The organism is Bacillus sp. AR2-1 (assembly GCF_008368755.1).
GTDB lineage: Bacteria > Bacillota > Bacilli > Bacillales > Bacillaceae_G > Bacillus_A > Bacillus_A wiedmannii.
The window spans coordinates 57,672-115,342 of sequence record NZ_QORY01000016.1; the positions used below are offsets into that span (position 1 = coordinate 57,672).

At 32.1% G+C, this 57,671-nt stretch carries 45 protein-coding genes, 6 pseudogenes and 2 riboswitches (2 of these 53 cut by a window edge); of the genes and pseudogenes, 16 read left to right on the forward strand and 35 right to left on the reverse strand.

The features are described from left to right. The 9 genes from fabZ to rfbD form a co-directional block, all read left to right on the forward strand. On the forward strand, positions 1-121 hold the final stretch of the coding sequence (fabZ, locus tag DT250_RS18370; protein ID WP_001247960.1) for a 3-hydroxyacyl-ACP dehydratase FabZ. It extends 365 nt beyond the left edge of the window; 121 of the gene's 486 nt are visible here — the last part of the coding sequence; its start codon lies beyond the left edge, outside the window; the stop codon is at positions 119-121. After that, positions 118-3,234: a GNAT family N-acetyltransferase gene (locus tag DT250_RS18375; protein WP_149213496.1), complete on the forward strand. Its 3,117-nt coding sequence runs from the start codon at positions 118-120 to the stop codon at positions 3,232-3,234. The genes fabZ and DT250_RS18375 overlap by 4 nt, the downstream gene beginning before the upstream one ends. Next, positions 3,231-4,535, forward strand: coding sequence for a DUF6365 family protein (locus DT250_RS18380; protein ID WP_097891166.1), 1,305 nt, complete (start codon positions 3,231-3,233; stop codon positions 4,533-4,535). Before DT250_RS18375 ends, DT250_RS18380 begins: the two co-directional genes overlap by 4 nt. Further along, entirely contained in the window at positions 4,528-5,571 is a 1,044-nt protein-coding gene (locus DT250_RS18385) for an aminomethyltransferase family protein (protein WP_149213497.1), read from the forward strand. Before DT250_RS18380 ends, DT250_RS18385 begins: the two co-directional genes overlap by 8 nt. A gap of 12 nt (positions 5,572-5,583) precedes the next feature. Then, on the forward strand, positions 5,584-8,040 hold the full coding sequence (locus DT250_RS18390; RefSeq protein WP_149213498.1) for a beta-ketoacyl-[acyl-carrier-protein] synthase family protein: 2,457 nt from the start codon (positions 5,584-5,586) through the stop codon (positions 8,038-8,040). A gap of 124 nt (positions 8,041-8,164) precedes the next feature. Further along, positions 8,165-9,031, forward strand: coding sequence for a glucose-1-phosphate thymidylyltransferase RfbA (rfbA, locus tag DT250_RS18395; RefSeq protein ID WP_098210630.1), 867 nt, complete (start codon positions 8,165-8,167; stop codon positions 9,029-9,031). 25 nt (positions 9,032-9,056) lie between these two features. Continuing rightward, entirely contained in the window at positions 9,057-9,623 is a 567-nt protein-coding gene (gene rfbC / locus DT250_RS18400; RefSeq protein ID WP_149213499.1) for a dTDP-4-dehydrorhamnose 3,5-epimerase, read from the forward strand. Continuing rightward, positions 9,620-10,576 (forward strand): dTDP-glucose 4,6-dehydratase, encoded by a 957-nt coding sequence (gene rfbB, locus DT250_RS18405; RefSeq protein ID WP_098082756.1) that lies wholly within the window; start codon positions 9,620-9,622, stop codon positions 10,574-10,576. Before rfbC ends, rfbB begins: the two co-directional genes overlap by 4 nt. Positions 10,577-10,621: 45 nt before the next feature. Further along, complete coding sequence (rfbD, locus tag DT250_RS18410) at positions 10,622-11,470, forward strand: dTDP-4-dehydrorhamnose reductase (protein ID WP_149213500.1); 849 nt, start codon at positions 10,622-10,624, stop codon at positions 11,468-11,470. 345 nt (positions 11,471-11,815) lie between these two features. Here rfbD and DT250_RS18415 read toward each other — a convergent pair whose 3' ends face one another. Further along, positions 11,816-12,463, reverse strand: coding sequence for an ABC-2 transporter permease (locus DT250_RS18415; RefSeq protein WP_149213501.1), 648 nt, complete (start codon positions 12,461-12,463; stop codon positions 11,816-11,818). Beyond that, a pseudogene (locus DT250_RS18420) lies at positions 12,453-13,318 on the reverse strand (ABC transporter ATP-binding protein). The gene DT250_RS18415 and the pseudogene DT250_RS18420 overlap by 11 nt, the downstream one beginning before the upstream one ends. Positions 13,319-13,988: 670 nt before the next feature. Between DT250_RS18420 and DT250_RS18425 the strand changes: the two are divergent. Next, positions 13,989-14,438: a MarR family winged helix-turn-helix transcriptional regulator gene (locus DT250_RS18425; protein WP_149213502.1), complete on the forward strand. Its 450-nt coding sequence runs from the start codon at positions 13,989-13,991 to the stop codon at positions 14,436-14,438. A 264-nt stretch (positions 14,439-14,702) separates the two neighbouring features. Here DT250_RS18425 and DT250_RS18430 read toward each other — a convergent pair. Next, positions 14,703-14,963 (reverse strand): annotated as a pseudogene (locus DT250_RS18430) (FtsW/RodA/SpoVE family cell cycle protein); the annotation flags it as partial. On the opposite strand from DT250_RS18430, the pseudogene DT250_RS18435 reads away from it, so the two are divergent. After that, positions 14,953-15,252, forward strand: a pseudogene (locus DT250_RS18435) (phosphodiester glycosidase family protein); the annotation flags it as partial. The pseudogenes DT250_RS18430 and DT250_RS18435 overlap by 11 nt on opposite strands. Positions 15,253-15,357: 105 nt before the next feature. On the opposite strand, the gene xerS reads toward DT250_RS18435, so the two are convergent. The 15 genes and pseudogenes from xerS to DT250_RS32325 all read right to left on the reverse strand — a co-directional run. Continuing rightward, positions 15,358-16,443: a tyrosine recombinase XerS gene (gene xerS / locus DT250_RS18440; RefSeq protein ID WP_149213503.1), complete on the reverse strand. Its 1,086-nt coding sequence runs from the start codon at positions 16,441-16,443 to the stop codon at positions 15,358-15,360. Positions 16,444-17,359: 916 nt separating this feature from the next. After that, a complete protein-coding gene (gene folE, locus DT250_RS18450; RefSeq protein ID WP_097816156.1) occupies positions 17,360-17,947 on the reverse strand; it encodes a GTP cyclohydrolase I FolE in 588 nt (195 codons plus the stop codon). A 43-nt stretch (positions 17,948-17,990) separates the two neighbouring features. Then, the gene (queE, locus tag DT250_RS18455; protein WP_071714037.1) at positions 17,991-18,707 is read right to left on the reverse strand and encodes a 7-carboxy-7-deazaguanine synthase QueE; all 717 of its coding nucleotides are present in this window, start codon (positions 18,705-18,707) and stop codon (positions 17,991-17,993) included. Beyond that, positions 18,700-19,191 (reverse strand): 6-carboxytetrahydropterin synthase QueD, encoded by a 492-nt coding sequence (gene queD, locus DT250_RS18460; protein WP_016513434.1) that lies wholly within the window; start codon positions 19,189-19,191, stop codon positions 18,700-18,702. The genes queE and queD overlap by 8 nt, the downstream gene beginning before the upstream one ends. Continuing rightward, positions 19,191-19,856: a 7-cyano-7-deazaguanine synthase QueC gene (queC, locus tag DT250_RS18465; protein WP_149213504.1), complete on the reverse strand. Its 666-nt coding sequence runs from the start codon at positions 19,854-19,856 to the stop codon at positions 19,191-19,193. The genes queD and queC overlap by 1 nt, the downstream gene beginning before the upstream one ends. 12 nt (positions 19,857-19,868) lie before the next feature. Further along, positions 19,869-20,657: an ABC transporter permease gene (locus DT250_RS18470; RefSeq protein WP_000621954.1), complete on the reverse strand. Its 789-nt coding sequence runs from the start codon at positions 20,655-20,657 to the stop codon at positions 19,869-19,871. Between the two features lie 2 nt (positions 20,658-20,659). Beyond that, complete coding sequence (locus tag DT250_RS18475; protein WP_016513432.1) at positions 20,660-21,451, reverse strand: ABC transporter permease; 792 nt, start codon at positions 21,449-21,451, stop codon at positions 20,660-20,662. Beyond that, positions 21,448-22,446, reverse strand: coding sequence for an ABC transporter ATP-binding protein (locus tag DT250_RS18480; protein WP_149213505.1), 999 nt, complete (start codon positions 22,444-22,446; stop codon positions 21,448-21,450). The genes DT250_RS18475 and DT250_RS18480 overlap by 4 nt, the downstream gene beginning before the upstream one ends. A 17-nt stretch (positions 22,447-22,463) precedes the next feature. Beyond that, positions 22,464-23,120 carry a PIG-L deacetylase family protein gene (locus DT250_RS18485; RefSeq protein ID WP_149213506.1) on the reverse strand — a complete coding sequence of 219 codons (657 nt, stop codon included), beginning with the start codon at positions 23,118-23,120 and terminating at the stop codon, positions 22,464-22,466. Positions 23,121-23,220: 100 nt separating this feature from the next. Then, positions 23,221-24,021 carry a class I SAM-dependent methyltransferase gene (locus tag DT250_RS18490; RefSeq protein ID WP_149213507.1) on the reverse strand — a complete coding sequence of 267 codons (801 nt, stop codon included), beginning with the start codon at positions 24,019-24,021 and terminating at the stop codon, positions 23,221-23,223. Between the two features lie 11 nt (positions 24,022-24,032). After that, a complete protein-coding gene (locus tag DT250_RS18495) occupies positions 24,033-24,812 on the reverse strand; it encodes a glycosyltransferase family 2 protein (RefSeq protein WP_149213508.1) in 780 nt (259 codons plus the stop codon). Then, on the reverse strand, positions 24,778-25,536 hold the full coding sequence (locus tag DT250_RS18500) for a DUF5591 domain-containing protein (RefSeq protein WP_097854090.1): 759 nt from the start codon (positions 25,534-25,536) through the stop codon (positions 24,778-24,780). Before DT250_RS18500 ends, DT250_RS18495 begins: the two co-directional genes overlap by 35 nt. Before the next feature lie 13 nt (positions 25,537-25,549). Next, on the reverse strand, positions 25,550-27,217 hold the full coding sequence (locus DT250_RS18505) for a carbamoyltransferase family protein (protein ID WP_149213509.1): 1,668 nt from the start codon (positions 27,215-27,217) through the stop codon (positions 25,550-25,552). Between the two features lie 20 nt (positions 27,218-27,237). Next, entirely contained in the window at positions 27,238-28,272 is a 1,035-nt protein-coding gene (locus tag DT250_RS18510; RefSeq protein WP_149213510.1) for a bis-aminopropyl spermidine synthase family protein, read from the reverse strand. A 942-nt stretch (positions 28,273-29,214) separates the two neighbouring features. After that, positions 29,215-29,372 (reverse strand): annotated as a pseudogene (locus DT250_RS32325) (MFS transporter); the annotation flags it as partial. A gap of 148 nt (positions 29,373-29,520) precedes the next feature. On the opposite strand from DT250_RS32325, the gene DT250_RS18525 reads away from it, so the two are divergent. Further along, complete coding sequence (locus DT250_RS18525) at positions 29,521-30,330, forward strand: hypothetical protein (RefSeq protein WP_149213511.1); 810 nt, start codon at positions 29,521-29,523, stop codon at positions 30,328-30,330. Between the two features lie 263 nt (positions 30,331-30,593). Here the strand turns inward: DT250_RS18525 and DT250_RS18530 are convergent, their stop codons facing one another. Both DT250_RS18530 and DT250_RS18535 read right to left on the reverse strand, forming a co-directional pair. Continuing rightward, complete coding sequence (locus DT250_RS18530; RefSeq protein WP_016513423.1) at positions 30,594-30,872, reverse strand: hypothetical protein; 279 nt, start codon at positions 30,870-30,872, stop codon at positions 30,594-30,596. Positions 30,873-31,210: 338 nt separating this feature from the next. Further along, positions 31,211-31,595: pseudogene (locus DT250_RS18535) on the reverse strand (hypothetical protein); the annotation flags it as partial. Positions 31,596-31,731: 136 nt separating this feature from the next. On the opposite strand from DT250_RS18535, the gene DT250_RS18540 reads away from it, so the two are divergent. Continuing rightward, the gene (locus tag DT250_RS18540; RefSeq protein WP_016513422.1) at positions 31,732-32,037 is read left to right on the forward strand and encodes a hypothetical protein; all 306 of its coding nucleotides are present in this window, start codon (positions 31,732-31,734) and stop codon (positions 32,035-32,037) included. A gap of 1,624 nt (positions 32,038-33,661) precedes the next feature. Here the strand turns inward: DT250_RS18540 and DT250_RS18555 are convergent. From DT250_RS18555 to mgtE, 8 genes are all read right to left on the reverse strand, one after another. Next, positions 33,662-35,509, reverse strand: a complete 1,848-nt coding sequence (locus tag DT250_RS18555) for an FtsX-like permease family protein (protein WP_149213512.1) — start codon at positions 35,507-35,509, stop codon at positions 33,662-33,664. Positions 35,510-35,526: 17 nt separating this feature from the next. Continuing rightward, entirely contained in the window at positions 35,527-36,288 is a 762-nt protein-coding gene (locus tag DT250_RS18560; RefSeq protein ID WP_149213513.1) for an ABC transporter ATP-binding protein, read from the reverse strand. A gap of 27 nt (positions 36,289-36,315) precedes the next feature. Further along, entirely contained in the window at positions 36,316-36,678 is a 363-nt protein-coding gene (locus tag DT250_RS18565) for a YxeA family protein (RefSeq protein WP_149213514.1), read from the reverse strand. Between the two features lie 550 nt (positions 36,679-37,228). Continuing rightward, positions 37,229-37,522: an ArsR/SmtB family transcription factor gene (locus DT250_RS18570; protein WP_149213515.1), complete on the reverse strand. Its 294-nt coding sequence runs from the start codon at positions 37,520-37,522 to the stop codon at positions 37,229-37,231. Between the two features lie 963 nt (positions 37,523-38,485). Beyond that, positions 38,486-39,463, reverse strand: coding sequence for a homocysteine S-methyltransferase (gene mmuM, locus DT250_RS18575; protein WP_149213516.1), 978 nt, complete (start codon positions 39,461-39,463; stop codon positions 38,486-38,488). Beyond that, positions 39,438-40,847 (reverse strand): S-methylmethionine permease, encoded by a 1,410-nt coding sequence (gene mmuP, locus DT250_RS18580; protein ID WP_065229978.1) that lies wholly within the window; start codon positions 40,845-40,847, stop codon positions 39,438-39,440. Before mmuP ends, mmuM begins: the two co-directional genes overlap by 26 nt. 83 nt (positions 40,848-40,930) lie before the next feature. Then, a riboswitch (SAM riboswitch) is annotated at positions 40,931-41,038 on the reverse strand. Between the two features lie 366 nt (positions 41,039-41,404). Next, the gene (gene mgtA / locus DT250_RS18585) at positions 41,405-44,095 is read right to left on the reverse strand and encodes a magnesium-translocating P-type ATPase (protein ID WP_149213517.1); all 2,691 of its coding nucleotides are present in this window, start codon (positions 44,093-44,095) and stop codon (positions 41,405-41,407) included. A gap of 401 nt (positions 44,096-44,496) precedes the next feature. Next, positions 44,497-45,825: a magnesium transporter gene (gene mgtE, locus DT250_RS18590; protein ID WP_000710590.1), complete on the reverse strand. Its 1,329-nt coding sequence runs from the start codon at positions 45,823-45,825 to the stop codon at positions 44,497-44,499. A 211-nt stretch (positions 45,826-46,036) separates the two neighbouring features. Further along, positions 46,037-46,213, reverse strand: a riboswitch (M-box (ykoK) riboswitch). 536 nt (positions 46,214-46,749) lie between these two features. Here mgtE and DT250_RS32700 point away from each other — a divergent pair. Further along, the gene (locus DT250_RS32700) at positions 46,750-47,124 is read left to right on the forward strand and encodes a hypothetical protein (RefSeq protein WP_149213518.1); all 375 of its coding nucleotides are present in this window, start codon (positions 46,750-46,752) and stop codon (positions 47,122-47,124) included. Positions 47,125-47,237: 113 nt separating this feature from the next. Here the strand turns inward: DT250_RS32700 and manA are convergent, their stop codons facing one another. The 3 genes from manA to DT250_RS18610 form a co-directional block, all read right to left on the reverse strand. Beyond that, positions 47,238-48,182 (reverse strand): mannose-6-phosphate isomerase, class I, encoded by a 945-nt coding sequence (gene manA, locus DT250_RS18600; protein ID WP_097891134.1) that lies wholly within the window; start codon positions 48,180-48,182, stop codon positions 47,238-47,240. Between the two features lie 17 nt (positions 48,183-48,199). Beyond that, entirely contained in the window at positions 48,200-50,155 is a 1,956-nt protein-coding gene (locus tag DT250_RS18605) for a PTS fructose transporter subunit IIABC (protein WP_149213519.1), read from the reverse strand. A 150-nt stretch (positions 50,156-50,305) separates the two neighbouring features. Then, complete coding sequence (locus DT250_RS18610; RefSeq protein WP_149213520.1) at positions 50,306-52,252, reverse strand: BglG family transcription antiterminator; 1,947 nt, start codon at positions 52,250-52,252, stop codon at positions 50,306-50,308. Positions 52,253-52,507: 255 nt separating this feature from the next. On the opposite strand from DT250_RS18610, the pseudogene DT250_RS32330 reads away from it, so the two are divergent. Then, positions 52,508-52,591 (forward strand): annotated as a pseudogene (locus DT250_RS32330) (nitrilase-related carbon-nitrogen hydrolase); the annotation flags it as partial. Between the two features lie 2 nt (positions 52,592-52,593). Next, positions 52,594-52,941: a nitrilase-related carbon-nitrogen hydrolase gene (locus DT250_RS18615; protein ID WP_255450275.1), complete on the forward strand. Its 348-nt coding sequence runs from the start codon at positions 52,594-52,596 to the stop codon at positions 52,939-52,941. Positions 52,942-53,728: 787 nt separating this feature from the next. On the opposite strand, the gene DT250_RS18620 is transcribed toward DT250_RS18615, so the two are convergent. From DT250_RS18620 to argF, 4 genes are all read right to left on the reverse strand, one after another. Then, positions 53,729-54,418 (reverse strand): Crp/Fnr family transcriptional regulator, encoded by a 690-nt coding sequence (locus DT250_RS18620; protein WP_149213521.1) that lies wholly within the window; start codon positions 54,416-54,418, stop codon positions 53,729-53,731. Positions 54,419-54,607: 189 nt separating this feature from the next. Beyond that, complete coding sequence (gene arcC / locus DT250_RS18625) at positions 54,608-55,570, reverse strand: carbamate kinase (protein WP_097891128.1); 963 nt, start codon at positions 55,568-55,570, stop codon at positions 54,608-54,610. 62 nt (positions 55,571-55,632) lie between these two features. Next, a complete protein-coding gene (gene arcD / locus DT250_RS18630; protein ID WP_149213522.1) occupies positions 55,633-57,048 on the reverse strand; it encodes an arginine-ornithine antiporter in 1,416 nt (471 codons plus the stop codon). A 94-nt stretch (positions 57,049-57,142) separates the two neighbouring features. Next, positions 57,143-57,671, reverse strand: the 3' portion of a protein-coding gene (gene argF, locus DT250_RS18635) for an ornithine carbamoyltransferase (RefSeq protein WP_097891124.1). It continues 470 nt past the right edge of the window; only the last 529 of its 999 coding nucleotides appear in the window; its start codon lies off the right edge, out of view; its stop codon occupies positions 57,143-57,145.

The window sequence follows — 57,671 nt, forward strand, 5'->3', positions numbered from 1 at the left end:
ACATGTCCAAATTGGAAGATCACTTGGGGTAATCTCACAAGTAGAAATCACGGCTTATGTAGATAAAAAGAAAGTTGCTACTGGTAGTATTCAAGTTTCTAAAAGAGTTGAGGAAATATGATCCATGGTATAGATGTTCAAGTTCGTGAGTGTACAGAGGCAGATAGTGAAAAGTTAGCTCACTTTTATAATAAATATCAATATGGACCTATTAAATATGGGTATCCCTTAAATAAGCAAGACATCAAGCAATTATTTCGAGAGCGGAAGATACAGTTATATTTAATTGCTGAATATGAAAATGAAATTATAGCCACCTTATTATTTTCTAGTTTGTCAGGTCAAAGAGCAGCAGTTTCAGATGGAACCTGGGCAGGATTCTTTTTAATCCATCCAGAATTTCGTTCGGGAAATATACCAGATAAATTATTTGCTTATGCAATTAAAAATCTTATCCAACAAGATATTAAGTATATTGATACAGAAGTGAATCCGGAAGATAAAGTAGCCATGGCACTCTATAAAAGAGTGGGGTTATATCAAACAAGTAGGTCGTATATAGACTATGATGGCTACTTGAATTTAAGGAGCTATTTACCTTATGTTATTAGTTATCTATTAGATGCATTTAAACCGATTATTTCAAAAAGTGACCAAGATATATGGTTATCTAGAGGTTGGAAAACAGTTAGGGGATTGAAATCCTTACGTTCTATTCAGAGTAACGCCATAACAAAAAATGGAATTGAAGTTGTAAAATATGCTATTAATCTTGGAGCAAAAGATGTGAATTGTTGGGTCGATATAAAAAGTGAAAAGATTACTGAGGTAGAAACAGAACAAGTACGATTCACTAGTTATATTTTAGAAGGAAACAATTTAATCGTTGGAGAGAAGATTCACATCTGTTATGTATATGAACACCATTTTCCGAATCCTCTTGAAGCCAGTATTTCATCGAAGATAGGGAAAGATTACTTAATTGATTTAAAGAAAACTTTTTATCCAAATAAAAAGTACGAGTGGGAAGAAGTTATAACAGTAAATAAGGAAATAGAGGGAGAGCTTGTTACTAAGTTAAAAGCAAAAGAACTAGAATTATCTGTTCATTTTGGAGTAACCATAGCAAATCCGTTAGAAGTAAATGTTGCTAATTATCCTAAGTTAATTAATGGAAAAGAATCTGCATGTATCGTTAATGTAAAAAATAATTCTTTAGATAGATTAATTTACAAACTACTTATTCAACAAGAAAACTCGAAAATACTAGATTTCAAACCGCTAGAAAAACACCAAATCTGTATCATAGAGCCGGGTGAAATAAAGGATCATATTATTGTATTGAATCCTAAAAAAATTGGTATCACTAATATGACATTTTCGACTGTTAGTCATCAAAATAAAAATATTGGGGAATTAAAGGCAATAATTCCGATTCATGCGCATGGGAAAAATCATGTTTATGAAACAAAAGAATACTTAGTTCTAGAAAATATGTATATAACCGTACAAATAAGTAAAAGTACTGGTTGTTTATATATATATGACCTTAGAAAGCAGCAATTATTGGCAAAAGAAGCATGGCCAGATCTAGATTATCCATTTTTAAATGCAGTAAAAGAACCGAAAGTAAATGAGCTGTCATGGGAAATAACATCTGATTCATGTTTTGAAATTATTCATGAGGCCACAAGATTAAAGAGAAGCATTTGTTTTTTGTCAGATAAGATAGTTCAAATAAATGATTTCGCACAGGAAGGAAAATATATAAAAATATATCCTTGGTGCATGTTATATGATGCGAAAATGACGGTACCACTAAAGAGTGGGCTAGTTTCTAAACCTATGGTATATGGTGAGTATCCATATGCACTACATGACTATGAATTTGTAAATCAATTTGATCTACCTAGTCATCCAAACATGTATGAGCGAAATTATACATTGTTTGAATCGCAAAATATTAATATTGGATTTATATGGAAAGGAAATGTAGAGCGTATCCTATTTGGATTAAGATGGATGCCAGCGGTAATATTTAAACGGAATGATAAAGAAAAATGTATAAAAAAAACGCACTATTATACTTTATGTTCCCATGATAGCAAAGATGAAGTGGAAGAAATCTATAACGATATTACTAGTCCTACATCCAAATTCATATCTAATAAGATTCCGTACTCAATTGAGACTGACCAATTTCATATTATAAATGAAAACGGGGAATTTAATATTCATGGAAGTCTAAAAAACTTATTTTCTTCCATATTAAAGGGGAAATTAACATTGTTTTTCCCTCAGACATCTTACGAACAACAATTGTTTATACAAGACATAGAATCTATAAGCAATTTTAATTTTGAATTTAGTGGAAAGGTTAATTGGTCAAAAGCACATTATGCCGTACTTACGTATCAAGATGAATTAAATAGAAATGCGATAACTAAAAAAATATATCTTTTCCTTAAAGGAAGAAATAAATTAACATATAGCGAAAAAAAACAAGAATATCTAGTTCAAAATAATGTACTAAATTTAAAGATTAAAGTAAACCAAAGTAGTAAAATAACAGAATTTATGTATAAAGATAAAGAGATTTTAAAAGAAAACTCAGTATTAAGTTCTTATAATTTTTTACCCGGTGTAATGATACCAACAGCTAACTCTTATACTCCAGATTGTAGGAAAGATTTGAGCATTAATTCAATATATCTCAATAAAAGTAATCATTCAGTAGTAGCAACGGAAAATACATATAAGGAATTTATTAATCAGATTTTCTGTCAATCTGATGAGTGGAAAGTTAAATATACAACTGTATATGATCTACCTGTTTTACAAATGCAATTGAAAAGCCTACAGAAAGATAAAATAAAAACTAGTGTCTTTCACTTATTCTGGGAGAAAAAAGGAAAAACAAAAATTAAAAAGATGTATTATTGGCAGAATGGAGAGCAAAACACGTTAATACCAAATGGCAAACAAAGAAAGATTTATTTAGATAATAAGGTAATTCTTGAATTATCTAATGGGTTATTTGTATCTATTTTAGCATTATCACATAGTACAAAATGTTTTATATACGAATGGCCCAAAAAAGGGATACAAATCGGAATATATGGTAATCAGAATGAATTTAATGATGGAGATATTCGCTTTAATATTGCAGTTGGAGAAACTTTACTTGATAGTGAATACTTTTCGCAAATTTTAGTAGAGGGGAATAAGACATGAAAGTATTGTTTATTGCACCTAGTCATTTTAGCATTGGTGAGTTGCATAATGCCTTATGTCTAGCTAAACAAATTCAAAAAGATGGGGAAGTTTATTTTTTAACAAGCGAAAAATTCTCATGGTATGCCAGTAAATCTGTAGCCAATGTTACATCACTAACAAAGGGGCTAAAACAAAAAGAGGTTATTAAACAGATAATTAATTCTTTTCAGCCTGATGCAATTGTTTTAGCTGATTACCATAATTTATTTTTAGAGTCTCCAATTATTGATCTTGATTATCTATTAAACCTACACATACCTTGCTTCTCTATTGATTCTTTAGCTTGGGGTAGTGAGGACAGATTATTAGAAAATAAACTATTTAAAAATGCAAACTACAATAGCTTAAAGAAAAGGTCAGTGATTGAACTGCCTAAAATCCCGTCTCAATTTAAGCTAATTAGAACGTGTCCAGTGAATAGTCATAAACAAGATAATAAGAAGATTGTTTCTGTCAAGTTGTATAAAGAAGCTTTACAAATAGATGAAGAAATAAGAATGAAAATAAGAACACAACTAGGTTGTAGGGAACAAGATAAATTAATTATGATTGCGAAATCATCATGGGCCAACCTATTAGTAAAAATGAGGCTCATGGAGAAGAAACAGTACAATGATGCAAGGTTTAGTTATGAATATATATTACAAGAACTATTAAGCCTATACCTTCAGGACTTTCCAAGCGATACATGTATTAAATTAATTGGGGTTTCAGATGAGACCAAATTTGTTTCTATGAAAAATGGAGGAAAAATAGAATTTGTTTCACTACCATTTCTTCATTTGGAAGAATATGAGCAACTAATATTATCATGTGATTTATTTATCACCGATAATATTACATCCTGCTCAATGGGAAAAGCGGTATTTGGAAAAATACCTGTAATTAGTCTGGTAAACCATATGGAATATGAAGAATTAAAGACTCAAAGAGATAGCCATAATCCTACCTTAAGAAGCATTATAGAAAAATGGAATTATATAATACCTAATGGACTTTATCCATTTCTTGTATTTCCAAATGGATGGCATAAAGAATTAGCACCATTGATGGAGCAAAATGATTATTTTAAATGTGTGCATACTTGTGAAATGTTTGATTTAAAAGAAACTAGTCAAACCATATTTAATATGCTGTATAGCAAAACGGAGATTGATAAATTAAAGAAAATGCAACAACTGTATATAAATAATGTATGTAATCTACCGACAATTAAAGATGTGATAAAGAGAGAATTGGGGGCGCTTAATCATGAGTAATCAAATTAATGTACAAGAAGAAACTAATGAAGCATATGATGCAGTACGTAACGGAATTGGTGTAATAGATTTATCAGCAACAGGAAGAATTGTGGTGAAAGGTGAGGACCATGTAGAGTTCCTAGATCGTCTAGTTACGAAGGATATTATATTTATGGAAGAAGAAACAACACTCTTTACTTTGTTATTACAAGAAGATGGGACTGTAATTGATATTATTAATCTGTTTAAAAATGAGGATTCTCTTACAGTTATTACTACACCGCATAAAAAAGAAATGGTACTAGCCTGGTTGCAAAACCAAAAACCAAGCGGTGTTGAGATTATAGATATAAGTCAAACACATTCTCAACTTGGATTTGAAGGTCCGTATGCATGGAAATTAGCTCAAAAGTTTTTAGACTTCGAAATATCATCACTGCCATTTCAATCATTTGTGATAAATCAATTATTTGGTAAAGAATTTCTATTAGCAAGAACAGGTGTTACAGCAGAGTATGGTTATCAATTATTGTTTGAAAAATGCCTAGAGCCAATAGTATTAGAAACTGTAAATTCTTTTAAAGAAGAAGATATTAAATTGAAGAAAGTAGATTGGGAAACATTAGAGACGCTAATGTTAGAAATTCGACATCCATATTTTGAATTCAAACATTTAGAAGAACTAAATATTTTTGAAGCTGGTTTAGAATGGTTTATTGATTTTTATAAAGACGAATTTTATGGAAGAGAATCCTTAGAACAGCAATCGGAAGCTGGAGTAAATAAAAGAATTGTAGGATTCACGACAGGAATAGAGAGCAAAATTACAGTTAATGATGAAATTTTTATAGAGGAACAATTAATTGGTAAAGTTATTGAACTTAAAGAAAGTCCTGTCTTAAACAGGAGACTCGGAATTGCTTTATTAGAGGAACCATTTGCTGTTTCAGGAATTGGATTTTATGTGAAAAATAAAGAAAATGCTTTGTATGGGGCACATACTCAGTCCTCACCATATATTCTACCTAAATCATGGTCAATCAAAATACTGTAAAGGTGATGGCATATGAACATGAATAATCAACGAATCGTCGTAACTGGCATGGGAATTATTTGTTCAAACGGAAATAGTGTAAAAGAATTTTGGGATAATATTAAATCTGGGAAATCTGGTATTAAAGTAATCCAAAATATCGATATGGCTGAAATGGTAACAGATTATGGTGGAGAGATTGAAAACCTTCAGGTAGATGATTACTTCTTTAAGGATGAAATAAAGGATATGGATCGCTGTGGAAAATTAGGTGTCATGGCGGCAAGAGAAGCGGTAGAAAACGCAAAATTAAAAATAGAAAACTTTAATCCATACCGAATTGGAATATCATTAGGCACATCTTTAGGAGGCATGTTGAGCGGGGAAGAATTTCATAATCAGTGGATTAAAGATGGAATTGAAAAAGCAGATGAAACGTTACTTTTTAAGTATCCAATCCATACGCCCTGTGACAATATTACGCGAGACTTAAAAATAAAAGGGCCAAAAATGATTATTTCGAATGCATGTGCCGCTGGTACAAATTCAATTGGATTTGCGCTGGATACAATTCGAAATAACAAAGCAGATATCATGATAACCGGTGGTGTAGATCCCTTATCTAAATTGTCAATGAGTGGTTTTAATAGTTTACAAGCACTAGCACCAACGCCACCATCGCCCTATAGCAAGAGTAATGGCGTGGTAATCGGAGAAGGTGCAGCTATTCTTGTTTTGGAATCCTTAGATCATGCGGTTGAAAGAGGTGCAAATATCCTAGCTGAAGTAGTGGATTACGATTTATCTTCAGATGCATATCATCAGACGGCACCAGATCCGGGCGGGGAAGGTGCTTTGAGATCCATGCGAGGTGCTTTAAAGAAAGCCAATATAGATGCTAAGGAAGTAAGCTATATCAATGGACATGGAACAGGTACACCCGCAAATGATGTATCAGAGCCAAAAGCAATTCGTACATTAATTACTGAAAATAAGACACCAGTTTCTTCAACTAAATCAATGATAGGACATATGTTAGGAGCCGCAGGGGCGGCGGAAGCAGTAACAAGTATTCTTGCTATTCAACATGGATATTTACCTCCAACTATAAACTTTGAAGTTGAAAGTCAAAAGTTTAATCTAGATTTTGTACCTAACATAGGTAGGGTAAGTGATTTGAGTTATGTACTATCAAATTCATTTGCTTTCGGTGGAAACAATGCAAGTATTTTATTCTGTAAGTACAATGAGAATCACGAGTTATCAGAGGAAAAGGAAACGCTAATTAAAGAAAAAAAAGTCGTAATTACTGGTGTAGGGGGACTTGCTGGGAATTCTTCAAACCCTCAGGAAATTAAAGATTGTATGTTTAAGGGAAAGAGTGGTATCTCAAAGATTAAACAGTGGAATGACAATCCTAAGTGCATACAAGCCGGGAAAATACCAGAACAAAACTATCGAAGGCTAATACATCCTAATTTATTAAGGAAGATGGATTCAATTAGCAAACATGCAGTATTGTCAGTGAAAATGGCTATAGAAAACGGGAACTTAAAGATAGATAAAAATAATAGGGACAAGATAGGAATTATTTTTGCTACTGGTACAGGACCAGTAGGAACGGTAGAATCATTTAACCGGATTATTATCCAGGAGGGTGTTAAGGCCGCCAATGCTAAATTATTTCCAAACACAGTTATGAACGCAGCAGCTGGACATATTTCATTAAACTTTAAAATAAAAGGGCCTACTTCAACTATTTCATGTGGTGGGGTTTCTGGTATTAGTGCACTATACTATGCCCATGCCATGATTCAATCTAGTGATTATGACACATTTATTGTGGTAACGGCAGATGAAGTAAATAATCCAATAATAGAGGGACACTCAAAAATAAAAAGATACTTAACAACTGAGAATATAAGGCCTTTTGATTGTAATAGTAGTGGTACCATACTTGGTGAAGGGAGCGTTGCTTTTATTGTAGAAAGTGAGGAGGCAGCGTTAAAAAGAAATGGTAATATTTTAGCTGAAATTAAAGGTTTTGGATTAACATCTGATGACAGTAAAATAGGGGACTTAAATCATCTAGGAAAGGCATGGGAGGAATCCATGCGTTTAGCAATGAAAGAGGCAATGATTTCTCCAGAAGAGATAGAATATATTTGTGCAGCCGCCAATGGTCATACATATTTTGACCGTATTGAAGAGAGAGTTATAGAACGTATATTTGGTATCGGGGCTCCTGTTAGTGCTACAAAATCTATCTTTGGGGAAACCCATGCAACTGCAGGCCTTCTTTCTCTCATTAGTGTAATATGTGCATTTGATGGTGAAATACCAGCTACGCAAAATGTAAAGGGTCATAGAGGCAGAATAGATCTCGTCACAGAAAATCCTCGTAAGGCTCTAGTGAGCAATGCTTTAATTAGTACATATTCTTATGGTGGTAATTATAATTCTGTTGTAATAGGAAAATATTTAAATTAATTATTTATGTAGGAGGCCACTTTTATTAAGTATGTATCGGTCTCCTGCAAAATAAGCTATATAGTTTTTAAAGCTTAAGCTCTTATTTGAGCATATCAGAAAAACTATGAAGGAGCACAATGCCATGAAAGGTATCATTCTTGCAGGTGGGAGCGGTACTAGATTGTACCCCCTTACCCAAATTGTATCGAAGCAATTATTACCTATCTATGATAAACCCATGATTTATTATCCTTTATCAGTACTAATGTTGGCGGGTATCAGAGAGATACTAATTATTTCAACGCCACAAGATATTAATAAATTTGAGCAAATGTTAGGTGATGGTTCAAAATATGGAATTACTCTTTCATATACTGTTCAGCCTTATCCAGAAGGTATAGCACAAGCATTTATTATAGCTGAGGAATTTATTGGAAATGATAATGTAGCTTTAATTCTTGGCGATAATATCTTTTATGGTCATGGACTAACAGAATTACTAGAAAAGGCTGTTAAGAAGACTAGGGGAGCTACAGTTTTTGGTTATTATGTCAATGATCCAGAGCGCTTTGGGGTAGTAGAGTTTGATTCTAAAAAGCATGTAATTGATATCATGGAAAAGCCAAAGGAACCAAAATCAAACTATGCAGTAACTGGCCTGTATTTTTATGATAAACGTGTAATAGAAATAGCAAAAAACATTAAACCATCTAATCGTGGGGAATTAGAGATAACAGATATAAACAAAGAATATCTTGAAATGGGAGAATTAGAAGTTGAATTATTGGGAAGAGGCTATGCATGGCTGGATACAGGTACACACGAATCATTATTAGAAGCAGCACAATTTATAGAAACAATTGAGAAAAGACAGAGTTTAAAAGTAGCTTGTTTAGAAGAAATTGCATTTAAAAAGAAATATATAACTAAGCAACAACTATTAAAAATAGCAAATTCGGTAAAGGAAAATCAATACAGCCGATATTTACTAAGTGTTGCCCATCAATAGCATTTAAATGAATGGAGAGAGAAGAATGCGTAAAATTCATACAGCATTAGATGGTGTTTTTATTATAGAGCTTGATAAATGCAGTGACAAACGTGGTTACTTCATAGAAACATGTAATAAGAAAAAATTTGAATTTTTAGATTTACAGGGAGACTTTGTACAAGATAATCAATCATTATCTGTTCACACAGGCACGATACGTGGGCTGCATTATCAGTTGAATCCTAAAGCCCAAATGAAGGTAGTGAGCTGCATTTCTGGTTCTATTTACGATGTAGTAGTAGATATCCGAAAGGGATCTCCAACGTATGGGCAATGGTTCGGAACAATTTTAAGTGAGTATAATAACCGTCTACTTACCGTTCCTAAAGGGTTTGCACATGGTTTTTGTACTACAGAACCTAATACTATTGTCCAGTATAAAGTAGATGAGTATTATTCACCTAACCATGAAGGCGGAATTCAATGGAATGATGAAACGATAGGGATTTTTTGGCCAACTAATCAACCAATTTTATCAGAAAAAGATAGAAAACTACCTAGTTTAAAAGATACTAATATCAACTTTGTTTATGGAGATGATTGTAATTGAAATTATTAATAACGGGTGGGGCAGGATTTATTGGTAATAATTTTATTCGGTATATGTTAAAGAAATATCCTCAATACCAAATTGTAAATGTAGATTTATTAACATATGCAGGGAATTTATCTAATTTAAAGGAAATATCACTAAATCAAAATTATAAATTCATCAAAGGAGATATTTCAAATGAAATATTCATAGATAAGCTATTTAAAAAAGAGAAATTTGATTATGTATTAAATTTCGCAGCAGAATCTCATGTTGATAGAAGTATTAAAACTCCCCATATCTTTGTCCAAACTAACATATTAGGTACACAAGCCTTATTACACTCAGCATATAAAACAAAAGTGAAAAAGTTTGTACAAATTTCTACAGATGAAGTATATGGGACATTATCTCAAACAGGTGCGTTTACAGAGCATACACTAATAGCTCCTAATAGTCCTTATAGTGCAAGTAAAGCTAGTGCAGACTTAATGGTACGAGCGTATCATGAGACATTCGGTTTACCTATGAATATAACTCGTTGTTCCAATAATTATGGTCCCTATCAGTTCACGGAAAAATTAATACCATTAACAATAACGCATGCGTTAAATAATAAAAATATTCCTCTATACGGTGATGGATTACATATAAGAGATTGGCTTCATGTAGAGGATCACTGTGTAGCTATTGATTTAGTTCTGCATGGTGGAGCAGATGGGCACATCTATAATATCGGAGGAAATAATGAATATACTAATCTAGATATTGTACAAAAAATACTCAAATTCCTAAATAAAGATCAATCGCAAATTACATTTATCTCAGATCGCTTAGGACATGATCGACGTTATGCCATGGATGCTACTAAGTTGAAAGAAGAATTAGGTTGGACACCACACTATCTATTTGATGATGGGCTCACTCAAACAATTAAGTGGTATATAGATAACCGTACGTGGTGGGAATGAATTTTATTAACTAAAAATTACATAAGTTAAACGAGGAATTTTAAAATGAAGATACTGATAACGGGAGTAGATGGACAACTAGGACAAACTTTAATGCAAGTACTCAGCAGAACACATCATGAGCTATATGGTGTGAATCGAACCACGTTAGATATTACAAATAAAATAAGGGTTTACTCTTATATTGACAGAGTAAAGCCAGATGTAATTGTACACTGTGCAGCATTTACAAATGTAGATGGGGCAGAGAAAGATAAAGGTTTGGCATATGAAGTAAATGTATTAGGTACAAAATATATTGCTCAAGCCGCAGGAAGAATAAAATGTAAATTTGTATATATTAGTACGGATTATGTGTTTGATGGCGAAAAACATACACCATACAATCTTGTGGATCGTCCTAATCCATTAAATATATATGGAGAAACAAAATTGGCTGGAGAACATTTAGTAACAAAATACACGAATAACCATTTTATTATTAGAACTTCGTGGATATTTGGAAAGGGAGACGGTCACTTTATCGCTAAGATAAGAAAAATAGCAAATCTATACGGTGAAGTCCGCGTGGTATCTGACCAGTTTGGTTCACCTACCTATGTACTAGATTTAGCAAATTTTATTACAGAGTTAATAGAGACGGATCAATACGGATTATATCATGTGACAAACGAAGGAATATGTTCATGGCATGAGTTTGCAGTTGAATTTTTTAAAGACTTCAATAAAGACATCAATATAATTCCCTTAACGACGGAAGACCTCCCGCAAATAGCCAATAGACCTAAATATTCAGTGCTAAGCAAAGATTGCATTATCCTGAATGGATTAAAACCATTAAGACATTGGAAAGAAGCATTAAAAAAGTATAAGGAACAATTTAATAGTAGATAATCATTTTAATTTATATAAATTTAGCCAGTAAATATAGCTTTATTTTTTGGTAAGTTGCAGTTGAATTTTTTAGAAATTTGTCGTTTATAAAGTATGAACTGTAAAATAAAAAACCACTACAAATAAAAAACCACTACTTAAAGTAGTGGTTTTTTATTTTACAACTATACATTAAATCGTAACAAAAGCCATTATACATTCGCTGAAAGATTAACGGTACATTTACTATTTTAGCATATTAACATTCAAATAAATGTTCCAATCTAGTGAACTTTAAAATTTTGCTTACTTCGATATAAAAGCTTTTTATAGTATAAAATAAGTTCATCACGGAGGGAATTTAAATTATAAATCTTTCTTTGCATATATTTTCAGAGATAGTAGCATTGATATAAGACCAATAACAATTGAGATAATACAAGGCATCCATGTTAGGACAGTTGGTGAGAATGGAAAGATAATTTTAAAATTGATGTGACTTGATTGTAGACCCCGTATAAGAGTAGGAGCAACAAAAGGTATTAAAAAGGCAGTTAAAAGTAATATGATTTTTGTTTTATCATAACCAAATTTAAATTGAACAGGAAGGAGTATCCCAAATAAAATACTTAGAGTTAGAAACGTTATTCCAAGAGCACTAGTGCTTAGGTTTTCTATACCTGATGGTGCGATGACCGATATAATTACACGGATAATGGATGCACAAATAAAAATTACAAAAAGAAAAAGATACTTCGCTTTTACAAATGCGCTTCGTGTATATGGAGTTGCACAAAGTAAAGCAGCTCCCTTGTACTGATCCTCAAATTTGGATACTGTTCCGAACAGAATATATTCCATCAAAATCACTGTTAAAAGAAAGCTAACAAGGCCGCCATCATTTAATTGCAATTGTGTAGAAAGATATATAGGAGCAATTGCAGCAAAAACGAGTAAAATTAGAAAATATTTTTTGACTAACATAAAGTCTTTCATTACTAAGTTAATTAGCATAGCTATCCCCCCCAATATATGAAAGCATAATATCCTCAATAGTTGGTCTTTCCATTAATACATCAGGCATGAGTCGACGTACGTCATCTTTTTTATTAGTAATTCCTTCGAATTCGTAGTGAGTTTGATGCAAATTTTAAAAAAGGTTTTTTGTTTGCTCATTAATGAAGCGATTACTGCCCTTTACCCATGCATGCGAGTCTATTAACATATCTTTTTCATCATTAACTAAAATTTTTCCGTCATCAATTAAAATAATCATATCAGCAATTTTATCTAGATCAGAGGTAATATGAGTGGGAAAAATACGCTTTTCCCTGGTTCTTTCATAAAATTAAGGAGAATATCCATTAATTCACTTCGTACTAATGGATCCAAGCCACTTGTTGGTTCATCCATTAGTAATAGATCTGCGTGATGAGATAGAGCCAAAGCAACTGCAAATTTCATTCGCATCCCTTTGGATAAGGTAGAAATTTTCTGTTTTAGATTTAAATTAAACTGTTTAATGTAATCTTGAAAAACGGGTTCATCCCAATCAGTATAGGAAGGAGCAATGATATTTTTCACTTCTTTCAATGTTAATTCATCATAAAAATATCCCTCATCTAGCACAATACCAATTTTGTTTTTGGACTTTCTTTCATGCTTATCCATATCGTTTCCTAAAAAATTAATTTTTCCAGAATCTTTTAAAATTAGACCAAGGATTGCTTTAATTGTAGTGGTTTTCCCAGAACCATTGGTACCGATAAATCCTGTTATACAGTCGTTATTAATTCTAAAAGTAACATCTTTTAACGAGAAATTTTCGTAACATTTATTTAAATTATTTACTTCTAACATAACATTCATTTTTTATTCTCCTCCTTCATTTACAAAAAGCATAAAAGATTACAAACAGGTCAAACTCTATATTAATTAAAAACGTTAAGATATTAGAAAGAAGCACTAAAAGAGAATAAGGAGTAAATAATCATTTAAATTAGTTCAATTTCAATTTATTGTAACTCTATCGTTTTTAAATTATTAACTTCAAAACAAAAAAGCCCCTTACTTTAGTGGCTTTTTTGTGGGTAATGAAGATCAAACACTAAATTGAAACACGATCCGTTACGCATTCACTGAAAGGTTGACCGCTTACATTAATTATTTTAGCATAGTTGGATTCAATTGAATGTTCCAATCTGGTGAACTTTCAAATTTGAATTAATTTAAAATATAGCATGGGTTTGTATTTTAAAGGAGCAAAAGTAGGGAAAGGTATGTCCCTAAAAAAGTAATAAATTTACTTATACCAACTTAGATACAAGTAAGTTTAGTTTATGGAGTTATTATTAAATTATTTAATCAAAAATTTAATAATAGTAGCTTATTGAAAATGTGACAAGATCCTCTTTTAGAATTAAGAAGCCTTATATAGAATTTGGTTAATTGACTTTTCTCTGAAAGAAGTCCATGATAAAATAGTTCACGTATGAACAATACGAAGATGAACTATATGTAAAGAGAGGAAGTTACTACAATGGTACAAAAAAATCAAAGCCTCAAAATAGGGGCAGAAGTTGTACAGTCATTTGTAGCAATAAACAAAGAAATTATAAAACTTACAAATCAAAATGCCTCTAGTTTAGGATTAACAGTACAACAAATGGGGATCTTAAACACAATTTATAGGATTCCTAATATTACCCTTAAAAGTATTTCAGAACGACTTTCAGTACCTAAGAGTACCGTGAGTGTAAATGTGGATGAATTAGTCAATCTAGGATTAATCGAGCGAAATCCCTCATCTGAAGATCGTAGAGAGATAAAATTGAAAGTAACAATGAAGGGGCAAGAAACATCACAAAAATCTATTGAAAATTCTACTTCCTATAAAGCAATGTCATTAGCATTAGAACAGCTTGAGGAGACAGAAATTCAAACATTATTGCATATGCATAAAAACATATTAAATTCTTTACGTTCTTGAAAATTCTAATCCCTCTCTAAATAGAAATAGAAAAAATACCGATTTAAAAAGTTGAGAAAATTTAAATATAAAAGCCTAATTTCTCATTGTAATAAGTGAGAAATTAGGCTTTTATTATTTTTTTAAAGCGCCCTTTAATAGGATAATTAAAATGCTAATTTGATTTGCTAAAGAACTATAACGACATATGCCTTTGCATGCTTTAAAACACCTAGCTAAATAAAAAGGGAAGATAAACTTAAAACTGTTTGCTTACTTTATAAGTTAAATATTTCTAGGGGGGAATCTTATTTTATTGAAAATTGAAATGTTAAGTAATATTCCTATTGCTATTAAATTAACCATTAAAGAACTTCAACCAAAACTTATAAATGGAAATGGAGTACCCGTAAGAGGAAATAGTCCTGTAATACCACCTAAATTTACAATGGATTGTATACCAATCATACACCCTATACCAATTGCTATAAAACTGCCAAATGGATTTACACATAACTATGCAATTTTTAAAGAGCGAAGTATTATGGCCCAAAAAGAAGATGGCACAATAATGTTTCTAGTGATAGATGGTAGACAAACACATAGCATAGGAACCACGTTAAAAGAGTGTCAAGATATTCTATATGAAAAAAGAGCAATAAATGCAATGGCAATGGATGGAGGATCCTCTGCTACTCTATATTTAGGAGGCAGGGTTATAAATTCACCTTCTACATTATCACATGAAGATCGTTATTTACCGAATGCTTGGGTGGTAACAGCAAATCCGAAACATTCGATAAATTTGATACAAATATTATATCTCATTAAATAGTACTAAGAAGCAAATGTAAATATGAAATAAACCAATTAATGTAAAATTTATATTATGTATTTTTTATGTAATAAAACTGTATTTCAAGCGAAATATATATAATATTTAAACCCTTATTTCTTTATTTTTTCCTATTCTTCCTAAACTATCTTTAATAGTTGTTTCCCCAAGTTGAGTATATAACAAGGCTGTATCTTGACTGGTATGCCCAAGCTGCTGCATCACTTGTAACGAGTCTTTTTCTTCCATATATAACTTATTTGCCAATGTATGTCGTAATTTATGGGGAGACATTCTTTTACCGTAGGCCTTAGTATATTTTTCTACTATATCTTGGATAGCCCTAACGGAAAGAGGCTGTGCAGTATGTTTATACTTCGATAAGAATACATTTTGTAATTCTTTCCCTGGAGCGTATTTGTTATCTCTGATTTCCATATACTTTTCAAGGTCATTCAATGCAATTGGAGTAATCCATACTGAATCTTCTTTATTTCCTTTGCGGATTACATCAATTAGTCTTTCTTTTAGGTTTATATCCTCCATACGAAGATCGGCTAATTCACTTACACGAATACCACTACCAAGAAAGAGGGAGAGGATAGCTACATCACGATCTTTATCCCTAAGGAAATAGAACAACTGATGTTTTGTTAAAGATTTTTCATGTTCGTACTTAACGTAATTCAAAAATTCTTGATCGTCATCATTATGAAATATTTTGGATCTCATACGTTTTGCACGAGCATTTAATGTTTCTTTATCTTTGTGTATTTCTATTTTAGCCATTACATTTCTATAAAAATAACATTCTCCATCTTCATTCTCTGATAGGGAGGTAAGGTACTTAAATAAAGATTTTAAGGCCGAAATTTTTCTGTTAACAGAGGAATTCTGCATGTTTTGTTGTAGTTTTAGAAACCTCATAAAGTTCTCAACATCTTTTTTCTTTAAATTCTCCAAATCAGAGAAGGATATGTCTTTAATGGGCTTAAATTCAATAATTTGTTCAGATAATAGCCAATTAAAGAAGACTCTAAAATCATATACATAATTCAGTAGGGTGGAGGGAGAGGCATCATGCAATTCTTTGTACTCCACAAATTCTTCTATGTAAAAGGGCATTTCATTTAAATTCTCGTATAATTTCTTACGATGTACGGATTTTTGACGTTGTTTGCTGTAATCCATAAAAATCACCTCACATATACTATAACAGAAAAGATACACGAACACAAGTTCGCATTAAATTCAATTTTTACACAGACTTATTTACATAATTAAATTATGGGATACTAAAATATACTCCAAATTAAATAAGGATGGTGTAGTCATTCTAATAAAATTATAGATAAGCACGCGATAAATCTGTATTAAGCTATAAGAATTAGTACAAAAATCACATTAACAGGTGTGCAAAATAAAAAAAATTCATATATAAATATAAATTCATACAAAATAAATACATTTTAATCATGATTATTAGGAGTTAAATAGATCAACATAAGAAAAAATTTTATAAATTGAAATGTAATTTACTATAAAAATTTTCAATGAGTAGTTTAGTATTTGATAATTTCTATATAAAATATGAATTATATGGACACATACCAATATACGGAGACTCATGCTAACAAGCTCGAAATCCCTAAATACTGTATTAGATTTTTATTTATATATCTTATTGTTCGTAAAAACGGTATTTCGTGCAAACTTATAAATATTAGAAAAATAGTAGCTTTACTATCATCTTCCTATTGTTAATTAGCCCTTATTTGTTTTCTAGCTAGTGCTTCAATTACATCTTTAATATCTTTCTCAAGGGATCTTACTGAATATGATGAAATCATACTCTCACCCTTTCATATATCAATTATGTTTAGGATATATACTCAAAAAATACAAAGTGATATTGTGAGCAGAATGAAAAATATAAAAAGGTTAATTTAGAAAAAGCACTGCCAAAGTCTTCAGCAATGCCTTTTGATTAGACGTACTTTGATAATGAACGTCTACTTTTTTCTATACGTTTGCTCATGAATAGAAGAAAAATTATTATTTATCATAGGTTCTGTATGCTTTTTTTTAGCATAATAACGGTATAATTCTATCTCTCTATCAAATTTAAAGTTTCACTTCGAAGTGTACTATTATCTTTAAATATTCCTTTATAGGACGAAGTTATAGTCATTGAACCAGGTTTTTTCACACCTCTCATTGTCATACACATATGCTCAGCTTCAATTACTACAATTACTCCTTTTGGCTTTAAAGTTTCAAAAATTACATTAGCTAATTCATTGGTTATTCTTTCCTGCACCTGTGGTCTTTTACATATGGTTTCTAAAGCTCTAGCTAACTTGCTTAACCCAGTTACTTTTCCATTATTAGGAATATAACCTATATGGGCGCTTCCAAAAAAAGGTACCAAATGATGTTCACACATAGAATAGAACGGAATTTCTTTGACTAATACCAATTCTTCATGATTTTCATTAAATATTTTTAACAAGTGTTTTTCAGGGTTTTGACCTAAACCTTGAAAAACTTCCTTATACATTTTTGCTACTCGCTTTGGGGTTTCTAAAATACCTTCCCTATTAATATCTTCACCAATTGCTTCAAGAATCATTTTTACTGCTACTTCAATTTTGTCAGTATCTATTTCTCCACTTTGGATTGTTTTTAAGCTCATATATTATCTCCACCTTATTAATTTATTCATAATATGCCCTTATTTATACGCCTCGTTTATTTCCCCATACTAACGCGTGAAGTTGAGGTAATACTTTTGCATCATTCATTTCTTTACACTGTACAGTTTTTTCAATCAACCGTTCATATTTCTGTAATAAGTTTTTAATAAGCGCTGCATCATCCATCGTTTTCGTATCATCGTTACCAACTTGTAAAAAAAATGGTACATGCGGATATCGCTTGTGTACCTTTACTGCATATTCAAAATCGTAATCTTCAAATACAACTACTTTTAAACTAAAATCTTTTCTTTCTAATTTACGAATAATAGAATCTAGCATTATAAAATCTGTTTTCATCTTTGAACTTGGTGGTTTAGGCGAAATTGTCACTTCTTCAATTTGAAGTAACCATTCTTGCCACTTACTCCCTTGCGTCTCAATCGCTGTACGAATTCCATTCTCTTTTAATACAGTAATAAGAAACTGAATATTTTTCAGCAAAACAGGATTCCCACCTGAAATTGTAACGTGAGAAAAATTTTCTCCACCAATTTCAACAAGTTCATTCCAAATTTCTTCTGGCGCCATTTGTCTAACTTGTTGTTTTGCTGAGCCATCCCATGTAAAGGCTGAATCGCACCAAGAGCAGCTATAGTCACAACCTGCTGTGCGAATGAACATCGTTTTTTGTCCGATAACCATTCCTTCTCCTTGAATGGTTGGGCCAAATATCTCCAACACAGGAATCTTACTCATCAAGTATCCACTCCCGTCTTACTTCTGCATAACTCGTTGGTGTTTCAAAAAGACGTACGAATTCGACACGAGCTCCTTTATATTCTTCTGCTCGATACCCTTTTGTTAATGCTTCCGCCATCTTTTCATAAATCCAGACAACCATATTTTCCGCAGTCGTATTCATCACTGGTAATGTCTCATTTAAATAGCGATGATCTAAATAAATTTCGATTTCATTTTTCCAAATTTCTTTTATATCTCCAAAGTCAATTGCAATTCCAATATCATTTACATATCCACTAATCCCAAATACAACTTTATATGTATGACCATGTAAATTTTTGCATTTTCCTTCATAACAGTGCAAATGGTGTGCTGCATCAAATGTAAATTCCTTGCTGACCATTACTCTTTTATTATGGTATTTTAATTGCTCAAGCTGAATATCCTTGTCCATTTTTTGCAAATTTTCAACAATGCGAAACCCGAAAAAGTTTTCCATTATTTATTCCCCTCTTTGCGTTCTTGTAGATACGTATCTAACCCTGCTTTACGAAGTTGACATGCTGGACATTCACCGCAACCATCACCTATGATTCCGTTATAACATGTTAATGTTTTTTCTCTAATAAACTCGAATGCGCCAAGTTCATCAGATAATTTCCATGTGTCTGCTTTATCAATCCACATAAGTGGTGTATGAATGACAAATGGATAATCCATAGATAAATTTAATGTAACATTTAACGATTTCACAAACACGTCACGGCAATCTGGATAACCACTAAAATCAGTTTCACATACACCCGTTACAATATGACGAGCTCCAACTTGTTTTGCTAATACTGCAGCAAATGATAAGAATAGTAAATTCCGCCCATCTACAAATGTCGATGGTAATTCACCTTCTTCGTGTGTAATCTCCATATCTATTCTTGTTAACGCGCTTGGAGCTAGCTGATTTAGTAGGCTCATATCTATTACTGTATGTTTAATGTCAAGCTCGTTCGCAATTTCCGCTGCACAATCAATTTCTAACTTATGACGTTGATTGTAGTTAAATGTTACAGCTTCCACCTCCGCAAACTGTTGCATTGCCCAAAATAAACATGTTGTACTATCTTGTCCACCACTAAAAACAACTATTGCTTTATCATTAGAGTACATTTTATTCTCCCCTTAACTACTTGCACTGTTATAATATCTTAAGGCAAACTTCCAAAAATAAATTGAAATAATAAAAAATCCAATAGAATAACCTATTAACATGAATACATCGTTTAGTTCTAATCGATTAATTAAAGCATAAGTTGGAATATTACTAACAATAACAATAGGAAAAATAAATAAAAAAACAAATCGACTTATTCCTTTATATAAGGAAGATGGGTATCTAAGTAATGTCATAGTACCAAGAAATAACTCATGCATACCTTCAACTTTGGTTAACCATATAGATAAAGTCATTAAAATAAACCACATAGAATACGAGAGTATAATCCCTAAAAACAATAGACCCAAGAAAGAAAATCCATTTACAATACTAACACTCTCTCCCTTTTGTAATAATGCATAACTAATTAACAGTATGGCTGGTAAACAGTTCCCTAAATTCCCTAAATCAAGCTTTCTTAATGAAACTAGAAATTGACTATTAATAGGTTTAAACAATATCTGATCTAAACTTCCTTGGTTAACTAAACTCGGTATATAAGGTAGATTATTAATAAAAAGAGTAAACATCAAAGATTTTATCAACTCACTTGTTCCAATTAACAAATAAATATCATTTGTATTCCAACCATTAATATTACCAAAACTATCAAATATACTATTAAAGAATACTAATGTAACAATGAACCAAACAACGCTATCTACTATATTTAAAAAAAAGTTAACTCTATACATCATAATATTACTTAAATTAATTTTAAGAATTGCTTTTAACATTTTTAAATATCTAATCATATTTATGCACCAACAGATTCATATTTATTTAACCCCTTCTTCCAAAGTACTCTAATAAGGACATAGAAAACTAAAGACCATATCACTTGTGAAATTAATCCATTTACAATTTCAGCGCTACTTAAATTTCCTAAATATACATTTACAGGAAAGTGAATTAAGTATGAAAAAGGTAAAAACTGAGTTATTGTATTTAACGGAGCTGGTAAAAATTCAAGTGGAATAAGCGATCCAGATAATAATTCTAATACTATATCTACAGTAAAGAAAAAGGATGATATCTCTACAAAGTAAAATGAGAAGAGTGATATCAAATAATAAATCATATAATATAGTATTAATGCTCCTACTATTGAAAGAATGAACAGGAAAGTATATTTTAGGGTTGGCAAAAGGAAATAATCCCTGTTCAGGAATATTATCGGTATTATCGGTATCACTGACATCACTAAATGAATAATTTTGTTACCTAAATTATGACTGAACCAATATCCAAAATATGAAAATGGTTTTATTAGATATTTTGATAATTCACCAGATTGTATTTCATCATTTATCGACCAGTGCATTTCAGGAATTAGCAAAAGTTCAATTAACTTAGCAATTATTACATAAGTAATCATCATTTCAAGAGTATAACCTTGTATATTGCTTTTTGTTTCAAAGAGAGAATGCCACAATAGTATTAAAGCCACAAGCGGTATTAAACCAAAAATCATATATAATACAACATTCATGCGATACTGAAAAACCGCTTGAAATGAAAGCATCATTGGTTTTAAATACTTCTTCATACTGTTATTTTCACTCCAGTCGATTCCATTGAATAAATATCTTCAATGAGGTCTTGTGATGACATTTCAGTCAAATTGTAGTCAATAACATTGAATTCTTTTAATATGCTAGATATGGTCTCGTTCACTAACTTTTCTTGCACTTTTATTGTTACACTAAATGTATCCGACTCTTTAACTTCTCCATATTTCTTAAGATCTTGAGAATCTATTTCATTTTCAAAGCTAAGATATATATATTTATAACTCTTAATTTCTTCTTTTATTTTTTTGAAATTGTTATTAAAAACAACTTCTCCATTCTTCAATATTATTAATTCTTCACATAACTCATATATATCCGGGAAATAATGACTGGTTATTACAACTGTTGTATTTCTTTCTTTGCAATAATTTTTGAGAAAATTCCTAATATTCTTTTGGGCGAGAAAATCCAATCCAATAGTCGGTTCATCTAAAAATAATATCTTAGGTGAGTGTAAGATTGATGCGATTAACTCACATTTCATTCTCTCTCCTAACGATAGATTCCTTACTGGCGATTTAAGAATTTCTAATACCCCAAGATTTTTAGCTAATTCATCTACATTCTTTTTAAACTCTGTATCAGACAGTTCATATATTTCTTTATGTAATAAAAATGTTTCGTAAGGGGAAAGATCCCACCATAGCTGATTTTTTTGTCCTAAAACAACACCAATAGACTTTAAAAAATCATTCTTCTTATCATGGGGGTTAAATCCATTTACCAAGATTGTCCCGGAAGTAGGTTTAATTAACCCAACCATGGCTTTCATTAAGGTAGACTTACCAGCACCATTCGCGCCAATAAGCCCTATTATTTTACCTTCTTTTACTTTAAATGATACATCACTTAAAGCAGTAACCTTGACTTTTTCTCTTTTAAATAAACTTTTGAAAGAGTTTATTAATCCTTCTTCAATTTTTACTCTTTCAAAAGTTTTCGATACATTTTCAATTTCAATGATATTCATCTTCTCTCTCCTTTTTACTACTTACTTACCACTCTAAAAACTTCTGCAAATTGCACTCCTGCCTGCATACCCCTATAAGAATTTAGCCCCAAAACTCCATCAACCAAATTTAATGTTTTAAGTTGGGATTCATATTTTTTAATTGATGCTTTTTTCAGTTCAATAAACCTGGTAATATCTTTTACAACCTGATAGTTTTTCATGGGAGTCCATACTTCATACTGTAAACACATCGGAGCACAATTCTCTTTTAAGAACCCTGATTGACACAGAAATATTGCTTCTGATACAACTTCATTTACTATTCGATGATCCCTATCACTTTCCATATTATGGGGGAAATAAATAAAATTAGGCTTATATTTTGAGATTTCATGAATAAGTTCTTCTACAAAATCTAAAGAATACACAAGTGATCTGTCTGGTTTCTTTAAAAATTTAACATTTTCTTTTTCTACCCCTAATGTATTACAAGCATTTATACACTCGTTCTCTCTATTTGAAATAATTTCATTTAAATCCCCTTCTCCCCCAGATAAATCTCCTTTTGTAATTATTATTACTTTTACATGTTCACCCTTACTAATAGCTTGAGCAATTGTTCCACCACAGCCAATGACTTCATCATCATGGTGTGGCGCTATAACTAAATGTTTTTTTACAATATCCTTCACTCAGCATCACCTTTATTGAACAGGTAAATTATTTACCTATTATTTAAATTAACTGGATACATTTTATTTCCACTAGAAAAATATACTTTTTTCAGAGCGACTATTTAAATTGTATATCATTAAAATTTTCCCCTTGCTGCCTACACTCGTACACCATAAATTCACTATTCCTTCCAAAAGGATTTTTATTGTAATCACCATAAAAATTTTTTATATTGAATCCTTCTATCTCTAAGAGATACTGCATTTCGGATGGTAAAGTATACTTTGCAAGAAATCTAAAATTTTTTTCACTTAAAAAATTATCTGCTATGTCATAAACTTCAAAATAACAAGTGGTTTCAACTATTTGCTTATAATGATCTGCTTTTACGACATCCCATGATTTAATTTTATATTTTTTAAGATTCTCTCCTTTAATAGAACTATTTCCTCCATCACTCACTCTCTTAGAATAAGGAAGAATAGTTGGAGGTGTAATAATATCGAAAACAAAAATCCCGCCTTCTTTTAATAGTAATTTAATGTTCCTAAGAGCTAATTTTTGTTGTGACGATGTAAGTAAATATTCAAATACACCACCAGACATAAATATAAAATCAAATTTTCTTTCAGACTTAAAATCTGTAGCAGAGGAAACCTTAAATTCTATTTTATCCTTAATATTTGGCATCTCCTCTAACTTCTTACTGGCTTTTTCAATCATTCCTGCTGATATATCAACACTAGTTACATTCGCGCCTTTTTCAGCAAGAATAAAAGATAATCTACCAGTACCGCACCCCAAATCTAAAACTTCATCATCTGGTTTTACCAAACTACTGTAAAAATCAAAAATACCATCAGGTTCTGGGATGATAATGTCGTATAATTCAGAAATTTCATCGTATTGTTGCTGCATTGTTTTCCTCCTTAATGCATTTCTTTTTTATATCCCCTATAAAAGGCAAGCTGCCAAAATATGAGATAGAAAGCAGTTAAATAACCGTATTTTTTTTTGATATACTTATATGAGTTAATAATGGACTTCGTTTTATTTTTAGGTTCATAATAACCATCTTTTTTGTGTAAAACCCCACGTGCATGACCTACACCATAATTAAATGAACTTTTCAAATCTTGCTTAATGCTTAACTCTGGATGAATAATTCTTGCTTTATCATCATATAAAATCTTAAGATTTGCAGATTTAACTCTAATATCAAAATCATAATCCTCTGTCCAAGATAAATTCTCATCAAAATAATATCCATTTACCTTCGCTAAGATTTCTTTATTAAATGCCAATGGAGGTGAATATGCATTTTTTTTGCAAGTATGTATATGTCTTGCGCGTGCAATGATTTTTCCAATTTTGCTGTTAAAGGAAAACATCACCCTTCCTTTAGCCAAAGGTCCTGCATCTAATAATTCGAATAATTTATTGATGGTACCTGGTAGAAAAACACAATCTGAATCCATAATTAACACATTATCTTTACTAGAAATATCAATTCCATAATTATAAGCTTTTGCTAAATTAGGTGTAGGTAATTCCCCAATTACTGCATTGCTAGAATAAGCGATTTTTTTTACTTCTTCTGTTGCACCATTTAAGACAACGACAACCTCTACATTTTCATCAATACTTTTTAAACACTTTTCCAATCTAACATCATTATAAGCTGGTATTACAATTGATAGATTCAACATATCTACTCACCTTATTTAAACAATTATCCATACTACTCAAAACTTCATCTAAACAATAAAATTCCCCTGAATCCTTTAACTCGACTAATTTATCTTTATTATTTCTATATGTTTCTATATCTGGGGTTAAAAGAAAAGTAATTCCTAGGTCCATACAAATATCTTTAATTACAGGAGCCATTGAATATTTTTTTGCCGGTATACCATATTGTACTACTGCATCGTATGAATTTGATTCTAGGTAGCTCCTAATTCTTTGTATCAATTTTTCCCTATATTCTTTCATTAATTCTTCATAAATTACTGGATCCTCAATGTCATCCATCCAATCGTACGCACAAAAAGTAGGATTCATTTGGTATTCATATGGTATAATTCCCGCATTTGATAGAATAATTGGATGAACCATTGGGTATTTATTTGTAACTTCTCTAATTTTTTTACCAATATATGAAAAATCATATGGTTTAGCCCAAGAACAAACTTGTAAAAAAGCAATTCTTTTCCCTTGAGGCTTTTCGTAATATTCCCCACAAAAATATTCCTGCCATGTATTGAACTCTTCGTGATGAATATACTTTGAGCAAGCTCCTCGTTTAAAAACTGTTTCCTCTTTTATTAAATCTAATAGTATATATTCTGGGTAGTTAGGATAACCTTTTTTATTAAGTATCGAATCCTTTACCCTTTCATCCTGTAGATTAGAATAATTTCTATTTCTCAAAATCTCTCCTCCTTTATTTAAGAATTAAAAATGAACCTAATAAAAGGGCATCCATCTCTGATCCATAAAATGACCTAATGGCATCATTTGGGTTACATATAATTGGTTCTTTTCCTACATTAAACGATGTATTCATAACTGCTGGAATTCCTGTTTTTTGGTAAAAGTTATAGATTGTTTCATAATAATCAGAATTCATACCCCTTGTAACTACTTGAGCCCTTGTTGACCCATCAACATGAACTATTGCTGGAACTAAATGATGTACCTCTTTTTTTACAGTAGAATTTAACAGCATATAAGGGTTATTTATTTTTTCTTCTAATACTACAGAAGCGTTTTCATCTATGATGCTAGGAGCCAATGGTCTCCATTGCTCTCTTTTCTTAATAGTATTTACTTTATTTAACATATCCCTATTCTGAGGGTTAGCTATTATGCTTCTATTTCCTAAAGCTCTAGGACCAAATTCCATCTTTCCAGAAAATCTTCCTATTATCTTATTTTGAATTAATAACTCGGAGCATTTATCATATTTATTAGAACCTAATTCTATATATGATAAATTATATTTTTTTAATATATTTAAGATACTAGAATCAGAAAATTCCGGACCAGAATATACATGATTTTCAGTGAACATAGGCGCTATACCATTTTTGGCAAGAAACCATGTAGCTGCTCCAATACTTACCCCACTATCTGAAGCACCTGGTTGAATGTACAAATTATCCACTTCTGGTAAATCAGCTATAATTCTATTTGCTATACAATTTAATGCTACTCCTCCCGAAAGACACAAATTATCAATTCCAGTTAGATTAACAGCTTTTTTTACAAGCTTAACAATTGCTCTTTCCAAGGCTGCCTGACCTGAGGCTGCAATATTTTTATATTCCATTACTGATGAATTCATTAATAGTATTGAATCTATTGAATTATATTCATATTTAATATAATTAGGAGCCATTTTTGTTATACTATTAATAGCTTTTATCCAATCTTTTAATACCGAAAAATATTTACCATTCATACTAACTGGATTTTTATTTGGTTTCAAAGGATTTTCCAGTATTTCAGGAAATTCAAATATTTCTTCCCCGTATGAAGATAGGCCCATTAACTTCCCTTCATTATGCCTCCCTAAACCTGAAAATACAGTTAATGCTTCATAAAAAATACCTAAAGAATGTTCCAACGGGTATTTTTCTAGTACTTCTATTATATTACCTTTTCCTTTTGCTATCGTTATTGACTCTTCTTCTCCACTTCCATCAATAACTATTATGGTAGCTTCATTGAATCCCGAACTAAAGAACGAACCAGAAGCATGTGCCAAATGATGAGAACACATATGGATTTGAGGATCTTTATCTCTCTTAAAAATTCCCTTCGGAAAAATCTTTTCAAGACATTCTTCTTTGTTAAGCTTCTTAGAATACTTTTCAAAATATAGTTGTTCTACATCCCATCCCATAACAATATGATCTACTTCATTTGGAGTAATTTTAGCTTCCTTTAAACAATAAGCTATTGAATTATATGGAATTTTATCTAATGCCTTTTTTTGACGAATAAACCTTTCTTCTTCAGCTGCAGCTATTAATTTACCATTATAAAATAAACACGCACTTGCATCATGAATATCAAAGTCCCATCCATTGACTCCTAAAACATACATTATATTACCTCGCAGTTATTTTATATTTTTCTTCTAATCTCATAATATTCTTGCGGAAATAGGGTAGGTTTATCTATTAATCGTACAAAAACCAGCATATCCGTTTGAATATATAAATTTTGAAATGTGCCTTTGGAAAAGCCAATGCTATCCAAGTCTTTTTTTATTAATTCTTCATCAATGTAAGGCTCTTCAGCCACTTTATAAGAACTTAAATCGTGAATAATTTCTTTTAAATAAAAGCCTAAAGAGGTCAAGAAATTCTGCAAATAAACCGCTCTATTCCCTAATCTTTTAACACTTACATTTAAAAAAATTAAATCACCCTTTTGACCTTTTAATAATTCATTAGCTCTATTTAACCACAAATCTAACCCTCTACCATCATCTATAGGGTCACAATGTATTGCATCATACTTATTCCTTAAATCTTCTATAACTTCATTTCTAACATCAAAATTATAAAAATTAATATTATTATTTTCGTTTTCCAAATATTCAACTAATTCTCTGTCAATATCCCCTACACTTATTTCTCTGTTTTTATATTGTTCAAGGGCCAAACTTGTATAATCATCGTCTCCGCAAAAAAAGATATTTTTATTAGATGATAACTCTTGATTTATTATTTCAGCTCTCCTCAGTGAACTATCCCAAGTAGCTTTAAATTGAGCATAATTTTTTTTGTTTATTTTATTCGTATATACTGTATTAGGAAAAGCGGTTGGTTCATATAAAATACTACTTGTTAAATCTTGTGAAAACCTTATTTTATTTTCTATAATTTCAACTAAATTTCTTTCTTTTAATACTTTTAATAATCTTAAAGCCAAACTTAAAGTCCCAGTTATTTTGACTAGATCATCTAAAGTATCTACAGTATTAATGGACTTCCAAATTATAAATTCAAATTGTTTTTCACTAATTTCATACCATTTTTTCCAAAAATTCAAAAGTACCCCTCTGTTTTTTAATTTTGGTACTTTATCTAACTCTTCTTCATAGTCTAATTCAATAAATCTTTCATATAATAAAATAATCTTATTTTCTTTCATACTGTATACCCTACCTTAAAAAAAGTTACATATACAGTTAAACTGCATATGTAACCTCCTTATTTTAAAACTTAACCTAATGTCTTGCCTGCACGAATTAATAAATCCTCTTCATCTAATTCAAGATCTTCAAGCTCTAGCATTTCTTCATGAATATATTCCTTTTCCATTTCACATTCCCCCTTTTATAGATAATTTTGTATTCCAAATGTTTGTAACAGAGCTGCACAACCAATATTAGCATAAAAGTAGAATTTTCTGATTAATAAAAAAATTGTATTTGTAGATAAAATTTGTTCAGAAAATTAAGTTAAATTTTTCCTGATAAAACAATACTAGGAATAATTATGGGTATTTATTTTATTTAAGTTTTTATATTATGATTTTTTAAAAACCCAGTATAGAGCCTTTTCTTAGAGATTTTTGTCGATTTTTCTTTTTATAAATTTTTCAAAAAATGTTTATTTTCGTGGGTTATTGGGGGATGTCTATTTTATGGGAGGCAAGACAGAAAGAGGCTATATAATAACTTATATAGTTTTAAAACACGCCACTTTATAAACCCTTTTAGCTTTATCAAAATTATAAAATGGTTCTCTTTCTCTTTGGACTATACAAATTCTATTCTTATAGAAGAACAAAAGAAAAAAGGCACATTTTTGCCCAGTTCGGCTTATTATCCGGATGAATTAGAAAATCATCATTTGAGATTAAGTTATTCTTATATGAGTGAAAAAGAATTAAAAGAGGGTGTTAAAGTTTTATGTCATATATTCCATTTGGTTATTTCAGCGAAGACAACTCATGACAATTCACCATTCTTTTAATTACAGTAAGGCAACAGATGATTTATAGTTCAATAAATCTATTCAATCTTATAAAAATAACAATGTGTCATAGGTGCCATCGCTAATCTATGAGGTAAGTTCATTTTCCCTCCTTCCCCGCAGATACTGCAATAAAAAATTTTGAAACAGCTTTTGGCGCTTCTTCTTTGCTAACGGAGTTAGCAGCCATTGTAAAAGCAGCTGAAAAATAGCCGGAATTATTCGAGCAATAATTGCAATGGTAAAATTAGTTGTAAATATCAATAAAATATTGAATATTGCAACAAACAACTAATTATAACAAAGTATATAGACTGCACTCAGCCTTTTATGTTACCTATTTGTAGCATCTTTTTTGTGCGCAATCGAACACTTGTATGTTAGAATAGTATTTAATGTGTATATTCGAAAGGAGAAATATATGAAGTTACGTAAAGTTATAGCAACACTTCTATTTCCAATGCTACTCTTGTCTGCATGTTCAACATTAACGGCAGAGGAGTACTTGGATGCTGTATCAAAAGAAGAGGTTGATGTTAGTGGAGGGATAGAAAAAGGGAATGACAAATCTCTATCGGTTGCTGAAAGAAAAGAGAATATTGACAAACGCATCTCTCTTTTAGAAGATTCTAAGAAACTATCCGCCCCTTCTGAATGGAAAGACGCACACAAAGAATACGTTAAAAAATTAGATCTAGAGATTGAAAACCTTGAAAAGGCGAAAAAAAAACTTACTCGTACATCATCTATATTTGATGACTATAGTGATAAAGACAAAGAAGTATACAATAAATATGACAAGTTATTTCTTGAAAAGTTAGGAGTTGATGCTCGCGAAAAACTTTATAAGAAAAATCGTGATTTACGTAGAGTATCAAGAGAAGAATACATTAAAGTATATCAAAAAGAAATAAAAGAATTTCTTGAGTACTTTAAAGACGCGCAAGTTCCTACAGTTGATGGTAAAGTAGATCATCTTGCTGTCATGGACCTTGTGAACAAGGCTAGAGGGCATCTAACAAACATAATAGCTATAGTTCCGCCTAAAGAGTTAGATGAGGCAGCGGAAAAGTTTAAAGAAGCAAATAAAGAGTTTGACGCAGCACTAGATGCACTGTTTTCTGATCCTAAATTAACAAAAGGAGAAACAGGTAGTACGTTTATGTCTTCGTATCTAAAAGGTTTGAAATTAAATAAAGAGTTTATGGAAAAAGTAAAAACTACATCGTAAGTACTGCGGCTTCTTCCGTTTTCGATAAGCTATAGTGTCTGTATTAGATTTGTACAGTGTGAGGTTGAAGGAAAGAATACACCTTCTTACAAGCATTCCTATAATTATAAAAAAGATAACTCCATTTTGATGAGAGATTGCTCAAAATAGAGTTTTTTTGTGGGGTAATAATAGGGTTTTATCGTTTCGTTTTATTTTAACTAGGATTTAAACTTACATCTATAGAAAAAACGACACTTGAAAGGTGCCGTTTTCTCTCATGATTAACGTTTGTAAATACCTGTCCAGTCTTTTGTTAAGTTACCAAACTTATCTTTTGTTTCATATGCATCCTTCAAATAAAATGTATATCCACATTTCACCATTGTATTTGGCAATGATCCTCTTGATGGGAAGTCATTTTTGTACCAAGCAGTAGGTACTGTTTTGCTGCAATCGATACTATACACATTTGGATAAGTTTCTGCTGCTGAAGCAAATCCTGTCCCCCCTGCGAAGATAAATCCTGTCACCATAACACCCAGTGCCAATTTTTTAAACATGAAAATTCCTCCTCATAAATTAGTAGATTACACATTTACTGTATCACATTTTCTATTTTTGTTAATATAATACATTTATAGAAATATTTAATGTAAAATTGGGAATAATCTGGAATTTATTTAGAAACATTTATATTTTTATTCTTCCATTCTCCTATTTTGGGTCACCATACATGTCCATCAACTTAAGAATATTCACTATCCTAAAAAATAAAAAACATTATTCTTTCTAAACAAGCTAGATTATTAGAAAGGATAACGTTTTTTATTAAGTTGCTGAGTATAGGTGGCACTCCTATACTAACGAATACATACTTTCACAATTCGTGTTAGTTAAATTAATGTTTTATCCGTTGTTTAATTTCTTTAAAACGAGCTTGTATAAATTTCTTGATATCCAGGTGATCCTTATATAAGGTAACGGTATACATTATGGAAGATGCAAGCATAGTAGACCATATTAACCAATTTCCAGCATGAAATCTCGATATGAGAGAGTTAAGGTCGAATAGCAATAAAATAATAATTATTCCCAAAAAACATAATAATCCATCCGATAATATAGGTATAGCCTCCAACACTACATAATTGATTGTTATGATGAAAGACTTTCACCCTCTTAGCTTGCCAATAACCAACTATCACTCCTAAGATAAGCAAGCTAATTAATTTAATTTTAATTATATAGTCCAATCTATTTGGAAGACCAATATAAGTTCTGATATTGGTACCAATCTTCTTTTTCTACAGGATATATCTAAAATAAAATGAGAACAAGAAAATTAAAAGAATTGTTCTCCTATATCCGGGAATACTCCTTAAGGAAGACTGACCAAAATGCTAAGGAGTTGTACACGATATGGAAAATGCAATTGGAATTGTATATGATGGGCAATTTTATCAACTTTTACTTCATAAAAGCCCAACTGTTTTTAAAGAAAATATCAGACCAAAGGAAGCGCGCTTACCACTACCTTTGATTTTCTCAGATGATCAAAATGGACAGATCGTAAATGTAGCCTATGTTTCTAATAAGCCTGAGGTAGTAGGGAATACCGTAGCATTATCAAGTGAAATGTTAGAGATTTTACATGGTAACAGTACAGAAGAGCCATGCTCCTTCTTACCAGGTACCGTGGGCGGGTCAACCAACGTTCGTTCTTAATATAAAGAACTATTCATTGAATGAAACTGCACGAGAAGGAAGCGAAATCTACATGAAAACATTATGATTAAGCAGATGTTTTTTTAGTAACTTATAATGAATTAAACAATATTATAAAATTAAGGCTGCTTTTATACATTTAGTCGAAATCTCAAAAATCTATATGACAACAGCCTTAATTTAATATTGTTCCATTTTTTTGTTTGATTAAGTAGAGTGCGTTGCAAATTCGATTCAAGAGTTTATTTTTTCTCAATTAATATGAGATAGAATAGTTTCTAAATCAATCATTAAAATTTCATTATTAATATATATAGTTGAAATATTATAAAGGAGATAAAGAATGACAATTAGTATTAAGCAAACTGGGCCTACTTGTGGAATTTATGCAATGTTAGATGGCTTATACAACTTAAACAAGATTAAGGATGTTTCTTAGAAACAGACGGATGATGTAGTTTGTAATCTATTAAGTAAAAATGTAATAACAAAAAGAGGAAATGCTATTAATAGAAATACATTTTTAGGAGAATTTTTTGATTTAAATTTGTATAAAATAGTTTCTAGATAATAATTTGGAGATATTTAATCAAGCAACTGGATGTGAAGATATAAAATATAATGTAAGTATAAAAACCATAAAACATCTACATTCTAAAGAGTTAATTACGAAGTTGCAACATAATGAGTGTTTTGTACTTTTTAGTATATGTACATATAAACCTCTTACAAAGAATCATTTAATTTCTCATTGGGTTTCTATAATTGATTATGATAATAAAACAAGTAAATATATTGTAGTAGATAGTCTAAAAGGGACAATCAAGAAATACTCACTGGAACGATTATATAAGGGAAATAACCGGCTACAAGATGCTTAGTTTCAATGGGGAAATTTTGAAATCCGTAAATTACATTATTGGGACCACCCGTGGGGATTGCACCCTGTTAAGAAGCGTGTAAAAGAATAATATGAAAAGAAAAAGGTGTATTAAGCATAAAGTACCTCATACATTGTGGGGAATTTTTCCGTATAATAGTGATAATATAGTACAAAAGAAATCACCATTTACAGATAAATCTCTAAAGATCACAGAACCATCATGGACATAACGGAAAGTAACAACAAGAAAAGTTCTAGAATTAGGGTTTTCCGTGATATCAAATCTTGTATCTTTGTTTGGAAAAGACTATTGTACTGCAGTATCCTCAGACATATAACCACCCACAAATCTTGCAGGAGTAGAATTCATAACTTTATGTATCTCTTCATTAGGTTTTAGCGTAATGACCTCCAAATTCTTTATGTAATCTATTTTTATATTATAACACATCACCATCATCCAACTGTTCGTTAAATAAGAATTTAACGTGAAGATAGAAAGGCACGGTGTAATTTATTTTTTCCCCTCTTCTTGTACACTGTACAAAGACATGAAGCTCCAAACTATTTTAGACAAGAAAATCTAAACTTTTAATTTAATTAAACTAGAATGAAGTCCATGCCTCAAAATAACAAAGACCCAAAACATTAACAATTTGTTTTAGGTCTTTGTAAAAGATTTTTCATACTAATTCTTCAATATTAAATGTTTAATAGTTAGCAAATATATTCTTATTGCTTTTATTTCGGAAGAACAATTCTTTTATATAATTGAACGGTAATAAAATAATAGATTGAATAGATAATTAGGAAAATCAAGATTGGTAACCAAATACGGAAATATGGATCAATTAAGATTAAACCAAAAATCTTCATACCCAATAACACATGAATCATACCTATTATCCCTGGGAATAAAAACACTAAAAATATCTCTTTATAAATGGATTTTGCTAATAATTCATGACGTACTCCAATTTTACTAAGCATTTCATAGCGTACAATATCTTTTGATGAACCAGAAAGAATCTTAAACATTAAGCAGCTTGCCATCATCGCAAGGAAAGCAATACCTAAGAAGAACCCCATAAATACTGTTCCACTGGCACTGGCGTAAATACCAGTATAAATTCGATATTTACTAAAGATATTTTCAACTGTAATATCTTTATATTTTACTAGCTGCAACTCGTCAATTTTTTTCCATTTGTCTAAATATGTTATAAAATCATCCGTTTTTCCAATAACAATGGTGTTTTCTTTTTCTTGAATTCCATCATACATTTTTCGATCTACTATTTTTTTTACTTTTTTCATGTAATTCAAATAGGTTGGTTGAAGAGAGCGTAAAGCGTCATCCCACTCTTCTGGGATAATATTTGTGTTCTCCCTATTCTCCTCACCATAATTTGAAATTGCTCCTACAGGAAGATTTTCAGAAACTCGTTTTACTTTCCCTCTATCCTTTTTTTCTATTCCAGCTTGTACAAGCGGACGATTTTTCTCTAAATCTTCTTTCAAGTAATAAATATACTTCTCCTCCACTTTATAGCGATATTCATTCTTTTCTTTAAATGTAATGCTATCTAAAATGTTCTTTTCTTCTGCTGTTGGATTATGAATGACTGTATCGTATATTTCAAATTGATCCGTCGATTGAATTACGTTATTTTTGAAAGCCATCCCACCTGAAATCGCCCCCGCACCAAGTGCTACTAGCATTGCTACTGTTGCGAGTACCTTTGTCAAACTATTAATACGAAAGTTTAATTGTGCAAATGTAAAAGCATTAAGGCCTTTCTCACTACGCTTTTTATTACTCTTTAATTTTTGAATAATAAGCGGAAGTACAGAAGTAAATAACATATATGTTCCCGCTGTAGTGGTAAGCATCGCAATCATAGGACCCTGTTCTTTTAACTTATTCATATAAATCATGGAAACATATCCAATTCCTAATAAGATAATGGCTAAAAATGAAACAATCCCAGTCCACTTCCCTTTAATCATTGTACGTTCTGCTGAAGCGCCAGCATGTACAAGTTGCAGAACGGAGATACGTGATAATTTCACACTATTCATAATGGCAGATAACATAAATAATACCAAGAAGAACATACAAGTAACTAACATCGATGGTACATAAAAAGCTTGATAGCCACTCGCGGTAAAATCTAGTTGCTTCATAAGAAGTTTACCAATTCCTTGTGAAAGCCCTATTCCTAATGTAATTCCAACTACTAAAGATACTGCTCCAATAATAATTGTTTCTACAAACATAAGAAATGTAATCTTTTGTTTTTTTGCGCCTAACATCATGTACATCCCAAATTCTTTTTGGCGGAGGGACATTAAAAAAGAATTGGCATATAGAACATAGAAGAATGTAATGATCCCAAGTAGATATGATCCCACTTGAAAAATCATACCAGTTGAGCGAATGGGACCATTATTATTAACAAATGCTTCATTTAATGCTAATGTTTGAAACATATAAAAAATTGAAATTGACATAACAAGGCCAACTAGTAAGACAATATAATCGTTCAGCTTACTTTTTAGTCCTGACATAGAAAGTTTAAAAATCATGATGGTTGTCCTTTCTCTTATCCTTTTTGTGTACCTAAATCTGCAAGTACATCTAAAATGTCTTTATAGAATGCTTCACGTGTACCATCGCGGTGAATTTCTTTAAACAACTCACCATCTTGAATGAATAAAATACGTTTACAATAACTCGCACTATATGGATCATGCGTAACCATCATAATAGAAACACCTTGTTCTTCATTTAAGTTTTTCATTGCTTCTAAAAGACTTGTAGCATTTTTCGAATCTAATGCCCCTGTTGGCTCGTCCCCTAAAATAATTGCAGGTTCATGTACAAGTGCACGTGCTGCTGCAGAACGTTGTTTTTGTCCACCAGATACTTCAGAAGGATATTTTGAAAGAATTTCTGAAATCCCTAACATTTCTGCCACTCTTTTGACTTTCGGGCCAATTTGTTTTGACGGAACACCTTGCAGCGAAAGCGGCAATGCAATATTTTCGTAGACTGATAAATTTTCAAGTAAATTAAAATCCTGAAAAATAAACCCTAATTTTTGAGAACGGAAGTCAGAAAGTTCTCCTTGTTTCATTTTTGTGATATCGATACCATCAATTTCAACAATTCCATCAGTTGCCGCATCTAATGTTGAAATTACATTTAATAATGTTGTTTTTCCTGAACCTGAAGGTCCCATGATCCCAACAAACTCTCCCTCTTGAATCGAGAACGACACATCTCTTAAAGCATGTGACTGATTCCCCCCTTTTTTACCGTATATTTTTTGAATGCTTTTTACATTTACAACTGAATTGTTCATAATATTCTCCTTAGCTCGGTATAATTATTAGTTATTTTTTAGTTTCTCTTTTATTTTTTTAGGAACTTCATTCTCTTGTACAGCCTCAAATTGATAAACATATCTCCCTTTTATATGGACCTTTAAATAAGAATTTACATATTCATCTTTACCAGCAGCTCCTACTTTAATGGTGTTTTCATTACCGGATTCATCTACTCCATTTAACATGTAGAAATATCTCTTACCATCGTGTACAGGATCAGGTTTTGCCGCTTCTTTTGGAAGAGCATACACATCTTTTTCTTTCACCAACGGATTAAATCTATCTACTGTTTCTCCTCCTATATAAGTCAATAATCCACTTCCTACAACAACTAATCCTATTATTGCAATCCATGCTTTTTTCATCTTTCTTTTCCACCTTTCTTTTTCCGTGCGATTATATGTGAACTTATTCATTCCTTTAGATTTCAATAAGAACGGACATCTCTCTAACACATGTTTAAATATAAATAGAATTTCTTAATAAAATGTGAGAAAGCTTCTTAATTTTTTCTTAAGAAAAATATTTACATTGTAAAAAAGAACCCTTATCAACAAGAGTCCTTTTTTGCTATATAGGTATATATTCAATTTGTATCATTTCAACAATCCCTTCATTTAACAAGGCATCTCGAGCATTTGTATAGTCATTTCGAAAATCGGTATGTATCGTTTTATAAGACATTGTATCCCTCCAGCGGTTTGATGAGTGGTTTTTAACTAAGTACAATCTAGGTGTCTAGCATCTATTTTTAATGACATATACGTTTAAATTCAATGTAGGAAAACATAATTCCTAGTTTGTTCTTGTTCTTTTATGAAAAAGTAACATTTGTCATGTTGTGTTTATAGAATCCAAAAAGAGTAGCACCCTTACTCAGGTACTACTCTATCTTTACGCAATTGTATATATGGCTTAATATCCAAGTATGCCGACAATTTGAGTTGCTTTGTTGTTACGAATGGAATAATAAATTTCTAAACCTTTACGTTCAGCTTTTAGTATTTTACCCTTCATTTTAGATAAATGTTGTGAAACCGATGATTGGGGTATCTCTAAAATTTTTGTTAGCTGAGAAACATTAAAAGTATTATGCTTGCTTAGCTCGTTTACAATACGTAAACGAATTGGATGCGCCATTATTTTTAGAATTTCAATATCTTCTTCTGTAATATTAGTTTTTTTTGATTCGAGTACAGTGCTTGTCATAGTTATTCTCCTTTATTACTTTCTTATGAGAAGTTATTTACCCTAGTATTCCGTATCAAAATTTTATATATCTTAATAGATAAAAATCAATGTAACATTAATAAATTCTATAGTTATTATATACCGGATTTTCTATTCGAGTGTGAAGTTCATCTGGAGTTTCCGTGATTTCTGTATATCCTAATGTAAAACTAAGTGAATGTATATCTGAGGTCTGATATTGCATAATTGTAAATAACAAAAATACAAAGTTCTCATATTTACTAAAGGTAAGTAATCCTTCTATTTTATTTTTCTACAATACAATTACGTTCTTACAGGGGGGCACCACACATCTATCAACTTAAGAATGGCAACAAAGTTTACTTTCATTTTGTGGGGTAAAGCATTCCTAAAATAGAAGCATACTCTTAATAATACGCATACCAAATAAACCCTATCGTTTTATTAAAAATCAAGGGAATAGTAATGAAATCCTATATTTATGCGATTGAATATAATGTCACACATTTTATAGGGTAAAAAGGAAAGGATAGATGAGCAGGAGAATATACCTGTTTACATCTATCCTTTTTTACAACAATATGACCACATTTACTACTACAACAAAGATTTTTATCATAACAAATTTTCATATAGTTATTGAACTATTTTTTGAATAACTAAATTGACCTCTTCGTTAACTTTAATTACGAATAAATGGTCCCCTTCACCTTCAATTGAATCAACTCCATCTTCATTAAAAGATTCAGCATGTTGTCTACCATATCTATTAAACTAGCGGTTTTTATTTTCCCTGATTCCTTTCCATACCTAAGGTACCCAAAAGTCCACTGGATTCCCGAGGCTACCATCCACATTTGCGTCTTTGAAAAGGCATTTTGTGCCACTAGACATAACTGTAGATTCCTGAACAAGCAAAATCATGAAAATACACACAAAGTTAGATTATCATCCATTACATTACTGTTTTGCTTCGTTCGAATAGAAAAACTCGGAAGAACGCCACTTGTTCGCTATCTCCTCAATGTGATAAGGTGTCGTTCTGCAGCATCCACCTATTAAACGTGCACCTGCTCGGTACCATTCATCAGATTGAATATCCAACGCGTTACATTGTTCATGACCATGCCATGTTTTTGTTTCCGGATTATAAGTTTCACCAGAGTTTGGATAAACAATAATCGGTTTTTTGGTGTTTGCCCTCAACTCTTGGATTGCACCAGTCACAACGGCTACTGGCGCACAATTGATGCCTATCGCTACAATTTGTTCACTTTTCTCAAAAGCTCGTGCACACTCCACGAGTTTCATACCTTCACTAATCTCTTTCTCATTTTTTAGCGAAAAGGAAAGCCACGCATATGTTTCTGGAAACTCACGCAATAATGTATCTAATACTCTTGCTTCTTGCAGGGAAGGGATCGTTTCAAATGCCAATAGATCTGCACCTGCTTCGATTAACGCAGACATTCTCGAACGGTGAAAGTCTGCTAATGTTTTATCTGTCACACCATAGTTACCTACATACTCTGAACCATCTGCAAGGTAAGCCCCGTACGGCCCAACTGATGCAACAACCAATGGTTTAGGCCTATTCGTTTGAATATTTTCCTTCCAAAAATCATCTCTTGCCCTTCTTGCAAGTAACACCGTTTTCTTAATTAATTCCAAAGCTTCCTGTTCTTGTATTCCACGCGCGGAAAAACCACTAATAGTAGCTTGATAGCTTGCTGTTATGGCACAGTCCGCTCCAGCACGAAAATAGTCCGAATGAACCTGATAAATTAGTTCCGGATTTTCTAATAACACACGTGCCGACCAAAGGGGGTCGTCCAAATTACATCCATGCCCCTCCAATTCAGTAGCTAATGCTCCGTCAAGAAGCATAATGGAATGTTGGGATAAAATAGCATCAATTGGGTTGATTTTGTTCGACATAATCTACACCCCTCTTTTTTAAATTTTTTGTTAGATAATAACTTCCATAGCAAAATAAAATAAAAGGTATACCGCAATATAAGGCAATTCTCTGTGTTGGATCGAATGCAATTCCAATACACGATGCCAGACAAAGGATAAAAGAAGCAATTGGTACTAATGGATATAGTGGTGTGCGATAAATCAAATCCTTTTCAGAATTTCCTTCTTTCAAAAATTGTCTGCGAAATAGGAACTGGGAAGCACTAATACTCATCCAAACTATAACTACTGCTAGACCGGAAATGGAAACAAGTACGATATAGACAGTATCTGGTGCCACAATACTTGAGAGCAAAGCCAAAGCTCCACCCACCATGCTGAAAATGACGGCGTTGATTGGAACACCTTGCTTCGTCATTTTCCCAAAAATCGGGGATATCGTATTCTTATTAGCAAGCGACCAAAGCATTCTAGAAGAGGCATAAAGGCCTGAGTTTGCCGCAGATAAAATGGCTGTTAAGATAACGAAATTCATTATGTCAGCTGAATATGGCACCCCAATTCGTTCTAGAACTGCAACAAAAGGGCTCTCTAATACCCCTGCATCGGAAATAGGCAATAACGCAGATAAAACAACAATCGTTCCTACAAAAAAGATAATTAATCTCCACAGAGTAGTTCGAATGGCCTTCGGTATCATTTTTTCCGGGTTCGCTGTTTCTCCAGCTGCAATGCCTATTAATTCTGTTCCCGAAAAAGCAAAATTAACCGCAAGCATGGTCATCATAATGGCCGTAGCACCATGAGGAAATAAACCTCCACTTGTAAAATTAGAAAAGAATGGTGCTGCTTTTGAATGAGTCATCGGAAGAAACCCTAGCATTGCCGCTACTCCTAAAACAATAAAAAACACAATAGCTATAACCTTTATCGATGAAAACCAAAATTCGGATTCGGCGAAAAATTTAACAGTCAGGACATTTAATACAAAGATCAAAATGGCAAAAAGAGCACTCCATACCCAAACATTAACCGATGGAAACCATCGCTTCATAAGTAATCCTGCAGCTGTAAATTCAGAACCTAAAGCAACAGTCCAAGTTAACCAATACAACCAGGCTACTGTATACCCTGTACCCGGTCCAATGTATTTAACTGCATAACTATGAAATGCGCCCGTTTCAGGCATATGTACGGAAAGCTCGCCTAAACATAGCATAACTAGATAAACCACTAGCGCACCAACCAGATAGGATAGAATTGTTCCAAATGGGCCAGCTTGTTGAATAGTGTAACCCGAACTTAAGAATAAGCCAGTTCCAATCACCCCACCAAGTGATAGCATGACTAAATGACGTGCTTGCATTTTCCTTTGAAATTCTTGCCCATTTTTGTTCTCCATTTCTACTCTCCTTTAGTTACTATCCAGAAAAAACAAAAGCGCACTCTAAAAAAGAGGGCGCTACTGACAAATAAAAACGGAAGCTCTCATCTATCAGGATTATCACCCGCTGGAATTAGCACAGTGCCTACTTAAGCAGACCTGTTGCTGAGGTTTCATAAGGCCAGTCCCTCCACCTCTCTGGATAAGAAATATTTTTTTATAACCTTATCAATCCATTCAATAACTGTCAAGACAATTCTGTTTTTTAAAAAAATTACCTATTATAGAAATACAAAAAATAGAGTATTACTATAACTGTAACTCACTCCTTCTTGGGTATTATTTAAAAATCGAACATACAAAACCTCATCTATTTATGATACGGTTCACAAGCAATTCCTCAAAATTTGATGCATTTCTAAATATCTTCTTACTTCTTTGGCTACGGGGGGCACCATACATATCCAGCAACTTAAGGATGTGTATGGTGCCCCCTATTAGAATTAACCTTTAACTCTTTTTCCATAAAAGATGTATTATTTAGTAACACTTGTTTTTGATTGACTTTTTTAGTTTTATAGCCACCGATTAAACTTCCTAATGTATATTATCTTTATTAATTGAGTAACTAGAGCATACATTGTTAAAATTCCCAATAACCACAGAAAATAATAAAATGGAAGTGGAGTTAAACCAATTTGAGTACTTAAACTGGTAAATGGAAGGGAAATCCCTATAAACATAACTAAGCCTGTAAGTATCAAAACTGGCCTAGCAGCCGTACTTTGTAGGAAAGGGATATGTTGAGTACGAATCATATGCACAATTAATAATTGTGTTAATAACCCTACTACGAACCAACCCGTTTGAAATAAGGATTGCATCTCAGGAATATTTGCACCAAATACATTCCACATTACGATAAAAATGATTATATCAAAAACACTACTTACCGGCCCAATAAAAATAATAAAACGAAATAAATCTTTTGTATCCCAACTTCTTGGTTTTACTAAAAATTCATTGTCTACTTTATCCCACGGAATTGAAAGTTGGGATAGATTATATAGTAAGTTTTGACATAATATTTGAATTGGTAGCATTGGAAGAAAAGGAAGAAATGCACTAGCAATTAATAAACTTAATACATTTCCAAAATTTGAACTTGCTGTCATCTTAATATACTTCAGTATATTTCCAAACGTTGTCCGTCCTTCCACTATAGCATCTTCTAAAACATGTAAGTCTTTTTCTATAAGTATAATATCTGAACTCTCTTTAACAATATCATCTGCTGTATGGATAGATACACCAACGTCAGACTGTTTTAAGGCAAACACATCGTTAATTCCATCCCCCATAAACCCGACTGTATGACCATTCATTTGAAGTGCCTTTATAATACGGAATTTTTGACTAGGATTTAATTTTGCAAACACACTTGTTTTACTTGCAAGTTTTCCTAATACCTTATCAGGAAGACTATCAATTTCATAACCCAGTACTGGTTCTCCTATATACAAGCCCATTTTCCTACATACATTTCTTGTCACGGACTCGTTATCACCTGTTAAAATTTTCACTTGTACTCCTTTCTTTTGTAGAGTATGAAGTGCAGCGATAGCCGATTGTTTGGGTGGATTTAAAAAACCTACATATCCAACGAGTATCATATCTGATTCATCACTTATAGAATAACTTCCCACTTTATCACTATTTAATTGTTTATATGCAACTGCAACAACTCGCATCCCCTGCTCTTGCCAGAGTTCAATTAGGTGTTTATTTCTACGCTGGATTTCATCTGTAATAGGAATTATCTTATTATTTTCTTTTATAAAACTACAAATTGATACAACTTCTCTAACTGCACCTTTACAAAGCATTATTCGTTCGTTAGCATTTTTTTCTATAACAACTGAAACTCTTCTTCTATCAAAATCAAATAGACATTCATCTATTTTGGAGTATTGAGACAGATCATACTTACTACTATCTTTTACATAACGTATAACTGATAAATCAATTTCATTTTTATTATTTGTATGGAAGTAACTATTTATATACGCTAATCTTAAAACCTCATCCGACTTCTCTCCATTTGTATCTGTATGGCGTACCAGATCCATCTTATTTTCTGTCAATGTGCCTGTTTTGTCGGTACAGAGAATATCCATAGCTCCAAGGTTATGAATAGAAGATAGTTGTTTTACAAGTACCTTTTTTTTACTCATATTAATAGAGCCTTTAGCTAAATTAGCTGTTACAATCATTGGAAGCATTTCTGGAGTGAGTCCAATTGCTATAGCAATTGCAAATAAAAAAGCCTCATACCAATTCCCATTAATACCCCCATGGATTATCATGACAATAGGAGTCATGATGATCATAAATTTAATTAATAGCCAACTAACTTTGCTTACCCCTTTATCGAATTTAGAATCAGATTTCTTGTTCAGCTTAACCTGATTCTTTGCTATTGAACCAAAGTAAGTATCTGTTCCAGTACCTACAACTATTACTTTTGCTGTACCACTTATAATATGAGTTCCCATAAAACAGAGATTTTCTAATTCAATTAGATTTTGGATTTTTCTAATTTTACGTTTTTTGTACATATGGAAATACTGATTTGATTTTTCAACGGGTAATGCTTCTCCTGTTAGGGATGATTGATTTACCAGTAAATTTTCTGATGAGATGATCCGTACATCTGCAGGCACAATATTTCCAGCAGATAATTCTATAATATCCCCTGGTACAAGGTTCTCAAGACCAATTTGTACCTTTCCACTTTCCTCCAATAAAGTTCTCTTATTTTCTTTATAAGGAATATTTCCTTTCCTGAGAACAGTTACCTTTTCATATACAAGATTTTTTAATCTTTCTATTGACTTCTGAGAACGAATTTCTTGTATGAACCGAATTAACACGCTTAACGTGACCATGATTCCCACAATAATAGTACCTTTTATATCATTGGTAAAAAAAGATAACATCCCTAATACAATTAGAAGAGAAATAAACGGACTTCTAAAAGAATTAAATAATGTTATATACCATTTTATTCTTTTTTGAGAAACTATTTTATTTTCTCCATACACTTCAAGCCTCTTAGTTGCTTCCTCGTGAGACAGCCCTTGAGACGTTGTTTTAAAAAAATCTAACGTTGATTCAACATCACTTTTTGCAATTTCAATTAACATATTATAATTTTTGCTCAATACTTCCTGTTTATAAAAATATTTTTTATTAGATCTCAACAAATTTACCTCCTATCCAAATAAATAGAATCCCCCTGTTTTTAAAAAATAATTATAAAAATATATTTTTATAATCACTCTGAATTTTCAATCATTTTTTAGGAGTTCAATAGCACTTAAATATTATTATTCTCACCATAAATAGTAATTTTTATTTATAAGTTCCCTCTTATTAGCAACAAAAAACTACTATAGCCATAATTTTTAACTGCAACAATTGAGCTAGCACTATACATTATCAAAATTTCAAATACAATTGTAATGATAAGCGAAAACACCAACGGATATTCCAGTAACTTGAATGCTTTTTTCATTTCTATTCTCTCTTTCTCTATACTTCCAACGAGTTTGTCTACAAACTTTGCGGGAACGAACTTAGGTATTAAAAACTTAATATAAATTTCTTATAACCCTAGTAACATTTTTGCAATGGTAAAGTACAGAATTAACCCCGTTCCATCAACTAATGTCGTAATGAACGGACCTGAGATAACAGCTGGATCCAGCTTTAACTTATTTAAAATCAAGGGTAATACAGATGAAACAATGGACGACCAAATAACAATGAACAATCCAGTAATAGCTACAACTTGCGCGACTTCTGTACCTACGCCTAAAGTGTACGCACGAATTAATGCTGCCACGGCTAATGTAAGCCCTAGTAAAAGGCCTACTAATGCTTCTTTTTTCATAACACGAAATATATCTTTAAATTTCACCTCATTTAGAGCTACAGCTCGAACCAATGTAGTTACGACCTGTGTACCTGTATTTCCACCAGTTCCAATTAACAACGGAATAAAGAAAGCCAGTGCAACTACATGAGTCAATGTTTCTTCATAATGTCGAAGTACAGAACCAGTATATGCTTCTGCTACAAACAGAAGTAATAACCAACCTATACGTTTACGGTATATTTGCCAAATAGAGGTTTCGAAATATGGCTTATCTAATGGGGTGCTCCCTCCCAATTTTTGAATATCTTCAGTTGCTTCTTCTTCGAAAACATCCATTGCATCATCGAAGGTTATAATACCTATCATCCGATTATCCATCGTTGTTACAGGTATAGCGGATAAATCATAATCCATTAGTTTTTGTACGGCTTCCTGTTGGTCTAGGTTCACTGAAACTGAAATAACATCTGATGCCATTATCGATGATAAAGTCTTATCATCTGAAGCCAGCAATAATTCACGAATAGAAACAATTCCATTAAGCTGACCACGTGTATCCAGAACATAAATATACGAAATTGATTCAACCCCTGCCCCAATTTTTCTAATATGCGACAGCGTATCTTTTACTTTCCAATTTTCCCTGGCAGCAATATAGTCAATCGTCATCAAACTGCCCGCTGTTCCAGATTGAAAAACCAGCAGACTTCTAATTCTTTGTTGAGATTCTTCAGACAAAAGTTGTATAAGTTTTTCAGCCTGAAGTGGATGAATTGAAAGAATTACATCAACAAGGTCATCAATAGATTGCCTAGCTAATAGCTCTTCTCCTTTATCCACAGGCAAATTGGTACAAATATTATATTGCTCTTCTGGTGTAAGGTAACTGAGAATTTTCGCACCTTTTTCAGTAGGAAAACATTTTATTAAAGATATCTGATCTTTATGTTGAAAACCTTTCATTTCCATTGCAATATCATAGGATTGGTTTTTTATAAGCTCATGTACTAAGTGTATGTCTTTTGTCGTTAATAATTGTTTTAAACATTTTTTCATCTTAAATCCTCCTTAAGGACAATGGTACTTGTTATCATTTCCCACTTCAGGGAAAACATATTTCTTAATAAATATGGGATCAATATCATCAATCATTAGTTTTCCCCCCTTTTATAAGAGACTTATTACAAATAAAATTTTGTATATAAAAAACCTCCTCTAGTGATTCAACTAAAGGAGGTAGATTTAAAAAAGACATAGCTAAATAAAGCTCATTCCCCCCTAGTTGAGTTTTGGCACTATACAACGTAAAGGATGAATCATTCATCACTTAGCTATCTTAAGAAGAGCCTTAATCCGACAATTCCTGTTCTACCCATTGGCATCTTTCGATATTTTTGGGCAATAGCCTGTGTTTGTATAGGAGCCTCACCTAACAGGTTATTAATATTTTAAATTTTTTGTTCGTTTCGTGTTAAAGCATATCCACTATTTTTGAACTTGTCAAGTATTGATAAAACCTATTACTTCACTTTTTGATATCATAACATTCCAAAATCACAGATATAAACATCTGTATAATAACTTATATTTATACGACGAATTTTATAAACTATTATGTTAATTTTTTTATTATTATACGTGTCCTGATGCTTTATTATTGAAGATTAATGTGGTGGGAAATTTTAAAAAGCATAAAAAGCCCGATAGATAACAAAAATTTCAACTTGATTTCCTTTTACAGCTCGATATAACCTGTATCTTGAGAAGAGATACTTAAAATTTAGAGGACAGGATTGAAATTGTTGGAAAGCTTCTTCATGCTTTCTCATGATTAAATTGATATTTCGAGAAGGGGTAGCTCCATAATCGATCATTTTAGTCATGGTGATTTGCATTTTACAATGAGTTATCTTTAAAAGAACCAAATCTGTATATAGGGGGAATATGATTGAACTTATCTGAGAGAAAAAACTAAAATTAATGATGCATACTATTACTTTATTATCCTCCACCATTCTCATTTTATATAGCATTACAATTTTTTATGTATCGTTTATTATTTATTTCATATTTAAAGGAAGAGAGCTTCGTATAATTGCTATTGAAACAGCTTTTTATCAGCTAATTACTTGGATTATTGTATTGATTTACAACACTTTTGTTATAAGAATTTTAATGTTTTCTGTGTTCCATTTCGATATAAATGCGAGTAATATGTCAATCATATTGTGGACAGCCCCCTTATATATAATCCTAACTATTTTATTAGTTTTCGGGCCTCTTAAAGGAATTTTATATGTTTTACAAAGAAAAAGTTTTCATTATCCGGTTATTTCTAAAAGGATTAACAAGTAAAAAAATAATAAAATCAATATATTTCACACAAATTAATTAGCCCCTTTAAATCAGGATCTAATTAATTTGTGTTTAAATGGAAACTTATAATTTTTATATAAAAATAAATAAATTTATATACTTGAAGCAATACATATAGTGTTACCTAGCAAATCGTATTCTCCAAAATAATTCGGTATAATAAAGTGGTCTCCTTTTTTAAAGAAATAATGCTTATCTTCTTTAATTAGCTCACCTTCACCATGTATTACACTAACAAGAAGGAAAGGTTTTTGTTGTTCCAAACTAGTTGATCCATCTAACTCCCATTTTTCCACTGAAAAATATGGACATTTGATAAAGTTAGTTATACTCAAATCATCTACTTTTTCATGTTTAACCGTTAACTGATTCGATATAAATGGGGCTTCTATTACATCAATGCTCCTTTCAAAATGCAGCTCACGTAAATTCCCTTCTGAATCTCTTCTATCATAATCATACAATCTATAGGTTGTATCAGAGTTTTGCTGTGTTTCTAATACTAAAATCCCTTTACCAATTGCATGAACAGTTCCACTCGGTACATAGAAGAAATCTCCAGTTTTCACCTTCACGCGATGCAACAGTTGGTTCCACTCTTTCTTTTCAATCATAGCCATGAATTCTTCTTTTGTTTTCGCATGATGTCCATAAATAATTTCCGCGTCTTTTATGGAATCGATTACATACCAGCATTCTGTTTTTCCTAGTTCTCCATTTTCATGTACGCTGGCATACTCATCGTTGGGATGAACTTGAACAGATAAATCTTGATTGGCATCCAAAATTTTTGTAAGAAGAGGGAAACGCTCCCCCTCCATATTTCCAAATAAATCTCGATGGTTATCCCACAATTCACCCAAAGATAGTCCTTTATACTTTCCGTTCTTAACAATACTTTGTCCATGTTGATGTGCAGCAAAAGCCCAACACTCTCCAGTTTGATTTGATGGAATCTCATATCCAAAAGAAGTTAAATGTGTTCCACCCCAAATTCTTTCTTTAAAAACAGGTGCAAAAAATAATGGTTCAGTCATGATTTAAATCCCCCATTCTATGCTATTTCATCTAGTAGTTTGTATGCTTCTGCTTTTGTTTGAACAGATAATAACCGCTCTCTAAAACTGTCATCCATAAGTTTTCGAGAAAGCATTTGAAGGATTTTTAAATGTTCATTTCCTTCATTTCCTTTTGGTACCGCAATCATAAATATTAACTTCGCTTCCGTTCCATCAAGGCTTTTCCAATCTATGCCCGATTGTTTAATTCCAAATACCACACTCGGTTTCCTTACGGCAGCTGATTTCCCATGTGGAATCGCAATGTTTATGCCAATACCTGTAGTACTTTCTTGCTCACGGTTCATAATAGCCTGTTTAAATTCTGTCACTGAATGTAATGCACCTACATGCTTTAATTTTTGAATCATTTCATCAATGATGTCATCTCTTGTTTCACCTTTTAAATCCGTTTCAATTAATTCTAAACTTGTAATATCTGTTAATTTTTTTATCTCTACCTTATCTACTTTTTCGCTTCTTGCTTGAGCTTCTTGTTCCAGTTGTTGCACTTCTATTGTTGCTGAAACTTCTTTTATTTGTTCATTTTCTTGTTTTTCTAACTTTGAAACGTCTTTTTTCAATACATTTACTACAACAGCTGTCACAATAGAGCCTACAATTACAGCCACAAAAAACATAAATACATTATCTACTGCTCCTAACACAGCAACAATTGGACCACCATGTGCCACTCTGTCTCCTACATGACCAATCATTGCAATCACAGCACCCGTCATCGAACCAGCCATTATACTCGGAATAACACGAAGTGGATCTTGTGCTGCAAAGGGAATCGCACCTTCCGTAATACCAAATAGCCCCATTGTGAATGATGCTTTACCCATTTCTCTCTCTGAATCTTGGAATTTCCCCTTACCTATGAAAGTAGCAAGTCCCATCCCGATTGGTGGAATACAAATTGCTGCAGCAATTGGACCCATAATTTCATAGTTTCCTTCTCCAATCATTGCTGAACCAAATAAGAATGCTACTTTATTGACCGGACCACCCATATCAAATGAAATCATTGCCCCTAAAATTAATGCTAAGAGAATTGAACTTGACCCTTGCATACCTGCTAACCAAGCTGTTAATGATACGAAAACTTGTGCGACAGGGGCACCAATAATAAATACAAATGCTAAACCTACAATAAGAGAAGTAAATACCGGAATAATAATAATCGGCATAATTGGTTGAATCGCTTTTGGAACTTTTAATTTTTTGATTCCTAACGCTATGTAACCAGCTAAGAAACCAGCGATAATACCACCAAGAAAACCAGCACCACTTTCACTTCCGTAAAAGCTTCCTGTTGCTGCAATATATCCACCAATCATACCAGGAACAAGTCCAGGTTTATCCGCTATACTATATGCAATATATCCTGCTAGTATTGGAACCATGAACGTAAATGATGCACCACCAATTTGTTCAATAGTTTTCCAGAAAGAACCCTCCGGAATCACTAAACCCCCAGGTGTTTTTTCTCCCCCAAGTGTTAACGCAATTGCAATTAATAATCCCCCGACTACGATAAATGGGACCATAAAAGATACACCATTCATTAAATGACGATATATCGGATTTTGCTTTCTTTCCTGTTGGTTACTTTCTACTATTTTTGACTGTGAATGATAAAGAGGTACATTCCCGCTGATTATTTTCTGAATTAATTCTCCTGGTTTACGAATACCATCTTGTACCCCAACAACCAACAATTTTTTCCCTACAAATCTATCTTTATTTACGACTCTATCTGCAGCTATAATAATGCCGTCTGCTTCGCGAATATCTTGTTCCGTCAACTCATTTTCTACCCCTATTCCACCTTGGGTTTCAATTTTCATTTGGACTCCTAATTTATCCGCTGTTTTTTGCAAATTTTCAGCTGCCATATAAGTATGGGCAATCCCATTTGGACATGATGTAACCGCTAACAATTTCATTCTTAATCCTCCTCACACTTTTTACTAAGCGCCTACACTTACTATAAATTAATATTACGACGTCAAAAGTTTCATTTTTTACCGTAAATTCCGGAAAAATAAACCTTTTACCCAAGCGAAAAACGGGTTATTTGATTCTCCACTTTTCGGTTAATTATGTAAAAAGGACAAAAATTTCATTACGTTTGTTTCTTTCGTAAGCTTTTGAATAAAGGATGGTTGCTCACTTATAAAGGATAGTTCCTGAAACAATTGTTTCGTTACCTCTTGTCCATCACTTTTAACTGCTAGCATAAATACAAGTGATACCTTCTCTTCTCCCCAATCAATTGGTTCCTTTAATGTAGCAATTGCAATTACTGATTCTTGAATAAATTTTGGGTTGCCATGGGGAATTGCGATTCCTGCCCCAATCGTTGTTGCTGACATTTTTTCTCTTATGATCGCATTTTCTGCATACTCTTTATCTACATACCCCTTACTATGCAAAGCATACGCTAACTTTTCAATTAGCTCATATGGGTGCTGTATATCCTGTTGTAAAAACACTAAAAATGGAGATGTATAATTGAACATAACAAAGTCTTTTTGTTCTTTATAACTTGGCTCATCATAATTTTGTATAAAGTCCCCTAGCTTCTTTTCTTCTGGCCCCTCTAATAATGGGGATACTACTATATGAGGAATGTTTAATCTTGAAAGACTAGTAGTTGAAATAACGAGCTCCACATCACGATGTTTCATTATATAACTTTGTAAATCAGCTTTTGAAATACAGTCCATAACATGGATATGACGAAATTTACGCTCAATTTTTGTACGTAACAACTGCGACATGCCAATGCCCATATGGCAAACAATAATTACATTTTTAGATTTTTCCTGGTGATTTAACCGTTCAACAGATGCTTCAAAGTGTAGAGTAAGATAAGCCGCTTCTTCTTCTGGAATATATATAGTTAGAGATTCATTTATCTCTTCTAATACTTGTATCAATACATTAAACACATAGGGATACATTCTCTTTATATCGTGTAACATCGGATTAGAGACAGAAAGATCATAGCTTAAGCGATTCAATGCGGTATATAAATGAATCGTTAACCCTTCAATTAAAATTTTGTCTTTACTGAAATCAATTTCATATAACTGTGACATACGTTTAACTAATTGCTGTATAACCATAGAAAGCATTGGATTACTTTCAGTAAGTGTGCTATCCTGCATTGGTTTATCTTGATAACGGATTTTCCCACCTAAAATATGAGCTGTTAAATATGTAACTTCCTCCTCTGTAAAATGAACAGAAAAAACACATTCCAGCTGTTTTAAAAACTCCAATGTCCATATATATTCTTTTGTTTCTTTCAGTATTTTAATTTCCTTTTCAGCATTTAAAATAGGTTGCTTAAGCTTCATTCTCCGTACCATAAGCAACGTATGCACTAATAAACTTTCAAATGTATCATCTGTAAAAAACAATGCATTTCGTTTTTGTAACGCTTTCAATTCGTTCGTAACAAATTCAACCTCATGATATTGAAATTGTTCTTTAATAAATTGATTCGTAAGATCAGAATTACCAATCAAATCTGATAATCTAGCCAATGCTCTTCTTTTTTTCTTTTCATTTCCATCAATAATAAGTCCAACTCGCTGTTTTGAAACAATGGTTAAATCAAAATGATGTAACCATACTTTAATTCTATCTAGATCTTTTTTTATAGTAGTTCGACTTACAAAATGTTGGGATGCCATTTTCTGTGCAGTAACTGCCTTTACATTCATTAATAAGTTGTATGCTATTTGTAGAATTCTTTCTTCATCTGATTCATACTTTGTGCGATTATTAATACAATACAGTTTATTAAACAAGTCCACCTTTTCATATTCCTCAATCTCTAAGTACACACCTAGTCCCGGTTTCCTAACAAGAATCGCACTTGAATAATTCGCAAGGTGCTCCTCAATTATTTTAAAGTCATTACGAATTGTTTTTTCAGAGCAATTCACCTGATCCGCAAGGTCTTGTACTAAAAAATAGTCGTTAGATTCAGATAATAGCAGAAATAAAATTTCTTTTTGTCTTGTATTCATAAATTTCACCTATCTCTTATATACTTCTATGTTATATGCATTACTTTACAAGATATTTTTTCTCTCTTTATAACTGACACTTCCAATTATATGTATTCATTTTAAAATTCCAACCATCTTACGATACATATTATTATTTAGATTTAATTGCATAACACTACATTACTCTTACTAATAAACATCAAGATTCTCAAGAAGTTAGGTCTGTCGGGAAGTGAGTTGCTTTATCAAAAAGATAAAATTCACCTCGTTCCCATGTTAGATGAACATCTTTATTTAACATCTGGAAATGATGTTCCAGATGTATTTGAAATTCACAATACCAAGGCGGGCAAAATTATATGTTACAACTTACGCTTTCCAGAAATTACACGCTATCCATCGTTTCAAGGTGCAAAATCATCTTATATGTTGCACCGTGGACAACAACAAATTTGAACCATTGGAGAACACTATTAAAAGCAAGAGCCATAGAGAACTGCATCTGTGTTATTGCATGTAAAAGTGTAGGAGATGTGAATAATGAAAATCATATCGGCAACACATACACGGGATACTCAATGGCCATCGATCCAAATGGAAACATTGTAAAAGAAGCGGACGACCAAGAGCCAATCATAACAGTAGAAATTGATTTAGCAAAAATAGAGGAACAACAACAAAACATCCCAATATTTAAAAATCTTTGACCGGATGTTTTTAAGTATACGAAGTAGAACCGTATCCCCCCCTCTCCACCAAACAAGTGCAGTAGTTGAAGATCGAGCTATCGTAGAGGCGGATTTTTTTATTCGTCTCTTAAGACTAAAAGATATATTCCAGCACAAGTACAATAGAAACAGGAAACCTCTACAATCGTATATACAGCCTCTAATACTCATTTTTGAAAAAATGCTTATGCAAAAATCCTAACTTTGTTTACAACAAGAGCAAACACAAATGGCGGTTGTTATTAATTAATATGGAGAAGATTAATTTAATTGAAAAGAAACGACGATGATCTTAACTTGTAGAGATGATCTCACTTTTTTTGGTGAAAACAACTATGAAATAATGTAAAAGTAGTTCTACTCAATTTGAATAGAACTACTTTTTATTGGAAATTAAGTATTTTACAACATGTGGCTAGTTCCTAATTTCCTGTCCTTCTAAATGTCTCACATTCTGTAGAAAGACAAGAATTTAGGAACCTTGTTATACAGGAATTGTTTCAATTATTTATTTTAAATACATTAAAGGATAATTAATATTTACATAAGCACACCTTTATCATGTTTAGTAATTACCAAAGGATTTATTTCTTTATAGGTATGTAGAATGATTCTTTTTATTATTGGTAGATTGTAAAAAATAATCTGTCCAAAATTAAATGAAATTCAATCTTCAATTATTTTTAATTAAGGATTAACAGTAGACATTTAATAGGATTCATCGTTCTGTTTTTAAGAGCCATCATATCCGTCACGGAACCTATTTTCATATTGAAACTTCTTTAAAATAAGTTGGATCATGTATGATAATTTTTTTTCCTAGAACGGTGATAATGCTTTCATTCTTTAATTGCTTTAACACTCCACTAACTGTTTCGCGACACGTCCCAGATATTTTAGAGATTTCGGTTGTTGTAAGTGGGCATGAAATTATAATTTCTTCTCCCTCTTGTTCTCCTAAAAAATTCATTAAATGATGTAGCGCCTGAATGACACGATCTTGTGCATTTGGAATTGAAATATTTTGTACGCGGCTTTCATTCACTTTCAATATAGAAGATAACTGTTGAACAATATACATAAGCTGTTTTCGACTTGATCGAATCATATTCTCAAAAATTACAGTGGGAATATAGTATACATCTACATCTGTCATTGCAACAGCTGTATAATCGTAAGCTTTGTCTGTAAACATATCACCATAAGGAAAAATAGAAAATCGCTTGATATATTCCTCATATAATAAATTCCCACTTTGATTGACTCGTTCTAATTTTACAAATCCATCTAATACAAGGTAAATTCTTTCTCTGGAATCACCTTCTAAAAATAAAAATTGACCTTTTTTATAGGTTCGCCAATAGAGAAGTTCTGCTAGGCTCTTCAATTTTTTATCCGTTAAATGAGCAAATAATTCAAACTGCTTCAAGTCTTCAACTACGTTTCGCTTTTTCATAAAACGCCCTCTTTCTGTATACCGGAGTAAAAATTCAAGAAAGCCTCTTCAAAATTTATTTTATCATAATTAGTTTCGAGATCGTTTTACGTTCATGAATACTTTATGAATGTTATTTACTAAACAGTATACTGTACATAAAAAAAATGAAGCAAATCACTTCATTCTTTTTATTGGTTTAAAAGCCTCTTATATGTAAACACATGCATCATGCTTAGAAATAATAGTGCCAGTATTTTCTTCTAACGCTTCATACACTTTTTCTAGTGAGGTAATAATTGTTTTTCGTTTTGGATCTGTATTAGCAAAGTTAATCGCTGCTTGAATTTTCGGAAGCATACTTCCTGCGGCAAATTGATTATCCCGTATATATTGTTCTAATTCATCAACTGTCACTGCCTCTAATTTCTTTTGATTTGTTTTATTAAAGTTTAAATAAACGTGATCAACTGCAGTTAAGATAACAAGCGTATCAGCATCTACCAATTCAGCTAGTTTTTGAGCAGCAAAATCTTTATCAATAACAGCCTCAATTCCTTTTAATCCCTCTTCAGACTCAATAACCGGGATTCCTCCGCCTCCAACAGCAATCACTATATCTCCATCCTCCACTAAGGAATTAATGATCTTATGTTCATGAATACTTACAGGTTTTGGGGATGGTACAACTCGTCTCCATCCTCTTCCTGCGTCTTCTTTAAATACCGCTTTGGTTTCTTCCATTAACTTTCTTGCTTCCTCTTCAGTATAAAAAGGGCCAATTGGTTTTGTTGGATTTTCGAATGCTTCATCCTTTTCATCTACAATAACGCGTGTTATAACGGTGGCAACATCTTTTTTTATTTTACGTTTTTTCAGAGCCTTCTCAATCGCATTTTCCATCCAATATCCAATCATACCTTGGCTCATTGCACCACAGGTATCTAACGGCATTGCTGGTGTTTTTTCCGTTTCTGCTACTTTTTGTTGTAATAGGATGTTACCAACCTGTGGGCCGTTTCCATGTGCAATGACGATATCTACATCATTTTCCATAATCTTAGTAAGTTGTTCTGCTGTTCTTTCCAACGCTTCTTGTTGCGCTTGTGCAGTAGCGTCCCCAGATTGTATTGCATTTCCACCCAATGCAACTACTATTTTTTTTCTTTTCATCCTTCAACCCTCCAATTGATTTCATATTTACAAGATCTTATACAAGAATGCATCCCGTTTATTTAAAAAGTAATATTACCTGTAATCAGTCCATAAATTGCAAAAAATGCTAAAGCTCCAATGGCCACAGATGAAGCAAGTTCAACACGAGTAAATATTTGTTTTGGATTCGTTTGCTTTTGAACATTGTAAAAAATGAAAATCCCAGGAGCATATAATGTCATTGTCAGTAATAAATAATCTAAGCCCGCTGCATAAATTAACCAAATTCCATACATACTCGCCACTAAACCAATTATAATATTCTTTGTTCGATCATTTTCTTTAGATTGTAGACTAAACTTAAATTGATAAAATGCCGAAAAGGCATACGGAATTAAAATAGCAGAGGAAGCGAGAGAAAACGCAAAATGATAGGCTTGATCGGAAACTATAAATGTTAATAAAAAAATTTGAATTAACCCATTTGTTATCCATAATGAATTTACAGGAGCTTTGTTCTTATTTTCTTTCGCAAACCACTTTGGAAATACGCCATCTTTAGCAGCTAAATACGGAATTTCAGATGCAAGTAAAGTCCATCCTAGCCAAGCACCTAATACAGAAATAACTAATCCTAAGTTAATAAAAATCGCGCCCCATTTTCCGACAACACTTTCAAATAAATAAGCCATGGCTGGATTTTTCAAATTAGCAACATCGGCTTGTTGCATAAGCCCTAGAGATAATAGTGTAAGTAGGATGTAAATAATAAGAGTCCCCATTAATCCGATGACAGTCGCCTTTCCTACATCACTTCGGTTTTTAGCACGACTTGATAGGACAACAGCTCCTTCTACACCAATAAATACCCAGAGGGTTACAAGCATTGTGCTCTTAACCTGACTACCTACATCTCCCCATGAAAAAGAACCCGCTTGTCCCCAAAATCCATCTAAGAAAATATCAATATGAAAGGCGAAGATTCCTACCACAATAAATACAAAAACGGGTACTAATTTTGCAATTGTTGTTACTAAATTTACAAGGGCCGCTGATTGTATACCACGTAAAATTAACATGTGAACACACCATAGTAATACACTCGCGCCAATAATTGATGCTACATTTTGCCCCCCTTCAAAAACGGGGAAAAAATATCCAAGTGAAGAAAATAACAATGTACCGTAAGCTACATTTCCAAGCCAAGCAGACAACCAATATCCCCATGCACTATTAAACCCCATAAAGTTACCAAACCCCGCTTTTGCATAACTAAAAATGCCACCATCTAAATCTGCCCTTTTTACGGTTAAATTTTGAAATGATAATCCAAGGGCAATCATTCCTATACCCGTTATAACCCATCCAATAATAATTGCACCGGCACCAGCACCTTTTGCCATATCGCTTGCTAAGTTAAATGCTCCGCCGCCTATCATAGAGCCAACAACAAGAGCTGTTAAAGTAAATAAGCCTAATTTCTTTTCTTCACCCATTACACTCACCTCTCTTTAATCACAATAAAAATAAATAGCAGTAGTCAATGATAGTGTCTAAAGGTAGGGAAAGAAGGAAGTTTAACCTCCTTCTTTACTCCATATTTCCTAAAGTAGCTGCCATAACCGCTTTAATTGTATGCATTCTATTTTCTGCTTGATCAAATACTTTTGAATACTTGCTGCGGAATACTTCGTCACTTACTTCCATTTCTTTTATTCCATATTTTTCATAAATTTCTTCTCCATATAACGTTTCTACATTATGGAATGCAGGTAAACAATGTAAGAACATAACATTTTCATTTCCAGTCGCTTTAATCATGTGCATATTTACTTGATATGGTTTCAATAATGTAATGCGTTCAGCAAATTTATCTTCTTCCCCCATGGATACCCATACATCTGTATAAATTACATCCGCCCCTGCAACAGCCTCTTCAACATTGCTTGTTACCTTTACTTGATTATTATATTTTTTGGCCATATCAATCACTTCTTGTGCTGGCCATAAAGATTCCGGTGTACAAATACGAACCTCCATTCCAACAATTGCTCCACCTACTAGTAAACTATTAGCGACATTATTTCGTCCATCTCCAACATAAACGAGCTTAACGCCT

Bases quoted from the DNA above. Each gene is read 5' to 3' on its own strand.
- DT250_RS18505 (WP_149213509.1), bottom strand. From the start codon at position 27,217: ATGTATGTTTTAGGAGTCAATGGATGGGACTTTGATATTCATGATGCA.
- DT250_RS18530 (WP_016513423.1), bottom strand. From the start codon at position 30,872: ATGTTTAAAAAATTGGCACTGGGTGTTATGGTGACAGGATTTATCTTC.
- DT250_RS18605 (WP_149213519.1), bottom strand. From the start codon at position 50,155: ATGAAATTGTTAGCGGTTACATCATGTCCAAATGGGATTGCCCATACT.
- arcD (WP_149213522.1), bottom strand. From the start codon at position 57,048: ATGGGTGAAGAAAAGAAATTAGGCTTATTTACTTTAACAGCTCTTGTT.
- mmuP (WP_065229978.1), bottom strand. From the start codon at position 40,847: ATGGAGAACAAAAATGGGCAAGAATTTCAAAGGAAAATGCAAGCACGT.
- DT250_RS18470 (WP_000621954.1), bottom strand. From the start codon at position 20,657: ATGATTAGATATTTAAAAATGTTAAAAGCAATTCTTAAAATTAATTTA.
- xerS (WP_149213503.1), bottom strand. From the start codon at position 16,443: ATGGATTACAGCAAACAACGTCAAAAATCCGTACATCGTAAGAAATTA.
- queE (WP_071714037.1), bottom strand. From the start codon at position 18,707: ATGAGTAAGATTCCTGTGTTGGAGATATTTGGCCCAACCATTCAAGGA.
- queC (WP_149213504.1), bottom strand. From the start codon at position 19,856: ATGTACTCTAATGATAAAGCAATAGTTGTTTTTAGTGGTGGACAAGAT.
- folE (WP_097816156.1), bottom strand. From the start codon at position 17,947: ATGAGCTTAAAAACAATCCAAAGTGGAGAAATAGATACTGACAAAATT.
- DT250_RS18555 (WP_149213512.1), bottom strand. From the start codon at position 35,509: ATGATTTTTAAACTTTCTATGTCAGGACTAAAAAGTAAGCTGAACGAT.
- DT250_RS18415 (WP_149213501.1), bottom strand. From the start codon at position 12,463: ATGCTAATTAACTTAGTAATGAAAGACTTTATGTTAGTCAAAAAATAT.
- DT250_RS18390 (WP_149213498.1), top strand. From the start codon at position 5,584: ATGAACATGAATAATCAACGAATCGTCGTAACTGGCATGGGAATTATT.
- DT250_RS18380 (WP_097891166.1), top strand. From the start codon at position 3,231: ATGAAAGTATTGTTTATTGCACCTAGTCATTTTAGCATTGGTGAGTTG.
- queD (WP_016513434.1), bottom strand. From the start codon at position 19,191: ATGGAAAACTTTTTCGGGTTTCGCATTGTTGAAAATTTGCAAAAAATG.
- DT250_RS18525 (WP_149213511.1), top strand. From the start codon at position 29,521: ATGAAGTTACGTAAAGTTATAGCAACACTTCTATTTCCAATGCTACTC.
- mmuM (WP_149213516.1), bottom strand. From the start codon at position 39,463: ATGTCGAACAAAATCAACCCAATTGATGCTATTTTATCCCAACATTCC.
- DT250_RS18540 (WP_016513422.1), top strand. From the start codon at position 31,732: ATGGAAAATGCAATTGGAATTGTATATGATGGGCAATTTTATCAACTT.
- DT250_RS18565 (WP_149213514.1), bottom strand. From the start codon at position 36,678: ATGAAAAAAGCATGGATTGCAATAATAGGATTAGTTGTTGTAGGAAGT.
- DT250_RS18615 (WP_255450275.1), top strand. From the start codon at position 52,594: ATGTTACAACTTACGCTTTCCAGAAATTACACGCTATCCATCGTTTCA.
- rfbA (WP_098210630.1), top strand. From the start codon at position 8,165: ATGAAAGGTATCATTCTTGCAGGTGGGAGCGGTACTAGATTGTACCCC.
- DT250_RS18510 (WP_149213510.1), bottom strand. From the start codon at position 28,272: ATGAAAGAAAATAAGATTATTTTATTATATGAAAGATTTATTGAATTA.
- DT250_RS18375 (WP_149213496.1), top strand. From the start codon at position 118: ATGATCCATGGTATAGATGTTCAAGTTCGTGAGTGTACAGAGGCAGAT.
- DT250_RS18425 (WP_149213502.1), top strand. From the start codon at position 13,989: ATGGTACAAAAAAATCAAAGCCTCAAAATAGGGGCAGAAGTTGTACAG.
- DT250_RS18610 (WP_149213520.1), bottom strand. From the start codon at position 52,252: ATGAATACAAGACAAAAAGAAATTTTATTTCTGCTATTATCTGAATCT.
- rfbC (WP_149213499.1), top strand. From the start codon at position 9,057: ATGCGTAAAATTCATACAGCATTAGATGGTGTTTTTATTATAGAGCTT.
- DT250_RS32700 (WP_149213518.1), top strand. From the start codon at position 46,750: ATGATGCATACTATTACTTTATTATCCTCCACCATTCTCATTTTATAT.
- DT250_RS18560 (WP_149213513.1), bottom strand. From the start codon at position 36,288: ATGAACAATTCAGTTGTAAATGTAAAAAGCATTCAAAAAATATACGGT.
- DT250_RS18385 (WP_149213497.1), top strand. From the start codon at position 4,528: ATGAGTAATCAAATTAATGTACAAGAAGAAACTAATGAAGCATATGAT.
- manA (WP_097891134.1), bottom strand. From the start codon at position 48,182: ATGACTGAACCATTATTTTTTGCACCTGTTTTTAAAGAAAGAATTTGG.
- DT250_RS18475 (WP_016513432.1), bottom strand. From the start codon at position 21,451: ATGAAGAAGTATTTAAAACCAATGATGCTTTCATTTCAAGCGGTTTTT.
- arcC (WP_097891128.1), bottom strand. From the start codon at position 55,570: ATGAAAAGAAAAAAAATAGTAGTTGCATTGGGTGGAAATGCAATACAA.
- DT250_RS18620 (WP_149213521.1), bottom strand. From the start codon at position 54,418: ATGAAAAAGCGAAACGTAGTTGAAGACTTGAAGCAGTTTGAATTATTT.
- rfbD (WP_149213500.1), top strand. From the start codon at position 10,622: ATGAAGATACTGATAACGGGAGTAGATGGACAACTAGGACAAACTTTA.
- mgtE (WP_000710590.1), bottom strand. From the start codon at position 45,825: ATGAAAAAATGTTTAAAACAATTATTAACGACAAAAGACATACACTTA.
- DT250_RS18570 (WP_149213515.1), bottom strand. From the start codon at position 37,522: ATGACAAGCACTGTACTCGAATCAAAAAAAACTAATATTACAGAAGAA.
- DT250_RS18495 (WP_149213508.1), bottom strand. From the start codon at position 24,812: ATGTTGAATCTATCAATTGTAATACCAGCTTATAATGATGTTAGATTG.
- DT250_RS18480 (WP_149213505.1), bottom strand. From the start codon at position 22,446: ATGAATATCATTGAAATTGAAAATGTATCGAAAACTTTTGAAAGAGTA.
- DT250_RS18490 (WP_149213507.1), bottom strand. From the start codon at position 24,021: ATGCAGCAACAATACGATGAAATTTCTGAATTATACGACATTATCATC.